Below are 57,184 nucleotides of genomic sequence, written 5' to 3'. Positions count from 1 at the left end.
TGGCAAAGGAGACCTGGCCCAGCAGGTCCTTGAGCACCTTCTGCGGCACGCTGAAGGCGGGGCCGAAGGCGGCCGATTCCTGCACCAGCGGGAAGTCTTCGGCGGGTAGGGTCTGCAGCGTGAAGCGGCTCTTGCCGCCTTTCAGAATCATCTTGGACTGCTGCGTCTCCAGGCTCACGGTCTGGTCGCCGGGCATGGTCTTCAGGATGTCGATCAGCTTGCGGGCACCGATGGTGGTGGTGAAGTCGCCAGCGTCGCCGCCCAGCTCGGCCGTGGTGCGGATCTGGATTTCCAGATCGCTGGTTGTCAGCTGCAGTGCATTGCCGGTCTTCTTGATCAGCACATTGGCCAGAATGGGCAGCGTGTGGCGGCGCTCGACAATGCCGGCCACCGATTGCAGGACCGCGAGAACTTTGTCTTGTGTGGCTTTCAGGACGATCATGTCAACCTCAGTGATTTAAGTGCGCATTTGTTTTGACGCGGCGGCATCCGCAGGGCAGGGCGGACGCTCCCTCATGCCGCGTGAATTCCCCATTTTGCCCTGTGTGAGTGACATTCATGGGGGAGTTTTCATCAACCCTTGAGCGTTTGTTCCAGCACATGCAGCTGCTGGTTCAACTCGGTGTTGGTCTGGCGCTCGCCCGCAATCTTGCGTACGGCGTGCAGCACCGTGGTGTGGTCCCGGCCGCCAAACAGCTCGCCGATCTCGGGCAGGCTTTTTTGCGTCAGCTCCTTGGCCAGGTACATGGCAATCTGGCGCGGCCGGGCAATGCTGGCCGGGCGCTTCTTGCTGTACATGTCGGCCACCTTGATCTTGTAGTAGTCAGCCACCGTCTTCTGGATGTTTTCCACAGAAATCTGGCGGTTCTGAATACTGAGCAGATCGCGCAGCGCCTCGCGGGCCAGCTGGATCGACACTTCCTTCTGGTTGAAGCGCGAATAGGCCAGGATCTTGCGCAGCGCGCCTTCGAGCTCACGCACGTTGGAGCGCACGTTCTTGGCCACGAAGAAGGCAACTTCCTCGGGCATGTCGGCGTTCTCGGCGCGGGCCTTGTTGATCAGAATCGCCACGCGCATTTCCAGCTCGGGCGGCTCGATGGCCACCGTCAGGCCGGAGTCGAAGCGCGAGACCAGGCGCTCGTGAATATTGGCCAGACCCTTGGGGTAGGTGTCGGACGTCATCACGATATGGCTCTTCTTGGCCAGCAGGGCCTCGAAGGCATTGAAGAACTCTTCCTGCGTACGGTCCTTGTTGGCGAAGAACTGCACATCGTCGATCAGCAGCAGGTCGAGCGAGTGGTAGCGTTCCTTGAACTCGTCGAAGGTGCGGCGCTGGTAGGCCTTGACCACATCCGAGACGAACTGCTCGGCGTGGATGTAGAGAATCTTGGCGTCGGGCTTGTCCTTAAGCAGCTGGTTACCCACAGCATGCACCAGGTGGGTCTTACCGAGACCGACACCGCCGTAGATGAACAGCGGGTTGTAGAGATGACCAGGCGAGCCTGCCACATGCATGGCGGCCGAGCGCGCCATGCGGTTGGCCGTACCTTCGACCAGCGTCTCGAAGGTGAGGGCCGGGTTCAATCGGGTGCGGAAAACCGGTGCGCTGGCCTCTTCGCTGGTGACGGTGGGCACAGCGACATTGTGCGTCTGAGGCGCAGCCTGCTGTGTCGACGACGGAGGGCGCACATAAGTACGGACAACGCTTTCCCGCTGAGCAAGTGCCAACTCAAGAGTGACGGGTTGGCCGTAGAGCGACTCCAGCATGGCCGAGATGCGGCCCGCATACTGGGCACGGATCCAGTCCAGCTTGAAGCGGTTGGCCACATAGACGGTGACCTTGGAAAAATCTTCTGCAACGAGTGCCGTCAGCGGCTTGATCCAGGTGTTGAATTGCTGCTCTGGCAGCTCCTGACCCAGTTGCTCAACGCAGACCTGCCACAGGGCCTGGCCTGCATCATTGGTTGGTTCCTCTGTCATTGTCAAAAGTCTAATTGTGGATAGGAGGAACAGTTGCGGGGTTGGTATTGTAGCTTTTGCGGAAGTTATCCACAAAATATCAGAAGGCTGTCCCCGACTCCGGTGCGTTATAGGCTGCACATCCTAATAGATTGGCCGCCTGCTGTTTGTAAAGAATCTCTGGGCTGCGCAGGTGCTTGACGGGATACCCCGTGAGTCCTTAGCAAATTCAAGGGTCATTGCATCAAAGGCGCAACGCTGTGATAATCCCCGGTTTCCCTGAATGTGTTCAGGGTGATATGAGCCGGGCGCCTTTTTTGTGCGCGCGCGCCCAGTTGCTTTAGCGCTGTGGCGGGTGCTTTGTTCCGTTTGTTGCCTTCTGGTCCGATGACATGCACGGCATGTGAAAAAATATCGGGTTTGGCGGTGACAGTGTGCGGCGCAAAACCGGAATGGTCGGGCGCAGACATGGCGCCTTGCCGACGCAAATACTGAACCTTCTCAAGGAACCAACATGAAACGTACTTACCAACCTTCCAAGATCCGCCGCGCCCGTACCCACGGTTTCCTGGTCCGCATGAAGACCAAGGGTGGCCGTGCCGTGATCAACGCACGTCGCGCCAAGGGCCGCAAGCGTCTGGCCGTCTAAGGCCGGCGTTGGCTAGCGGTCTGCTCATTCGCTGCGCTGAAGGCCTCTGAACGGAGGCTCTCCTATGCAAAGGCTGAAAACGCGTCCGCAATTCCAGGCCACCATGTCCGCGGGCACGATTGCCCGTACCCCGCACTTCGCCCTGCATCGCATGGAGCTGGTGGCCGAGGTTCCCGACATGGTTGCCAACCCCAGGACAGGGCCCGGATCGAACGATCCGCAGGCCCTGTTTGGCATTGGTGCCGTGCGCAAGCAGGCCTGGCTGGGTGCCATGGTGCCCAAGCGCTGGGCACGCCGCTCGGTCACGCGCCACACCATCAAGCGCCAGATCTACGCGGTGTCCTCGGATTACGAGGATGCCCTGCTGTGTGCTTCCTATGTGGTGCGCCTGCGCTCGGGGTTTGACCGTAAGCAATTCGTCAGTGCAACTTCGGATCAGCTCAAGGCCGCGGTCCGCAAGGAACTGCAACAGCTTTTTGCGACCGGGGCGCGCCGCCTGACGCAGGCCCGTCAGGCCGCCGAGGCGGAGGTGGATTTGAAGAAGAATTCACCTCAAGCCATTGATGGTAAAGCGCAAGAAGCTACTGATTTGATAGCGAATCAGCCGGAGAACCAGCCATGATGCAGCGACAGCTCATGGCTGTAGTGCGTGGCTACAGGCTGCTGCTCAGTCCCTGGCTGGGCTCGGCCTGTCGCTTCGAGCCGACCTGCTCGGCCTATTCCCTTCAAGCGCTGGAGCAACACGGCGCTGCGGTAGGCTCTTATCTGACGGTGCGCCGGCTGGCGCGTTGTCATCCGTGGTGTGACGGAGGGCATGATCCCGTGCCACAGCAAAAGCCCAGGCTGTTTTCCTTTCTGGACGATGCCTCGGACTCTTCCGCGACCACCCAACCTTCCTCACCTAAGAAGTCTTCATGAACGATATTCGCCGCACCATACTGTGGGTGATATTTGGCTTTTCCATGGTTTTGCTCTGGGACAAGTGGCAAATCCATAACGGCAAAAAGCCCACCTTCTTCCCATCGCCGCAGACGGTCAGTGCGCCTGCTGCGGCTGATGTCAAGCCTGCTGACGTCAGCGTGCCCCAGCCCGCAGCAGCAGCTTCTGCCGGCGATGTGCCCGGTGCCGCCAATGCCGCGGCTCAGCCCGCAGCAGCCGTGACGCCCCGTCAGGACGTGATCGTGGGCAGCGATGTGATGCGTCTGACCTTCGACAGCGAAGGCGGCACGCTGAAAGCTTCCGAGCTGCTCAAGTACTCCGACACCGTGGATGACAAGAAGCTCATGCAGGTGTTCGAGGAAAACGCCAAGCGTGTGTATCTGGGTCAGACCGGCCTGATCGGTGGCAACTTCCCCACGCACAAGACTCCCATGACCGTGATGCCCGGCGAGCGCGAGCTCAAGGACGGTCAGGACAGCGTGCAAGTGCGCTTCGAGTCGGCCGACCAGGGTGGCGTGAAGCTGGTCAAGACCTTCACGCTCAAGCGCGGCTCCTATGCCGTCGATGTGCAGCACGATGTGGTCAACACCGGCTCTGCCGCCGTGAACCCCCAGCTGTACATGCAGCTGGTGCGCGACGGCAACAAGCCCGAGCATGAGTCCACGTTCTACTCCACCTTCACCGGCCCGGCCGTCTATACCGAAGCCAAGAAGTACCACAAGGTCGAGTTCAAGGACATCGAGAACGGCAAGGCCGAAGTCGACAAGGCATCCTCCAATGGCTATGTGGCCATGGTGCAGCACTACTTCGCCAGCGCCTGGCTGCTGGCCGACGGCATCCAGCGTGACAACTTCGTGCGCAAGGTGGGTGACAACCTCTACGCCGTGGGCATGATCACGCCCGTGGGCACCGTGGAGCCCGGCCAGACCAAGACTGTGAGCTCGCGCCTGTTCTCCGGCCCTCAGGTCGAGCCCATGCTGGAAAAGCTCTCGCCCGGTCTGGAACTGGTCAAGGACTATGGCTGGTTGACGATTCTGGCCAAGCCGCTGTACTGGCTGCTGTCCGAGCTGCACAAGTTCATCGGCAACTGGGGCTGGTCCATCGTGGCCCTGGTGGTGCTGCTGAAGATTGCCTTCTACTGGCTCAACGCCAAGGCTTACTCCTCGATGGCCAAGATGAAGGCCATCAACCCCCGCATTCAGGAAATGCGCGAGCGTCTGAAGGACAAGCCCCAGCAGATGCAGCAGGAGATGATGCGCATCTACCGCGAGGAGAAGGTCAACCCCATGGGCGGCTGCCTGCCCATCGTCATTCAGATCCCTGTCTTCATGGCTCTGTACTGGGTGCTGCAATCCAGCGTGGAAATTCGCAACGCGCCCTGGATTGGCTGGATTCATGACCTTTCGGTGCCGGATCCCTTCTTCATCCTGCCGCTGCTGATGACTCTGTCCTCGCTGCTGCAGACCGCCCTGAATCCCGCTCCTCCTGACCCCATGCAGGCCAAGATGATGTGGATCATGCCGCTGATGTTCAGCGTGATGTTCTTCTTCTTCCCCTCGGGTCTGGTGCTGTACTGGCTGACGAACAACATTCTGTCGATCACTCAGCAGTGGATCATCAACAAGCGCATGGGCGTGCCGCCTCAGTTCAACCTGCCGAAGTTCGGCAAGGCTGCCGAAGGCAAGTAAGCACGGCGCCAGCGCCAACAAAAACGCCACCTGAAAAGGTGGCGTTTTTTTATGAGACGAATAAGGGCAGATTTCGTTGGTTGCCAACGATGTTGATGCGCCGTCTGATCAAAGATCTATGCAGGCCAATACAGTCGCTTTAGTGGAATGAGGCGCTTGGTCTCGGCATCGGTGGCATCGTAGTGCTCGATTAATGCACGGACTACATGCTCTAGTGTCCACATCGCCAATGGGATGGAGGCACGATCTGCTTCGTACAGTGCATCCTTGGTAAAGCCGCCTGTGCTTACATACAGACCCCGGTCATCCTTGTGTCGGCCACCGAGGAAGCTGCGGATATCCTGGCTACCCATCTGCTCCTTGCGGTGCTTGACCTCAACGACGATGCGAGGGTGTTCAAAGCCAAAACCATCGGGCGATGCAACAATGTCTTTGCCCCGGTCTGCTCCATCTGGCGACACCTGTGTCTTGTAGCCCATGGCTCGCAGGATGCCTGCGACGACCTCTTGCATCTCTTTCCAGCTCAGATTGACGATGAGGTCCTTGATCTGCTCTCGCGCACGTTCCTCAATGCCACTCAGTGGGTCAATTGTTTCTTCTTCTACTTCGTATGCCTGTATTGGGGCTGGCTTGCCCTTTAGTGCGGCTTGTATTTCGTTTGCTGCGCTGGACGGGACTTCAAACAGAGTCAGGGTTGAGCCCAGGCTGTTTTTTGTACTGGCGCTAAGACTGTCGCGTGCGAGTTCTTGCATTTGCCACTGAACCTTGCGCACCAAAGACAAGCCCTGCTCGGCCGATTCTGGGCGGTGCTCGGATGGCCCCATAACTTTGCCGATCGAGTAGAGGCGGTTGGCTGGTGAGTAAGTAATGATCCAGTCGCCGTCTTGGATTTCATTGACGAAACGCCAGACCTGCGAAGCGCCCGATATCACGCTGCCTTGCTTGGACTGCGGCTCCATGGATTGAAAGAGTGCAATTAACTGCTTTCGGTCAACTCCAGGCTTGGCATGTGGCGCCAACTGACTCCAGCCGACGGCGACCACGCCTTGCTCTCGGAAAGCATCGTACAGACTGCCGCCTTCGCCTCGTACCATCCACATCCGTGCCATAAAAGTCCTTTTTGAGTGGGTGTCGGTCCACTATTTCTGCTGACGGAACACCACAGTTATTTGCCAATGCAGAAGCTGGAGAAGATCACCCCCAGCAGGTCGTCGGAGCTGAATTCGCCGGTAATAGAGTTCAGCGACAGCTGGGCTAGGCGCAGCTCCTCGGCCAGCAGGTCCAGATGGGCGGATTGAGCGGCCAGCTGCTCGTCGGCCATCTCCAGATGGGCATCCACGGCCTGCAGGGCTTCCACATGGCGGGCGCGGGCCAGGTACAGGCCTTCGGGGGCGGATTGCCAGCCCGCCACTTCCAGCAGGCGCTTGCGCAGCGCATCCAGGCCATCGCCGGTACGGGCCGACAAGGCGATCTGCTCGGCATTGAGCTGGGCGGTGTGGCGGGACTGCACGTCGGCAGCCGCCATATCGGTCTTGTTCCAGACATGGATGACCGGTACCTGCGCGGGCAGCTTGTCCTGCAGGGTGTGGGCGATATCGGCATCGGCTGCCGCATAGTCGGCCTGTTCCACGCGGGTCAGGTCGTGCAGGAAGAGCACGGCATCGGCCGCTGCAATCTCGTCCCAGGCGCGTGCAATGCCGATGCGCTCCACCTCGTCATCGCTGTCACGCAGGCCTGCGGTGTCGATCACATGCAGGGGCACGCCCTCGATCTGAATCGTCTGCTGCACCTTGTCGCGCGTGGTTCCGGCAATCGGGGTGACGATGGCCAGCTCGGCCCCCGCCAGTGCGTTGAGCAGCGAGCTTTTGCCCGCATTGGGCTGGCCGGCAATCACCACCTTGATGCCTTCGCGCAGCAGCGCGCCCTGATGGGCGCGTGCCAGCACGGCAGTGACCTGGTGGCGCAGGCGCTCCAGCTGGCCAAAGGCATCGGCCTTCTGCAGAAAGTCGATTTCCTCCTCGGGGAAGTCCAGTGTGGCCTCCACCAGCATGCGCAGATGCACCAGGGCATCGCGCAGCACATGGATTTCCTGCGAGAAGGCACCCGACAGCGAACGGCTGGCACTGCGCGCGGCCGCTTCGGTGCTGGCATCGATGAGGTCGGCAATCGCCTCGGCCTGGGCCAGGTCGATCTTGTCGTTGAGAAAAGCACGCTCGGTGAACTCGCCGGGCTGGGCCAGGCGCAGCCCAGTCAACACCGGCTTGCCGTCTTCATTGGCGCTCTGTGCTGCTTCCAGACAGCGTGCCAGCAGCAGCTGCAGCACCACGGGGCCGCCATGGGCCTGCAGCTCCAGCACATCCTCGCCCGTGTAGCTGTGCGGGCCGGGAAAGTAGATGGCCAGGCCATGGTCTATGGGCGAGCCGCCCGCGTCCCTGAAAGGCAGATAAGTCGCTTCGCGCGGTTTCAGCTCCTTGCCGCAAAGCGTCCGTACCAGCGCAGCAATGCCTTTGCCGGAGACCCGAACAATGCCCACGGCACCACGCCCCGGAGCGGTGGCAATGGCGGCAATCGGGTCGTTGTGGCGGGGAAGCATGGGCGGACTTTCGGTCGAGAAGAGAAACCGCGAATCATAGCCCTGCGGGTCAAGTCCTAGGAAATCAGTGGTGAGCGCTGCTTGGGCGGCTATTTAACAAAAGAAGTATTTCATACAATCGTCACAAATCTGTCACGAAATATGAATATATCTTCCTTTGCAATGAGGCTGGGCTCTCTAATCGCCTGGATATTGCTTTTTTCACCTCCGTTTCTCATTCGCTCATATGGAAAAGAGGTGGGCTACACGCTGTTGGCCGCGCTGTTCTTCTATCCTTTGGCGCTGTCCCGAAAGTCTCTGGCGATCTGTATTCCACTGCTGATGTTTATCGGCGCTGCGAATATTTTTCATGCCCAGTTTTTGGGAAACATGATCGATGAGTTTTCCATTGCCACGCTGCTGCGCACCGAAGCTCATGAGGCTGCCGAGTTCCTGAGCTCTATCAATCGCCAGATGATTCTTGTCGTGCTGTGCTGGCTGGTGGCAAGTTTCGGATGTGGCTACTTTCTCTTTAAAAACTGCAAGGCTGGAGCAGCTCCATTTCAGAAATGGGAGAAAAGAATACTGCTGGGCATAGGATTGCTCTGGACCAGCTTTTTTGCCTTTGGCATGACTCAGCAGTTCACCGTCAATGACTATGTGCATAAACTGCGTCATATCTACCCCATGCATATGGCCAAGGCAGCAGTGCGTTATGGCGATCTGGAAAAAGAGGTTTTCTATCAGCCGACACTGCCAGCCAGGCCAAGTGCATCTCAGGCGAACACCTTGGTGGTGATTATTGGTGAGAGCGCCAGCAGCCATCGCTGGTCGCTATTGGGCTATCAGGAAGACGATACCAATCAGTCACTGAGACAGGTTTCCGGTTTGCGTACCTACAAGGTCATGGCTCATGGCTTCAATACCGCAAAGGCGCTGCCCTATATTTTGACGGGGCAGTCTGCTTTCGACAGCCAGAAAAATGCCTCGCCTTCGTTCCTGGATTTGGCTCGGCATGCTGGCTACAAGACCTTTGTCTTTTCGAACTCCAGATTCAATGACAAGAGCGAGGATATGTACTCGCAGATATTGCGTCGCTCTGCGGATGTCTATGCCAAGGTGGGCAATGGGGCACATGACGAAGTGATGACGACTTGGCTGGAGAAGTCGCTGGCGGATGACGCGTCACATAAGCTGGTGGTTCTTCATACCTACGGCAGTCATCCCGATATCTCCCAGCGCTACCCGCGTTCCCGCTATGAGGGCGCAGATGCATACGATAACTCGATTCGCTATACCTCGGACCTGCTGGCCGACTGGATTCGCATGGTGGATGAGGCGTCTGACGCGCCAAGCGCGCTGCTTTACGTGTCTGATCATGGCCTTGGAGTTCCTCCTTGTGTGGACAGCCCTCGCCAGAGCAATGATCAGTCAGTGCTGGAGGTGCCGCTGGCATATTGGGCGAATGAGGCAATGAGGGGTCTGCAAAGGAGTGAAGAGGTGGCGATCTCTGAAAGTCCTATGGCACACAGCACGACTCTGGCGCCCGAGATATTGATTGCAGCTCAGGGATACGAAGCCAGCACGGCGATGCCTCATTTGCAGGACAGCCGGAAGCTGCATTTCGATGGCGTGCCTTATGCCGAGCTCTATCGCGACGATGCCTGCACGCCCTGAGGTGCAAAATCTCCATGTGTTATGCATTGTTCGCATAATGTTATGATTTTGTTTGCATTGTTATTGAACAGTCATGGCTGTTTGACCTTAAACGCCGAGCTGCACCCCCTCTTTTTTTGATAGCACTCGGCCTACAATCCAAAATCCGATTTCATCGTCCGCAGGAGCGCAGGGGCCGGGCTGTGTGCCCATAGAGAGTCCTTACTGCGGATGACTTACTTTGCGAGCTGGAGACCGCTGATGTCCGACACCAAGCCCATTACCTCGATTGATAAACGTGCGTTGCTGCGTCAGGCGGCACTGGAGTATCACGAGTTCCCCAAGCCCGGCAAGGTGGCCATCACGGCAACCAAGCCCATGGCCAATCAGCATGATCTGGCCCTGGCCTACTCGCCCGGCGTGGCTGCGCCCTGCGAGGAAATCGTCAAGGACCCCGCTGCGGCTTTCAAATACACCAGCCGCGGCAATCTCGTGGGCGTGATCTCCAACGGCACGGCAGTGCTGGGCCTGGGCGACATCGGTGCGCTGGCCTCCAAGCCCGTGATGGAGGGCAAGGGCGTACTGTTCAAGAAGTTCGCCGGCGTCGATGTGTTCGATATCGAGATCGACGAGAAGGATCCGCAAAAGCTGGTCGACGTGATTGCTGCGCTGGAGCCCACCTTCGGCGCCATCAACCTCGAAGACATCAAGGCGCCCGAGTGCTTCTTCGTGGAGCGCGAGCTGCGCAAGCGCATGAACATTCCCGTCTTCCACGACGACCAGCACGGCACGGCCATCACCGTGGCAGCGGCCATGGTCAACGCGCTCAAGGTCGCGGGCAAGAAGATCGAAGAGGTCAAGCTGGTGGCTTCGGGCGCCGGCGCCGCGGCTCTGGCCTGCCTGAACCTGCTGCTGGAAGTGGGCCTGAAGCGTGAGAACGTGTTCGTGACCGACATCGCCGGCGTGGTCTACGAGGGCCGTACCGAGCTGATGGATCCGGACAAGGCGCTGTTTGCCCAGAAGACCGAGCTGCGCACGCTGGGTGAGGTGATTGAGGGCGCCGACGCCTTCCTGGGCCTGTCCGCCGGCAACGTGCTCAAGCAGGACATGGTCAAGAAGATGGCGGCCAGGCCCATCATCTTCGCGCTGGCCAACCCCAACCCGGAAATCATTCCTGAAGATGTGAAGGCGGTGCGCGACGACGCCATCATCGCCACGGGCCGCACGGACTACCCCAACCAGGTCAACAACGTCCTGTGCTTCCCCTACATCTTCCGTGGTGCGCTGGACTGCGGTGCGACCACCATCACCACCTCGATGGAGATCGCCTGCGTGCATGCGATTGCCGCGCTGGCCCAGGCCGAGCAGTCCGAAGAAGTGGCAGCGGCCTATGTGGGCGAGGTGCTGAGCTTCGGCCCCGAGTACCTGATTCCCAAGCCCTTCGATCCGCGCCTGATGCTGATCGTGGCGCCCGCCGTGGCCCAGGCTGCGGCCGAAGCCGGTGTGGCCAAGCGCCCCATCCAGGACATGGATGCCTATCGCGAGCACCTGAAGACCTTTGTCTACGCCTCCGGCACCATGATGAAGCCCATCGTGCATGCCGCCAAGAAGGCCACCAAGAAGCGCGTGGCCTATGCTGAGGGCGAGGAAGAGCGCATCCTGCGCGCGGCCCAGATCGTGGTGGACGAACGCATTGCCCGCCCGACACTGATCGGCCGTCCCGCCATCATTGCCCAGCGCATCGAGAAGTTCGGCCTGCGCATGAAGGAAGGCGCCGACTACGACGTGGTCAACGTCGAGCATGACGAGCGCTACCGCGACTTCTGGCAGAGCTATCACCGCATGACGGAGCGCAAGGGCATCACCGCGCCCATCGCCAAGATCGAAATGCGCCGCCGCCTGACGCTGATCGGCTCCATGCTGCTGCACAAGGGCGAGGTTGACGGCCTGATCTGCGGCACCTGGAACAACACCAATGTGCACCTGAACTATATCGATCAGGTCATCGGCAAGCGCAGCGGCGTGGCCACCTATGCCTGCATGAACGGCCTGCTGCTGCCCGAGCGCCAGGTGTTCCTGGTGGACACCCACGTCAACTACGACCCCACGGCCGAGCAACTGGCCGAGATCACCATCATGGCCGCCGAGGAAATGATGCGCTTCGGCATCAAGCCCAAGGCTGCGCTGCTGAGCCACTCCAACTTCGGCTCCAGCAACCAGCCCAGCGCCGTCAAGATGCGCCAGACCCTGGAGCTGCTGCGCGAGCAGGCGCCCTGGCTGGAAGTGGATGGCGAAATGCACGGCGATGTGGCCCTGGACGGCAAGGCCCGCGCCAAGCTCATGCCCAACAGCACGCTGCTGGGTGATGCCAACCTGCTGGTGTCGCCCAACATCGACGCCGCCAACATCAGCTACAACCTGCTCAAGCAGGCTGCCGGCGGCGGCATTGCGGTGGGCCCGGTGCTTCTGGGTGCGGCCAAGCCCGTGCATGTGCTGACGCCCAGCACCACGGTACGCCGTATCGTGAACATGACGGCGCTGACCGTGGCCGACGCCAACGTCAGCCGTTAATTACGCGGTAAAAACAAAAGCCCGCCGTGCATGGAGCACGGCGGGCTTTTCTGTGCCTGCGGCGGGGCTTACCAGGTGCGGCTGACGCCTGTGTCCACCGTGCCAAAGATTTCCACGCTGTTGGAGCCGCTGGAGCTGGAGGAGGCCGGCATGGTGCCGGAGCAGGCCGTCAGCGCCAGCGTGGCGGCTGCTGCGGCCAGGGTGAGCCATTTGCGCATCTGCATTTCCTTGTCCGCATCCACTGCGGCTTATGGCCCATGGTAGCGGGCCGAAGATACCCTGCCGTAACAGCTTGTTATGCCTGAAATTGGTATGAAACCAATTCAGGATAAGCATTGGCAGCTATCAAATTTGATCAGGTCTCCAGATACAGCTCGGCCAGCCGCTCGCGTGCAGCACCGTCTATACCCAGAACCAGGGTCAGATAGCGGTCCACGCTGCCATGCTGGGCGCGCACCACATCGACCGAGGCCATCAGGTAGGACGGCTGTACGCGCCACAGCGCATCCAGAGCCTCTTCGGACAGCTGGCCGTACATCTGGGCGGGGCGTCTGAAGTACTGATTGGTCAGCAGATAGTCTTCCATGATCTGCTCCTCGTCCACACCCAGCGCCGTCAGCAGCAGGGCAGCTGCCCAGCCAGTGCGGTCCTTGCCGGCCGTGCAGTGAAAGACCAGCGGCGCATCGCTGAGCTGCAGCAGCGCGAGGAACTGTGCAAAGCGATTGCCGTACACGTTCACAAAGCTGCGGTAGGTGTCATGCATCAGCTCCTCGGTATCGCGGCTGCTGAGGTTGCGGCCCTGCTCCATCATGGACTGGGCGCGCTGCACTACCGTGGGCTCGACGACCAGGGCATGGCGTTCGATCCTGGGCCAGTCATAGGAGAGATGCGCGCTTTCGCCTTCTCCGCGAAAGTCCGCGCTGCGGTGGATGCCCAGCTTTTGCAGCTGCTCCAGATCCTGCTGCGTCAGATGCGCCAGATGGGCGGAGCGGTACAGCTTGCCCCATTGCAGGCGGCGGCCGTCCAGGCCCCGATATCCGCCCAGATCACGGAAATTGGAGGCTCCCGAGAGGGAGACTTGGCGCGCTGGGCGCTCCGTCAGCAGGTCGTGGTTCAGTTGCATATCACTGCTTATAGCGGATTGCAAAGACCCGTCCATGTCATCCGTGTTACCCAGCTGCGGCGCATGCATCGTCGGCCCCGACGAAAAGCGCCGCCTGCCTCAGTGGCTGGTCGTGCTGCCGCGCAGCATGTGCTTGAGCAGCTTGCCGGTCGCGGTGCGTGGCAGCGCGTCACGGACTTCAAAGATGCGCGGAATCTTGTAGCGAGCCAGCCTGCTCTCCATGAACTGGCGCAGATCCTCATGGTCCGGCGTCTTGCCGGGCTTGAGGGTCAGCACTGCCACCACGGTCTCGCCCCATTCGGGATGAGGGCGGCCGATGACGGCCACGTCCTGCACATCGGGGTGGATCGAGAGCACGTCTTCCACTTCCTTGGAGTAGACGTTCTCACCGCCGGTGACGATCATGTCCTTGAGTCTGTCCACGATGTAGAGATAGCCGTCCTCGTCCACGCGCGCCAGGTCGCCGCTGCGATACCAGCCCTGGTCGTCCAGCACGGCGGCCGTTGCCTCGCGGTTGTCCAGATAGCCTTGCATCATGGCCGCAGAGCGCAGGCAGATCTCGCCCACTTCGCCGGGGCTGCACAGGCTGCCGTCCTGACGGCGGACTTCCAGTTCAACGCCGGGTATGGCGCAGCGACCTATGGAGCCTGCCTTGGCTACGGCTTCTTCGGGGTAGAGCACGGTGCCCAGAGGGCCCGATTCGGTCATGCCATAGACCTGCATGAAGCGGTCGCTGCGATAGAGCTGAGCCAGCTTGCGTGCCATGTCCGCGCCCAGAGGACCACCGCCGTAGGCCCACAATCGCATGGCGCTGAAGTCGTAGCTGGCCACATCGGGCACCACGGCCAGCGGAGCCAGAAAGGCAATCGGTGCGCCGAAGGTGAAGCTGATGCGTTCCTGCGCCAGCGTCTCCAGAAACTCCCTGGGCGCATATTCGCGCATCAGCACGGCGGTGCCGCCCATGAGCAAGGTGCCCAGGAACCAGTTGTTCAACGGCGACGAGTGCCAGATGGGCATGGCGATCAGCGTGCGCTCCGTGGGCGACAGCGAGGTGGCCGCCGCTGCACACAGGGCGGCATGGAAGACATTGGCATGGCTGTGCAGGCAGCCCTTGGGCTGGCCCGTGGTGCCGGAGGTGTAGAGAATCTCGGCCAGAGCGTGTGGCGCAGGTCGGCCATGCTCGTCGCCGCAGGGCGCAGCCTGCGCCAGCAGCTCATCGAAGAAGCCCACGCCTTCGGCGGCAGAAGCCGTGCTCAGCCAGCGCAGTTCTGCCTCCGGCTGCAGTTCGGCCTGTACCGTTGCGATCAGCGATGCGCGCGCTCCATCCACAATGCACAGCCGTGCGCCTGAGTGGCGCAGTATGTAGGCAACTTCCGGGGCCTGCAGCTTGTGGTTGATGGGCACGACGACCGCGCCCAGCCGCCAGGCGCCAAGCAGCGCAAACACAAAGCCCGGGGTGTTGAAGCACAGCAGACCTAGCTTGTCGCCCTGGCGCACGCCTTGCTCATAAAGCACGGTGGCGGCTCGGCGGCCGGCCTGCGCCAGCGCGGCATAGCTCCAGTCCTGACCGTCGGCGCGCAGCGCCAGTTTTTCGGGGCGCGTGCGTGCCTGCTGGTCGAGCAGGGAAATGAAATTCATCATTGCTGGCGTCCTCCTCAGCCAGTCCAGGCATTGCGCAGCAGGGCGGCCGGGTCGCTGCTGCCGCAGGCAACACCTGCCACCGGGCCCCAGTCCGGGTCGAAGCGGCTGCCGATGAAGGCCGAGGCACTGTCGCTGCCCGCATGCTGCAGCATCAGCGTGGCTTGCACCGTGGTGGCCAGGCGCTGGGTGAAGCGGCGAGCCTCGCGCTCCAGCTCCTGTGGGGGCAGGGTGACGGCCTCGCGCAGCTTGTCCACCTGCGCACGCAGCACGGCTTCCTCCGAACCGACTTCACGCAGATGGTCCAGCAGCAGATGGGCGTCGTCCGGGTTGCGGGCAATGGCGCGCAGCACATCCAGACACATGACGTTGCCCGACCCCTCCCAGATGGAGTTGACGGGTGCTTCGCGGAACAAGCGCCCCATGGGGCCGGTCTCCACATAGCCGTTGCCGCCGAAGACTTCCATGGCTTCGCCTGTGTAGCCCACGGCACGCTTGCAGTTCCAGAACTTGGCGGCAGGCGTGACGATGCGGCGCCAGGCCTGATCCAGGGCGTCTTCGGAGCCAAAGCGTGCTGCGAGATCCATGGCCAGCCAGGTGGCAGCTTCGGATTCCAATGCCATATCGGCCAGCAGGCCGGTCATCACCGGCTGCTCGGCCAGCGGCAGGCCGAAGGCATGGCGGTTGCGCGTGTAGTGCAGGGCCTGGACCAGGGCCTGGCGCATGAAGCCGGCACTGGACAGCGCACAGTCAAGGCGGGTGTAGGTGGCCATTTCGATGATGGTGGAAATGCCCCGGCCTTCCTGGCCTATGAGCACGCCCCAGGCGTTGTCGAACTCCACTTCGCTGCTGCTGTTGGAGCGGTTGCCCACCTTGTCCTTGAGGCGTTGGATGTGAATGGCGTTCTTGCTGCCGTCGGACCGCCAGCGTGGCACGAAAAAGCAGGTGGGGCCGCGCTCCTCGGTCTTGGCCAGCACCAGATGTCCGTCGCACATGGGGGCCGAGAAGAACCATTTGTGGCCGGTGATCAGGTATTCCTCGCCCCAGGGACCGCTGCTGCCCGATGGATTCAAGGCCACGGCACGCGTGGTGTTGCTGCGCACATCGCTGCCGCCCTGGCGCTCCGTCATGCCCATGCCCACGGTGATGGAACGCTTGCCCTCGGCGGGAATGTCGCGCGCGTCGTAATCGGTGGATTCCAGCAGCGGCCCCAGCACCGCATTGAGCTGCGGGTTGATGCGCACCAGCGGAATGCTGGCCTTGGTCATGGTCGTCGGGCAGGTCGAGCCGGATTCGATCTGGCTGTGCATGAACAGCGATGCGCCATAGGCGGCCCAGGCCGTTGGCCGCTGGTCGGTGAAGGGCAGGTTGGAGATGCCGTTGAGCCGTGCAATCGTCATCATCTGGTGCCATGCGGGGTGAAAGCGCACCTGGTCGATACGGTCGCCCGAGGGAGAATGCGTGTGCAACTCGGGCTCGAAGTGATTGGCTTCTTCTGCGGCGCGCAGCGTGGCTTCGGCGCCGTATTCTGCGCCCTGGCGTTGCAGCTCCGGGTCGCGCCACTGTGCGCCGCCGCGTGTCACGGCACGCTGCAGCACCGGGTCGCTGGTGTAGACGTTGTAGTCCTTGAGCTCCGGAGCCTGGTTATGGGGATGAATGCTGGTCATGATGTCTCCTTCTTGCTATGTGGCCCTGCCCGCAGCAGGGCGCAGGGCTTTGTGATTTCTATGTCATGCGCAACTGGCGGGCGGAGGCCGCGAGGGCAGGTTCAGGATGGCCGTTTCATCTTGCAACTGGTGTCCAGGCTGGCCGCCTGTGCGGAAACCGTGCTCACGGGCTTCCATCCCAGGCCCGTTCCTTCCTGGTCATGCACCACGGCCTTGCCGTCCACTTTTTCCCAGCTCAGCACATGGATGGGTTGCTGGGCCTGGTGGTCGCTCTTGCGCATTTCCACGGGGCCGTTGATACCCTCGAAGCGCATGCCCGACATCCTGGCCGCGACGGCGGCAGGTTCCACGGACTTGGCCTCGCGAATGGCCTGGGCCAGCATCAGCATGGCGTTGTGGCCCAGGCCGTTGATGAAGTCCTCGTTGAACTGGCGCTTGAAGCCCGACAGCAGCGGGTTGCTTGCCAGTGGCTCAGAGTTGGGGCTGAAGGCCGAGATCAGCTTGACCTTGCCTTGCCCTGCTGCCCCCATGGCGCTGGGCACGCCGAAGTTGTTGCCGTTGAGGGTATAGAAGTCCGTGCTCAAGCCAGCTTCGCGTGCGGCCCGCACGATCAGCGCCAGGTCTGCACCGAAGTCTGCGGTGATGACAGCATCGGCTCCGGATTGCTTGATCTTGGCGATATAGGGGGAGTAATCCTTGACCTGCCCGAGAGGGTGAAAGTCATCGCCCACGATCTTCAGGTCGGGGCGCTTGGCCGCCAGCATGCTGCGTGCGGCGCGCGAGACTTCCTGGCCGTAGGCATAGTTGGGGTTGAGCAGAAAGACCTGCTTCACCTGCTTTTGCCCGGCCAGATAGGAGGTCAGCGCGGCCACCTTCATGTCCGAATTCGCATCGGTGCGGAAGTGCCAGTAGCTGCACCTGGCATTGGTCATCTGCGGTGCCTGGGCCGCATAGTTCAGGTAGATGATTTCCTTGCCGGGGTTGCGGCTGTTGTGCTTTTCGATGGCTTCCTGCAGTGCCAGGCCCACGGCCGAGGAGCTGGCACCCTGCACCACATAACGGATGTTCTGTCCGATGATGGAGTTGAGCAGGCTCAGCGCCTCCTGTGCGGAGAGGCGGTTGTCGAAGGGCACGACCTCGAACTTCACGGCACCGGCCCAGCCTTGTTCGTTGGCAAGCTTGGCGCTGTACTGGAAGCTCTTGAGTATATTCAGGCCCAATCCCGCCATGGGGCCGCTCATGGTATCCAGCGAGGCAATCTTCACCACCGTGGCCGGCTGCGCATGAACGAGTGATGCGCAGGCCAGAGCCACTGCCGCCAGGGGAGTGGAAATACGAGGGTGCATGCTTGTCTCCGTCCTCTCATAAGAATTTTTTATTCACCAGGCCGCAATGCACAATGGCATCAAGGTACCTGTCAAAAATTCTAGGAAACCGTGCAAAAAAGGTGTTCGGATTTGGCCAGCATGAAACCACGCACTCCTTCGACCGCGACAGCAGGGCGTCGCCGCCCTTTGCAGTCCCGCGCGCGGCAGACGTTTCAGGCCCTTCAGGACGCCTTTGTTCGGCTTTTGCTTGAGCGCAGTTACGCGGAAATCACCGTGCGCGAGATCGTCCTGGTGGCGGGCACCGGGCTGGGCAGCTTCTACGAGTACTTCTCGGGCAAGGAAGATCTGGCCAAGGTCTGCCTGCATCTGCGCTCCAAGTCGCTGCTGCTGGGCATTCGCGGCGTGACCGGCAGTCATTCGGGCCAGCCGCTGATGCAGATTGCCGAGGCGGTGATCGAGTCACAGCTGCAGGCGCACCGCGAGCGGGCAGATGAATGGGGTGCCCACTATCTGCTGGAGCGCCACTACTCCACTTCCGAGGCCTACCGCAAGATGTTCGAACGCTGTGTGGATGCCTGGGCTGCAGCCATAGAGCAGGCCGTCGATCTGCCCCCGGACTACCCGGTGCGCGATGCTGCACGGGTGAGCCAGTGCATTCTGTACGGCCTGTTCAATCACAGCTATCTGGCCGCCGATGCACCGCCGGATCTGGACTTGCTGCGCCAGCGCGCCAACACGGCCATATCCGGTTATCTGAACGCCTTGCGCTGCGCTGCCTGAAATGAAAAAGACCGCCAGCGGCAAGCCGCGGCGGTCCTCGTTGGTCATTGCGGCAGGGCTGGCGATCAGCTCACATGCTTGCCCACAATGCCGGCCAGCTCGAACATGCTGATCTGCTCCTTGCCGAACACCGGCTTGAGCTTGGCGTCGGCGTTGATGGCACGCTTGTCCTTGGCGTCCTGCAGACCGTTGGCCTTGATGTAGTCCCAGAGCTTCTTGATCACGTCGGGGCGCGAGGTGGGTTCGCTGCCGATCACGGCGGCCAGGTCGGCGCTGGGCTTGAGCGTGGCGCTCACGGTGCGGGGCTTCTTCACCGCAGCGGTCTTGGTCGTCGCCTTGGTCACCGTCTTGGCGGCGGTCTTCTTGGCTGCCGTGCCTGTCTTCTTGGCGGCAGCTGTCGTGGTCTTGGCCGCCGCTGCGCCGGCAGTCTTGCGTGCCGGGTACTTGCCTTCGCGCTGCTCGAACTCGAAGTTCACCTTGCCCGCAGCACCATCCCAGACCAGGAAGGCCTTGAAGTTGCGGCGCGTGCGGTTGGAGACGAACTTCTCCAGCAGATCGGTCTTGCCGGTCTGCAGCAGCTTGCTCATCTGCTCGCGTTCGATGGGCTGCTGCAGGATGATCTGACCGCTCTTGAAGTCGCAGCTGGGCGTGGTCTGGGCCAGCGTGGGCACGGCCTTGGAGCAGACATAGTTGGCGCCATGCTCGAAGACGGGCGAGCCGCACTTGGGACAGGGGCCCAGGCTTTGCTGGTGGGCAAAGTCCACGATCTCGCCCGTGTCCTCGGAGTCCTTGTCGTCGCCGAAGTCGAATTCCAGCTTGAAGTTGCTGTTTTCCTCGTCACGCACGATGGCGACCTCGGCCACGAACGGCCAGCCGGCCTTGGAGCGGAAGCCTTCCAGCGGGCCGATGCGGCGTTCGCGCAGCAGCTGCTCGGCCTCGGCCGTCTCGAAGGTGCGGCCGGCTGGCGACTTGGTGAACGAGAAGCCGCAGCCTTCGCTGGCGCCATTGGCGCCCGTGCAGGCATAGCGGCGGTAGTTCTCCTTGACCACGCCGCCGCAGTTGGGGCAGGGCGTGGAGAGCGTCGCGTAGTCACCGGGAATGGTGTCGCGGTCGTATTCCTTGGCCTTCTTGACCAGCTTCTCGGTCATGGCCTGGATCTGCTGCATGAAGGCTTCGCGCGAGAGCTGGCCTTTTTCCATCTGCGACAGCTTGAATTCCCATTCGCCGGTCAGGTCGGCGCGGCACAGCTCCTCGACTTCCAGGCCGCGCAGCAGCGTCATCAGCTGGAAGGCCTTGGCCGTGGGGATCAGCTCGCGGCCTTCGCGCAGCATGTACTTTTCCGTCAGCAGGCCTTCGATGATGGCCGCGCGCGTGGCTGGCGTGCCCAGGCCTTTTTCCTGCATGGCTTCACGCAGCTCGTCGTCGTCGATCTGCTTGCCGGCGCTTTCCATGGCTCCCAGCAGCGTGGCTTCGGAGTAGCGTGCCGGCGGCTTGGTCTTGAGGCCCTTGACATCGGCGTGGTGGGTGCGCGGCTGCTCGCCGGGCTGCACGGCCACCAGGGGCTGGCCCTTGTCGCCTTCCTTGGCGTCCTCCACCTCGTTGGCGGCTTCCTTGCCGTAGATGGCCAGCCAGCCCGGCTTGACCAGCACCTTGCCCTCGGTCTTGAAGCTGTGCTGTTCCACCTTGCTGATGCGTGTGGTGACCTGGTATTCGGCGCTGGGGAAGAACACGGCCATGAAGCGGCGCACGACCAGGTCGTACAGCTTCTGTTCGGCTTCCGACAGGCCCGAAGGGGCCTGCGTGGTCGGGATGATGGCAAAGTGATCCGACACCTTGCTGTTGTCGAAGACGCGCTTGGTGGGGCGGATGTAGTTGTCGTTGATGGCCTGCTGGGCAAAGGGCGCCAGATGGCGCATGCCGCTGGTGGCCAGCATGTCGAAGGTCTGGCGTGCCACGGGCAGATAGTCCTCGGGCAGGGCGCGCGAGTCGGTACGTGGGTAGGTCAGGGCCTTGTGGCGTTCGTACAGGCTTTGCGCCAGCGCCAGCGTGGTCTTGGCCGAGAAGCCGAACTTGCCGTTGGCCTCGCGCTGCAGGCTGGTCAGGTCGAACAGCAGGGGCGAAGCCTGGGTGGTGGGCTTGCTTTCCTCGGTGACGGTGGCCGGCTTGCCCTGCACGGCGGCGGCAATCGCTTCGGCATCGGCCTTGTTCCACAGGCGGTCGGCCTTGGCCTCGGCATCGTCCGATTTCTTCCACTGCGGGTTGAACCACTTGCCCAGGTACTGGCCGGCCTGGGCGTCGAAAGTGCCGTGCACTTCCCAGTAGTCGCGGCTGACGAATTTGCGGATCTTTTCCTCGCGCTCCACCACCAGGGACAGGGTGGGCGTCTGCACGCGGCCCACGGTGGTCAGGAAGAAGCCGCCGTCGCGCGAGTTGAAGGCCGTCATGGCGCGCGTGCCGTTGATGCCCACCAGCCAGTCGGCTTCGGAGCGGCTGCGTGCGGCGCTGGCCAGACCCTGCATCTGGGCATCGCTGCGCAGATTGTTGAAGCCGTCGCGAATCGCCTGCGGCGTCATGGACTGCAGCCACAGGCGCTTGACGGGTTTGCCCAGGCCGCCCTTGGCGCCGCCCGCGTATTGCTCGATCAGGCGGAAGATCAGCTCACCCTCGCGGCCCGCGTCACAGGCGTTGATGAGTTCGGTCACATCCTTGCGCTTGGCCTGCTTGACCACGGCGTTCAGGCGGGTCTTGGTCTTGTCCACGGGCTTGAGGTCGAAGCGCGGGGGGATGACCGGCAGATTGGCAAAACTCCATTTGCCGCGCTTGACATCGAATTCTTCGGGCGCCTGAATCTCCACCAGGTGGCCGACCGCACTGGTCACCACATAGCTGTCGGATTCGAAGTAGTCATCGTGTTTTTCGAACTTGCCTGCCACCGGGGTCAGCGCACGGACGATGTCCTGTGCGACAGAAGGCTTCTCTGCAATCACCAGGGTTTTAGTCATTGTGTGTTCTCGTCGTCATTAACCACCTGAACCCGAATCGAAACTCAGGCTCATACAATTCGCTTCTCACGCGCGCGCATGCGCACATGTGTGCATATTCAAAGTATCAGAGAAAACATGCCCCGCACATCACTGGCCTCTTCAACGGGCCGACGCATCCAGACCCGGCGCTCCGGCGTTCATGGCAAAGGCGTTTTCGCCGCGCAGGATATTGCGGAAGGCGAAACCATTATTGAGTACGTGGGTGAAGTGATTGACTGGCAGGAAGCGCAGGACCGTCATCCGCATGACCCCAGCCAGCCCAATCACACTTTTTACTTTCAGGTCGACGATGAGCGGGTGATAGATGCCACGCACAAGGGCAATTCCTCGCGCTGGATCAACCACAGCTGCGCGCCCAACTGCTACACCGACGAGATCGACGGTCGCGTCTATATCGTGGCGCTGCGCAATATTGCAGCGGGCGAGGAACTGAACTACGACTATGGCCTGATGGTGGAGGAGCGCTATACGGCCAAGCTCAAGGCTGAATATGCCTGCTACTGCGGCGCTGCGAACTGCCGCGGCACCATGCTGGCGCCGAAAAGGGGCTGGAAACCGCCGATGCCTCACGGCACCCCCTGAGCGGCTTTGCCGCTTCCCCCTCTCTCGCGTTGCTTCGCAATGCGGGAGGGGGACGACGCCATCGCCGCGAGGCGGCTCTTGCTCGGCGTCTCTGAGTTGGAACATGCTTGTTCAAGGCGTGCTCGCTGCATAGAAATTTTGGATAAAGAAAATGACTCAGCCGATTCACTGGAATGCCGAAGCCTTGTGGGAAGCCATTGCACCGCAGTTGCCGGGCTTTACGGTCGAGGTGCTGCCGACCATCGACTCCTCAAATACCGAACTCATGCGCCGCGCGCGCGACGGGCTGACGGATCCGGTGCTGTTGATTGCCGAGCAGCAAACCCAGGGCCGAGGCCGCCTGGGCCGCAACTGGGTCAGCGGCGTCGGTGATTCGCTGATGTTCTCGCTGGGCCTGCCGCTGGCACCGCGCGACTGGTCGGGGCTGTCGCTGGCAGTGGGCGTGAGCGTGGCCGAGAGCCTGCAGCCCCAGCTTCCCGCAGCGGGGGCTGCGCCCAAGATCGGCATCAAATGGCCCAACGATCTGTGGCTGGAGGGCGACCGCAAGCTGGCCGGCATTCTGATCGAGACCGCCAGCTTTGTCGGCGGCCAGCAGCACGATATGACGGCACCGCGCTATGTGGTGATCGGTATCGGCATCAATGTGCGTCCCCGTCCCGGTGACGGCATGCGCACGGCCCCGGCCTGCCTGCAGGAGCTCGATGCCGCACTGGATGCGCCCACGGCCCTGGCCTGCATATTGCCCAATCTGGTGGCCGAGGTGCAGAGCTTTGCCCGGCATGGCTTTGCCCCGCTGATGCAGCGCTTTGCCCAGCGCGACCTGCTGGCCGGACGCGAGGTGAATCTGAGCGACGGCACTAGCGGCATGGCTCAGGGTGTGGCTGCCGATGGCGGCTTTCTGGTGCGTACAGCGACCGGCCTGCAAGCCGTGACCAGTTCTGAAATCAGCGTGCGTCCGGTTGGCAGCCCGCTGCAGGCTTGAAATGAAGCACCTCCTGAGGCGCTTTGCGCCTTCCTCCTCTCTCTACGCGCTGCGCGCTAGGGGAGAAGGACGCAGCCCTCGCTGCGGGGCGGCGGGGCCGCCCAGGCCCTTGCTCGGCTGCCCGCGAGCGGCTGCAGCCCATGGATAACTGATGTGAGAAACCTATGCTGAGAATCGTTTTCCTGCTCTTGCTGCTGGGCAACGCGGGTTACTACATGTGGAGCCACGGCTATCTGGCCGGCATGGGGCTGGCGCCGGAGTTGCAGTCCGAGCCGCAGCGCCTTCAGGAGCAGATCAGGCCGGATGCCCTGGTGCTGCAGCAGCCCGAAGCGGCGCAAGCTCCGGCTGTTGAACCGGCAAAGACTATGGAGCCCGAAGCGCCTGCGGTGGACGACAGCGCGCCGCCCGCAGCTCCCGAAAGCAAGTCGGATGGCAAGCCCGAAGCTGCAACCGTCGCGGCCAGGGAAACCAAGGACGCCAAGGACACAAAGGATGCCAAGACCGCCATTAAGGAGCCCGAGACCTGCTATCAGGCCAACGGCATCGAAGAGGCGCAGGCCGACAGCATCCGACGTGCGCTGGCGGGCAAGTCCAAGAGCGATTGGGAGCTGGTGGCCAGCCATCAGGGCGGGCGCTGGATGGTCTATATGGGCAAGTTCCCAGACGCCGAATTCATGGACCGCAAGCGCGGCGAGCTGCGTCTGATGAATATCGACTTCGACCGCGCCGGCGGCAGCTTCGAGCCCGGTCTGTCGCTGGGACGTTTTTCGACGGAAGAAGCCGCCCAGCGGCAACTGGCCACTTTCGCGCGCCAGGGCGTGCGCACCGCGCGCGTGGTGCAGGAGCGTCCCGATGTGACGACCTATGCGCTGCGTCTGCCCAAGGCCACGCCGACATTCCGCAACGAAGTGGCGGCGCTGGCTGGCAAGAATCTGGTGCCCAAGGCCTTGCAGGCCTGTGCCAAGTAATTTTCGTAGCTGCTATCGCAAGAAAGGCCTGCATTTGCAGGCCTTTTGTATTGGAAAACCAGTTGCGATAAGCGCAACCAGCTCCTGTTTTTAGTCCAAATGAATATTGGCGACGGCGGCCAGCTTCTTCATCTTGGCCACTTCGCTGGCGATCTGCTTGGTGAAGTCGGCGCTCGATGTGCCCGAGGGGTACAGGCCTTGAGCAGCCATGCGCTGCTTGACGGCGGGGTCCTTGAGTGCGGCAATGATGGCTTTTTGCACACGTTCCACTTGTGCGGCGGGCGTGTTCTTGGGGGCCACCAGGCCGAACCAGGAAGGCTCGTTCAGGTCGGGGTGACCGGCCTGCGCATAGGTCTGCACATCGGGCAGCACGTCCAGACGTTCATGCCAGGACACGGCCAGGGCGCGCACCTTGCCCGACTTGATGTGGGGCAGGGACGAGTTCACCTGATCGAAGTACACGGGAACCTGGTTGCCCAGCACGTCGTTGATGGCAGGAGCCGAGCCACGGTAGGGGATGTGGTGCATTTCGGTGCCCGTGCTCTTGAGGAACTGGGCGCCCCACATATGGCCGATGGTGCCGTTGCCGGGGGTGGCATAGGACACTTTGCCGGGGTTGGCCTTGAGGTAGGCCACAAACTCGGCAAAAGTCTTCACGGGAATCAGCTTGGGGTTGATCACCAGCACGCCGGGGGCCTTGACGATCTCGGTCACGCCCACGAAGTCGTTGATCGCGTCGTAAGGCAGCTTCTTGAACACGGCGGGGTTCACACCATGGGTGGACAGGGTGGCGATACCGAAGGTCACGCCATCGGTGGCGCGAGCCACTTCTGCCATGCCGATGGAGCCGCCGGCGCCGGCCTTGTTTTCAATCACCACGGCCTGGCCGCCCAGCAGCTTGATCAGCACGTCCTGCATATTGCGGGGCACCATGTCAGTGGGGCCGCCAGCGGGGAAGGGCACGACGATGCGCAGAGGACGCGATGTGTCCTGCGCCATGCTCATGCCGGAGAAAGAAGAAGCGGCTGCGGCAGCAGCGGCGGTGTAGATGAATTGACGTCGTTGCATCAAAAAGCTCCCAGGATCCAGTGATTCCAAATTGCTGTCTTGCAGAGCGCAAATAGCGACTCTTCAGACAACCCATGATCGAATTGATTCTAGGGTAAGCGAGAACTTGCCAAATACGCAGTTTCCGATATTCGCATCGGGGCAAACGGGCGCAAAGCCAAGCCTGGCGCGGCTTCTCAGTCTTGGGGGGCACCGAATTGGTGCATTTCTAGGTTGCGCTTCACTGCTGTCCGGGCATGGCCTTGAAGCGCACGGTAAACAGCGCCCCCGGCGGGGTATGACCGGGCCTGGCATCCTGCAGCAGCACTTGCGCGCCGTGCTGACGGGCGATTTCCATAACGATGGGCAGGCCCAGACCGGAGCCGTCGGCTTCGGAGCCCAGCGCCCGGTAAAAAGGCTGGAAGATCAGTTCGCGCTCGCCCAGCGGCACGCCGGGGCCTGAATCCTCGACCTGCAGCAGCAGAATCTGGCCGAAATGATCGGCCTGCACGCGCACCGTGACCACGCCTGGCTGTTCGCTGGTCGATGGCGTGTAGTTGATGGCGTTGTCCACCAGATTGCGCACCAGCTCGGCCAGCAGCGTGGCATTGCCGTTGAGCCAGACACCGGGCGTGCTGGCGCTGGCACCCTCGTAGCCCAGGTCTATGTGCTTGTCCATGGCGCGCGGCAGGCAGTCCTGCACCACGTCGGTGACGATGCGCACGAGGTTGCAGCCCTGCATGGCGGGCACGGCGCTCTCGGCCCGTGCCAGTGCCAGCAGCTGGTTGACAGTATGGGTGGCACGCATGCTTGAGCGGCCGATCTGCGCCAGCGAGCGCTTCAGGTCTTCGGTATTCGTGCCCTCGCGCTGGGCCAGGTCGGCCTGCATGCGCAGGCCCGCCAGCGGGGTCTTGAGCTGGTGGGCCGCGTCGGCCAGAAAACGTTTTTGCGTGGCGATGGAGTCATGCAGGCGCTGCAGCAGATCGTTGACCGAATCGACCAGCGGCACCACCTCCAGCGGCACATCCTTGTGATTGATGGGCGAGAGATCCTCGGGCTTGCGCGCGCGGATGCGCTCCTCCAGCCGGTGCAGCGGCTTGATGCCGCGTGCCAGTGCCAGCCAGACCAGCAGGGCGGCCAGCGGCAGGATGACGAACTGCGGCAGCATCACGCCCTTGATGATTTCCGTGGCCAGCACGCTGCGCTTTTCGCGTGTTTCCGCGACCTGCACCAGAGCGTTGGGCTCGCCGGGCAGCGGCATGCGCACCCAGATATAGGCCACGCGCAGGTCAATGCCCTTGTATTCCTCATCGCGCAGCAGCACCGAGCCGGTGGGCGTGTCCTCGTCGACGGAGGGCGGGCGCGGCAGGTCGCGCTCGCCGGCCAGATATTCGCCCCTGGTGCCGCTGACCTGGAAGAACACCGTGTCCGATTCATCGGCGCGCAGGATCTCGCTGGCCGACTGAGGCAGATTGAACTGCACCTTGCCGCGCTGCACGATGACCAGCTGAGCCAGGGCCTGGGCGTTGTACTCCAGCGCGCGATCGAAGGGCTTGTTGGCCAGGCCCTGGGCCACCAGCCAGGTCAGCGCCAGGCTCACGGGCCAGAGCAGCAGCAGCGGCGTGAGCATCCAGTCGAGGATCTCGCCGAAGAGGGATCGCTGCTCACGCTGAAAAATTTTCATGCTTGTAAAACTGGCGTATTCCAACTCAGGGATGACCAGCAAGGGCCGCCCCGCAGCAAAGGCCATCGTCCCCCTCGGGGGGAAGCGGCGGGGGCCGCTTAGGCAAAGCCGCTCAGGGGGGTGCTATCTTTTCCAGGCAGTAACCGAGGCCGCGCACGGTGGCGATGCGGATCGGGCCTTTCTCGATTTTCTTGCGCAGGCGGTGGATATAGACCTCGATGGCATTGTTGCTCACCTCCTCGCCCCATTCGCACAGGCGCTCCACCAACTGGTCCTTGCTGACCAGGCGGCCTGCGCGCTGCAGCAGCACCTCCAGCAGGCCCAGCTCGCGCGCCGACAGCTCCACCATCTTGCCGTCTATGGTAGCGACGCGGCCGGTCTGGTCATAGACCAGCGGGCCATGCTTGATGGTGGAACTGGCGCCGCCCATGCCGCGACGCGTGAGGGCGCGCACGCGCGCTTCCAGCTCGGACAGCGCAAACGGCTTGGCCATGTAGTCGTCGGCACCATAGTCCAGGCCCTGTACGCGCTCTTCGATCGAATCGGCGGCCGTGAGAATCAGCACCGGCAGCGCATCGCCACGCCCGCGCAGGCGCTTGAGCACTTCCAGGCCGTGCACCTTTGGCAGGCCCAGATCGAGAATCAGCAAATCGAATTCGCTGCTGGTCAGCAAGGCGGTATCGGCCTCGCTGCCATTGGCCACATGGCTGACGACGGCGCCCGAGCTGCGCAGCGTGCGCAGCAGGCCATCCGCCAGCACCTGGTCGTCTTCGGCAATCAGTATGCGCATGTGTGTCTCCTGCTTGTTATGTGTGCCTGTTTGCACTTTTGCTGCCATTGTAGGGATGGCTCATGGCCGTTCGGGGCAATTCTCGACAGCCGCTCATAGGCGTCAAGAAGGCGTCAATACAGAATCTCAGTAGCCTTCGGCATAGGCTTCCAGGCCCAGCGCGACCACGGTAGCCACATCCGCGCCCACGGCCTCGCGAAATTCGGCCTCGGCCTGGCTTACGGCGTCGTGAAAAGCCTGCAGCCAGGCCAGACCCGTATCGGTGAAGCGCACGCGCCTGGCGCGCGCATCATGCGGGTCGGCCTCGCGCGTGACCAGGCCCCAGGCTTCGCACTGCGCCACCAGATCGGCCATGGCCTGCTTGGTCATGCCGGCCTTGTCGGCCAGATCGGTGAGCCGGTCGCCAGCCAGCGACAGATGGCGCGTGATGTGGATATGGGCTGCCCCCACCTTGTCGCGCGCCGCCAGATTGGATAGCGTCAGCGGCACCTCCACTGCACGCGCCATGAGCTGCAGCACGCGCGCATCGAAGCGGCGCATGGCATGGCCCAGCAAACGACCCAGATGGGTCTGGCGCCAGGCATCGGCGGGCGGGGTGACGGGGGCGATTTCTGACATGGGTAAATAGTAAGGCAAACTGACTAAATATTTAAATAAATCTGCAGAATCAGCCTCTAAACTACTGTTCAAGCATCCAGCCTGAATGCAAAAACAGGACTGGCCACAGACAGTCATTCACCTACTTCGGAGCCTGATATGAACGCCATCGCCAAGACCAACGACGCCAACAGCGAAAAAGCCAAAGCCCTGGCTGCAGCCCTGGCCCAGATCGAAAAGCAGTTCGGCAAGGGCACCATCATGAAGCTCGGTGAAGGTGAGGCCATCGAAGACATTCAGGTCGTTTCCACCGGCTCCCTGGGTCTGGACATCGCGCTGGGCGTAGGTGGTCTGCCCCGTGGCCGCGTGATCGAAATCTACGGTCCCGAATCCTCGGGCAAGACCACGCTGACGCTGCAGGTCATTGCCGAGATGCAAAAGCAGGGCGGCACCTGCGCCTTTATCGACGCCGAACATGCGCTGGACACCAGCTATGCCCAGAAGCTGGGCGTGAACCTCAGCGACGTGCTGATCAGCCAGCCCGACACCGGTGAGCAGGCTCTGGAAATCTGCGACAGCCTGGTGCGCTCGGGTGCCGTGGACCTGATCGTCATCGACTCGGTGGCCGCATTGACGCCCAAGGCCGAAATCGAAGGCGAGATGGGCGACGCCCTGCCCGGCCTGCAGGCCCGTCTGATGAGCCAGGCCCTGCGCAAGCTGACGGCCACCATCAAGAAGACCAACTGCATGGTCATCTTCATCAACCAGATCCGCATGAAGATCGGCGTGATGTTCGGCTCGCCCGAGACCACCACCGGCGGCAATGCGCTGAAGTTCTATGCCTCCGTGCGTCTGGATATCCGCCGCACCGGCACCATCAAGAAGGGCGACGAGGCCATCGGCAACGAAACCAAGGTCAAGGTCGTGAAGAACAAGGTCTCGCCCCCCTTCAAGACGGCAGAGTTCGACATTCTGTTTGGCGAAGGCATCAGCCGCGAAGGCGAGATTCTGGACATGGGCGTGAACGCCAAGATTCTGGAAAAGAGCGGTGCCTGGTATGCCTACAACGGCGAAAAAATCGGCCAGGGCCGCGACAACTCGCGTGAATTCCTGCGCGAGAACCCCGCGCTGGCCATTGAGATCGAAAACAAGGTGCGCGAGAGCCTGGGCATCAAGCTGCTGCCCGTGGACGGTGCTGCGGCTGCCGAGGCCAAGCCTGCCAAGGGCGGCAAGGGCAAGGTGGACAAGGACGGCGTGATTGAAGGTTGATTCAGTCACCCTGAGGCGCGATGCGCCTTTCGCGAAAGGGGATGACATCCTCGCTGCGGGTGCGGCCCCTGCTTGATGTCCCTGGCTTGGTGAGCGCCAGTGTTTGAGTGCGGGCCTCATTGCTCAAAAGGTTTGCCATCTTTGCGCAGGTTCGTCCTGCGCCTTTTTGTTTCTGGAGATGCGTAGTGAGCTTTGCCAAACTTTCACTCAAGGGCCGCGCCCTCAAGCTGCTGGCGCAGCGCGAGCATTCGCGGCTGGAGCTGCAGCGCAAGCTGGCCGCCCATGTGGAGGAGGGCGACGATCTGAATGCCGTGCTCGACGAGCTGGAGCAGCGGGGCTTCATCAGCGTGGAGCGCGTGGTCGAGTCTGTCTTGCGCAGCAAGGCCGGCCGTTATGGCGCAGCGCGTCTGGTGCATGATCTGCGCAGCAAGGGGCTCGATGACGAGACCGTGCGCCAGGCGGGCGAGCAGCTGCGCGGCAGCGAGCTGCAGCGTGCGCGCGAGCTGTGGCGCAAGCGTTTTGGCAGCGTGCCCGTCGACCTCAAGGAAAAGGCCAGGCAGCTGCGCTTTCTGGCTTCGCGCGGCTTTTCGTCCAGCGTGGCTTCACGCGTGCTGCGCGATGCCCCATACTCCCCTGCACCCGACAGCGAGGACGAGGACTGAGGCGGCAGCCCGCTCCCTGCCCGCTTGCGGCGGCAACAGCTTCTCATATCGGAGGGACCCACGTGCTGACTGCTTCGCAACCCCCTGACGCCCCATCCGCCCTGCGCGTGGGCCTGAGTGCCGGAAAATCGCTGCTGGGCGGCCTGATGCTGGGTGCCTTGCTGGCCCTGGTGCTGGGCTGCGGCGCGGCCGTGTTCTATTTTTCCCGTCTGATGGCCGATCCCGGCCAGGGCATTCATGCCTCGGCCCATACCGGCATCTACGGCGCCGTGATCAGCCTGCTGATGTCGCCGCCGCTGCTGGTGGCCGTGGTGCTGATCTTCATCATTCCCGCCTACCTCATGGTCGGTCTGCAGCTGGGCCGCGCCCGGGCGGCAGGCAAGCTGGTGGCGCGCTACGGCCAGGGCCTGGCCGAGCGCCTGGCGGCCATGCTGGCACAGCGCATCGAGGCCCTGCCCAGCGCTCACCAGGCCATGCACAAGGCGGCCGACCTGCTCACCGTGGGCGCGGCGATGGAGCATCTGCAGCCCTGGGTGGGCAATGGGCGCGCTGTGCAGTTCGTGGTGCGCAGCGTGCTCAATCGCCTGCCGCTGTCCGATCTGCTCGAGGAATGGGGGCGCACGCGTGCCCAGTGGGGCAGCGAAGGCGGCAAGGACGACCCGGCACTGCGCGCCTTTCTGGGTGCTCGCATCGAGGAGATGCTGCAGGGCCTGACCGAGCCGCCCTGGACGCTGCTGTGGATCTTGCTTGCCGGACATGCCGCCGTGCTTGGCCTGGGCATCTGGCTGACCGCCTGAGCGCCCGGCCGACCTGGCGCCGGCTCAATGTCGGTGGCTGCGCGTAGCCCACCAGCAGACCAGCGAGCCCAGCGTGACCAGGGCCACGCCCTGCCAGAAACTCCAGCCCGGCAGCACCTGCAGCAGGGCGCTGGCCATCAGCGCCGAGAGCACGGGTGTGAAATAGGACGCCGCGGCCAGCAGGGCCAGCTTGCCATGCTGGATGCCGTGCTCCCAGCAGCTATAGCCCAGTGCCGTGAGCGCCCCGACCAGCAAGACCTGGCCGGCGGTGAGCCAGCTCCAGAGCATGGGCTGTGACTCGCCCAGCATCAACCACTTGAGCCACAGCGCGATGGCAGTCCAGGTCACGAACAGGCCTACGGCGTTGAAGCCGGCGCCATAGCGGCGCGCCAGCAGCGAGTAGGCCGGCCAGAGCAGAGCGGCCGCAAAACCCATGCCATAGGCCAGCGGGTTGCCCAGCACATGGCTCCACATGATCGGCAGGCTGAAGCTGTCGCCGCCCAGCACGCGCGCCAGACCCCACAGGCAGATCAGCACGCCTGGCCAAAGCCACCAGCGAGCCGCCTGCTGGCCGCAGAGCACGGCCAGCACGATGGTGAGGCTGGGCCAGAGATAGTTGATGAGCCCGATTTCCATGGCCTGGCTGCGGTCGTGGGCCAGGCCCACGGCCACGGACAGGCAGATTTCATAGACCACGAACAGCAGGCCGCAGCCCCAGAGATAGGCCGGGTGCATGCTGCGCCAGCGTGCCAGCTCGCGCCAGCCTTTGCGCCCGCGTGCTGCGGCAATGCAGATGGCGGCCATGGTGTAGAGGCAGGCCGCGCCGCCGACGGCGCCCAGCGGCTCGGCCACGGCGCGCATCAGACCCACGGTGCAGCTCCAGCAGAGCACGGCCAGCAGGCCGATGAGCGTGGCACGCCGGGCGGCGGCTTCAGTGGGGTTCATGGAGATGCGCTTTTAAAACAGGAGCTTTGTGCGCAATTCTGGCAATGATTCGATGCATTTTCTGTATTGAACTCCTTGACTGAAGAGCGCTGCAAGCTATTGATCTTATGGTTTGTCCGGAGCGGGGCCAAGTGTTGATCACCGTCGCGAAGTCAATAAAAAACGGCCCTTAGGGCCGTTTCAGCAGATGCTGGGCGTGCTCAGAGACCCAGCATGATCTGCAGGTTCTGCACGGCAGCGCCGCTGGCACCCTTGCCCAGATTGTCCAGGCGCGCGATCAGCACGGCCTGGCGGTATTGCTCGTTGGCAAACACGCGCAACTCCAGCTTGTTGGTATTGGCCAGGGTATCTGCGGCCAGCTTGTTGTCGTCCGTGGGCGGCAGCACGCTGACCCAGTTGGCGCTGGTGTTGGTCTGGGCGTAATGGCTGGCCAGGGCGTCGTGCAGGTCGGCGGCCTTGGGTGCGCCGGGCAGCAGATCCAGGTGCAGCGGCAACTGCACCAGCATGCCCTGGGCAAAGTTGCTCACGGCGGGGATGAACACGGGGCGGCGGGTCATGCCGGTGTAGTGCAGGATTTCGGGAATGTGCTTGTGCGACAGGCCCAGAGCGTAGGCTTCGTAAGGTGCAGCATCGCCGCCTTCATAGGCTTCGATCATGGTGCGGCCGCCGCCGGTGTAGCCGGACACGGAGGGCAGGCTCACAGGGTAGTCGGCGGGAATCAGGCCGGCAGCCACCAGCGGTGCCAGCAGGGCAATGGCGCCCGTGGCGTAGCAGCCGGGATTGGAGACTCGGGTGGCGCTCTTCACGGCGTCGAGCTGGCCGGCGCGCAGCTCGGGGAAGCCGTAGACCCAGCCTGCGGCCGTGCGGTGGGCGGTGGAGGCGTCGATGATCTTGATGGCGCGGCCTGTCTCTGCGGTGATGGAGTCCACCATGGCTGCGGTTTCACGGGCGGCATCGTCATGCAAGCAGAGGATGACCAGATCCACACCGGCAATCAGAGCGCGCTTGGCGGCCGGGTCCTTGCGCAGTGCGGGGTCGATGCTGACCAGTTCCACACCTGCAAAATCGACCAGACGATCACGGATCTGCAGCCCCGTGGTTCCTGCTTCTCCGTCAATAAAGACTTTTGCCATTGCATTTTCTCCTGCACCGGCGCGCGCATTTCTTGGTTTATATGCCGCTGCCTGCGGCACCATTGCCGCTTTCCGAACGGTGATTGTCCTTGAATCTCGTCAGGGATGTGCACTGCCTGTCTTTGAGAACGTGGTTGAGCTCTCCTCGCGCCGCGACAGAGGCTTTGCGGGATGGGATGCTAGGGGGCGGCCCCCCGCGCGCGATACCGCAGCAATAGCTGTGCTATTGCGAGGATTTGCGCGGCCGGCGAGGCAACGCCGCAGACTGCCCCTGACCGGGCGTCCGCAAAGCCCCTGTCCCGGAGGGTTGGAGCGAAATCGGGCGATTTCTGTGCGCTGTCACTTGCTTGCACCCCGGTGCAAGCGGCGAGCCATCGCTTCGAACTCATCCCGATTGCGCTCCAACGCGGCTGCGTAGAGATCGCAATCACGTTCTGAGCCAAGTCTCGCGCGAATGGCCCAGTAGACGCTGCAGCTATTCGCAGTTGTCAGCACATTGCCAGCCGCTGCCCCAATGTCCTTGACTCGTATATAAGACATAAGAAAGTTGCGGGAAGAAAAGATATCGTGTAGGAATAATTTCCCTAAAGAATTCAAGGCATTGCAGCTGTTTCCGGAACACGACAAAGTTGCGCGAAATTGTGGATTTTGCGCATGTTCAGGTGTCGTTTTGCGCGGTGCAGCATGGTACATTCCTGCTCGCCATGTCATATGAACCCGATGGCCAGGCTCCCCCGAGTCGGTGGCAAGCGGGTATTTCCCCTCAGTTCAGAGAGACAAAGTCATGAAGATTCATGAATACCAAGGCAAGGAAATCTTGCGCCAATTTGGTGTGCCCGTTCCCCGTGGCATTCCTGCGTTTACCGTGCAAGAGGCTGTTGAAGCAGCCCAGAAGCTGGGTGGACCCGTGTGGGTGGTGAAGGCCCAGATCCACGCTGGTGGCCGCGGCAAGGGCGGCGGCGTGAAGGTTGCCAAGTCCATCGAGGACGTGCAAAAGCTGTCCGAGCAGATCCTGGGCATGCAGCTGGTGACTCACCAGACCGGCCCCGAAGGTCAGAAGGTTCGCCGTCTGTACATCGAAGACGGCGCCGACATCAAGAACGAGCTGTATGTGTCGCTGGTGACCGACCGCGCCACACAGAAGGTTGCCCTGATCGCTTCCAGCGAAGGCGGTATGGACATCGAGGAAGTGGCTCACTCCACTCCCGAAAAGATCATCACCGAGATGATCGACCCCCTGACCGGCATCACCGAAGCGCAATCGCGCAAGGTGGCAGCTGCCATCGGTCTGGAAGGCAAGTCCGTGGATCAGGCCGTGGATCTGTTCGCCAAGATCTACAAGTGCTACATGGACACCGACGCGTCGCTGGTGGAAATCAACCCCCTGAACTGCGACTCCAAGGGCGACCTGATGGCCCTGGACGCCAAGTTCAACTTTGATCCCAACGCTCTGTTCCGTCACCCCGAAATCGTGGCTTTCCGCGATCTGGACGAAGAAGACGCTGCCGAAATCGAAGCCTCCAAGTTCGATCTGGCCTACATCTCCCTGGACGGCAACATCGGCTGCCTGGTGAACGGCGCCGGTCTGGCCATGGCCACCATGGACACCATCAAGCTGTTCGGCGGCGAACCAGCCAACTTCCTGGACGTGGGCGGCGGCGCTACGGCCGAGAAGGTGACCGAAGCCTTCAAGATCATGCTCAAGAACCCCGAAGTCAAGGGCATTCTGGTCAATATCTTCGGCGGCATCATGAAGTGCGACACCATCGCCACCGGCGTGGTCACTGCTTGCAAGGCCGTGAACCTGTCCGTGCCTCTGGTCGTGCGCATGAAGGGCACCAACGAAGAACTGGGCAAGCAAATCCTCAAGGATTCCGGCCTGCCCATCATCGCTGCCGACACCATGGCTGAAGCAGCGACCAAGATCGTTGCTGCCGTTAAGTAATACGCCCCGGAGATAGAAACATGTCGATCTTTATCAACAAAGACACCAAGGTCATCACCCAGGGCATTACTGGCAAGACCGGCCAGTTCCACACTGAAAAGTGCCAGGAATACGCGAACGGCAAGAACTGCTTCGTGGCAGGCGTGAACCCCAAGAAGGCTGGCGAAAAGATTTTCGACATCCCAATCTTTGGTTCCGTCAAGGACGCTGCCAAGGAAACCGGCGCTACCGTGTCCGTGATCTACGTACCTCCCGCAGGTGCTGCTGCTGCCATCTGGGAAGCTGTTGAAGCCGACCTGGACCTGGCCATCTGCATCACCGAAGGCATCCCCGTGCGCGACATGCTGGAAGTGCGCAACAAGATGAAGGCCAAGGAAGCGGCCGGCGGCAAGAAGACTCTGCTGCTGGGCCCCAACTGCCCCGGTCTGATCACGCCTGACGAAATCAAGATCGGCATCATGCCCGGTCACATCCACAAGAAGGGCCGCGTGGGCGTGGTGTCCCGCTCCGGCACGCTGACTTACGAAGCCGTGGCTCAGCTGACCGAACTGGGCATTGGCCAGTCCTCCGCCGTCGGTATCGGTGGCGACCCCATCAACGGTCTGAAGCACATCGACGTGATGCGCGCTTTCAACGACGATCCCGACACCGATGCCGTGATCATGATCGGTGAAATCGGCGGTCCCGACGAAGCCGAAGCTGCCCAGTGGTGCAAGGCCAACATGAAGAAGCCTATCGTGGGCTTCATCGCCGGCGTGACTGCGCCTCCCGGCAAGCGCATGGGCCACGCAGGTGCCCTGATCTCCGGCGGTGCCGACACGGCTGACGCCAAGCTGGCCATCATGGAAGAGTGCGGCTTCACCATCACCCGCAACCCTTCCGAAATGGGTCGCCTGCTGCAAGGCCTGCTGAAGAAGTAAGCCCGTGCAAAAGTTCGTGATACAGCGTTGAATTTACGCAGTATTACGAACTGGCAAGATGGGCTTAGCGCCCTACACTGCCTCCACTCTTAAAAGAAAGCGCCGCGCAATGCGGCGCTTTCATATTCAAAACAGTGGAGTCAACATGGAAATGCTCAATAGCGCCGATTTCTGGATCGGCCTGGTGAAGATCATCTGGATCAACATCATTCTCTCCGGCGACAACGCCGTGGTCATCGCACTGGCCGCGCGCTCTCTTCCCCCTGAACAGCAAAAGAAGGCCATCATGTTCGGCTCCGGCGCCGCCGTGGTGCTGCGTATCGTGCTGACCGTGGTGGCTGCCAAGCTGCTGGAACTCTCCTTCCTGCAGGTTGTGGGCGGTTGCCTGCTGCTGTGGATCGGCTATCAGCTGCTGACCGGCGACGAAGACGGCGAGGGCGAATCCAAGGGCCATGGCTCCATGATGACCGCCATCCGCACCATCCTGATTGCCGACCTGGTGATGAGCCTGGACAACGTGATTGCCGTGGCCGCGACCGCCCAGGGCAATATGGTGCTGCTGATCCTGGGCCTTGCCATTTCCATTCCCCTGGTGATTTTCGGCTCCACGCTGATGATCAAGCTCATGGAACGCTTCCCCGTCATCGTCACGCTGGGCGCGGCGCTGATCGGCTGGGTGGGCGGCGAGACCATTGTCAACGACAATCTGCTGCATGGCTACACCATGGCTCACCCCTGGCTGCACTATGTCGCTGCTGCAGCGGGTGCCGTGCTGGTGGTCGGACTGGGCAAGTTCATGCAGGCACGCTCTGCAAAGAAGGAAGTCGCTGTGGCCTGATCGCCCTGGAAGTCTTTCCCCAAAGAACGCACTGTGGATTCACAGTGCGTTTTTTTTATGGCCGCAGTGCGGATGACAAACTGTGTGAACATCTGGTGGACACCAACCTTCGTGTAACCCCAGGCTTGTTAGCCTTGTTGTCATGCAGATATCGGAACTTGCCAGCCTGTCGGGTGTGTCCGTACACGCCATTCGCCACTATGAGAGTCTGGGCCTGATTGCCGCCAGTCGGCGTCCTTCCGGCTACCGCGAGTTCGATGACAGCGTGATCCGCGAGCTGCGATTCATCGCCATGTCGCGGCAATGTGGCTTCTCTCTTGCGCAGATTGCCGAGGTATTGCCGGCCTACCGCTGCAAGTCCCTGACGGCCAGCCAGATCGTCTGCAGGCTTGAGGAGCGCATTGCCGAGATCGATGCCGAAATCGCCAAGCGCAGCGCTCTGCGTCAGCACCTGGTTTCCCATGTGGAATGGTTTCGTCTGCGCGAGCAGCGGCCAGCCTCGAAACCGGGATTTCCTCGCGTCTTTGCGCGGGGCGGCAATGATGCCGGTCCATCCGGCAGGAGGGGGAGCAAGTCATGACACCGCAGAACGAACACTGTGCCCGAGACATCAGGGCGCTGGTGCTGTCCATGCCAGTGGCGCAGATGCTGCAACTGCGCTTTGAGCGCATAGAGCCCGGCGAGGTCGATCTCTGCCTGCCCTATCAGGACAGTCTGAGTTTCAGGCCCGGCCAGTTGCAGGCAACATCGGTCTTTGCCATCGCAGACTTTGCCGCCGTATCGGCGGCAGGGACGCTGCTGCCGCCGGGCTGGCTCAATGCCACGATCGACTGCAGCATCAAATACCTGGCTCCTGCCGATGGCGAGACATTGCTGGCACGTGGCCGCGTCATCCAGGCCAGCAAGCTGCTGACGGTGGCCCGGGCGGATGTGTTTTCCTGCCGCGAAGGCCAGGAGCTGCTGTGCGCCGCCATGCTTGCCACGGCGCGGAATCTGGCGCCTGCACAGTAGAGGGCCTTTTGGGGTGCTGTAGCGCCTGAACGCTGGATGCTATCGAGATTGATTTTTCTCGATAGCGGGCCTGTAACCGGCCGAGTCAGCGCCTTCAAGGCAAACTACAGCCCATCATGAAGACCCAGTACTACACTGCTTCCAGCCTGGACGGCTTTCTTGCCACCGAAGACGACTCTCTGGACTGGCTGTTTCCGTTGGGCAGCCTGACGCAGTCCAGCTATCCGGGCTTTATTGCCCAGGTCGGTGCGCTGGCCATGGGCTCGTCCACCTATGAGTGGATGGTCCGCAACGCCGATGCGGTGAAGAAGGAGAGCGGCGCGGCCTGGCCTTATGCACAGCCTGCCTGGGTTTTCTCCAGCCGTCAGCTGCCGTTGATAGAGGGAGCCGATGTACGCTTTGTCAGCGGCGATGTGCGGCCCGTGCTGGCAAACATGAGGGCTGCAGCCGGCGACAAGAACATCTGGATCGTGGGTGGCGGAGATCTGGCGGGACAGTTCCATGACGCGGGCCTGCTCGATGAAGTCATCGTGCAGATTGGCTCGGCCACTCTGGGCCGTGGCAAGCCTTTGTTGCCGCGCCGCTTGCTGAGTCCCGTGCTGCAGCTGCAGTCCGTGCAGCAGATGGGCCCGGGAATGGCCGAGCTGCGCTACACCGTGTGCAAGACGCAGCCGCCCGCGAATTAACGGCTGCTTCTGGCAGGCCAGAGCACCGAAGCAATCGCCACCACCATCAGGCAGACAGCAGTCCAGTCCTGCCAGTGCAAGACCTCGCCCAGCCACCAGGCGCCCACGAACACGCCCAGCACCGGAATCATCATCACGCTCAGCGTGGAGGCCACGGGCGGCAGGCTGCGGGCCAGATAGAACCACACGGCCTGGGCGAAGCCCAGCACCAGCACACCATTGAAAGCGATGGCAGCCAGAGCGCTCTGGTCGGGCATATGCCATTGCTGGCGCTCGAAAACAAAGGCCAGCACGGTCAGCACCACGGTGGTGATGGCCACCATCCACAGCGACAGCGTCATCAGCGGCACCGGCGCCTCGGTGCGGCGCAGCAGCTGCGTGCCCCAGGCCCAGCCGGCGGCGGCGATCAGCATCAGCATCACGCCCAGGGGCTTGCTACCCAGAGCGCCAACCTCATGCCACAGCAGCAGCAGCACGCCGGCAAAGGCCGCTCCCACGCCGGCCCAGGCGCGGGCGCCCAGCCGGTCCTTGAAGAACAGGCTGCCGAACACGGCCGAGAAGATGGGCATGGTGTAACCCAGAATCGCCGCGCGCCCGCTGGACAGCGTGGGGATGGCAATGATGATCAGGCAGTGCCAGAGCACCATATTGAACAGCGTGAGCTTGGCCAGCTGGCCCCAGTAGCTGCGCGGTATGGTCAGCGGCAAGCGCTGGCTGGTCACAAACAGGGCCAGAATCGGCAGGCCTATCCACATGCTGACCATGCGAAAACTCAGAGGCGGGAAATGCTGTACGCCGAGCTTCATTACCGGCCAGTTCAGGCCCCAGACGATGGTGAGCAGGACGAGAAGAATGAGCTGTTTGGGCGTGAACGAAGGCATGGGTGTGGATTATCTCCCCCCGGGATGACTTTCTCCCCCTGTGGCGCTTCGCGCCTTCCCCCTCTCTCTACGCGCTGCGCGCTATGGGAGGGGGACGACAGCCTCGCTGCGGGGCGGCCCTTGCTCGCTGTCTCTCCACTGGTGTGTGCCAAGTTTGACGTCTTGCTGCAAAACCTGTGGCAAGGCTTGGAAGGGGTGAACAATTAAAATCCCCCTTTATGACTTTTATCGACATGCTGCGCGACGCGTCCACGCGCAATGACTCCATGCTGTGCGTGGGTCTGGACCCCGAACCCAGCCGCTTTCCCGGTGCCATGAAGGGCGATGCGTCCAAGATCTACGACTTCTGTGCAGCCATCGTCGATGCCACCCATGATCTGGTCAACAGCTTCAAGCCCCAGATCGCCTACTTTGCCGCCCACCGTGCCGAAGACCAGCTCGAAAAGCTGATGGAGCACATGCGCCGAGTGGCACCCCATGTGCCCGTGATTCTGGATGCCAAGCGCGGCGATATCGGCTCCACCGCCGAGCAATACGCCAAGGAAGCCTTCGAGCGCTATGGTGCCGATGCCGTGACGCTCTCTCCCTTCATGGGTTTCGACTCCATCACGCCCTATCTCAAGTACGAGGGCAAGGGGGCATTTTTGCTGTGCCGCACCTCCAACCCCGGCGGTGACGATCTGCAGGCTCAGGTCCTGGCCGATGTGCCCGGCAACCCCCATATGTTCGAGCATGTGGCCAAGCTGGCCCAAGGCCCCTGGAACACCAACGGCCAGCTGGGCCTGGTGGTGGGTGCAACCCGTCCCAACGAGATCGAGCGCGTGCGTGCCGTGGCTCCCACCTTGCCGCTGCTGATTCCCGGCGTGGGCGCACAGGGTGGCGATGCCGTTGCAACCGTCAAGGCGGCTCGCATCGGCGGCGGACCCATCATCATCAACTCCTCGCGCGCCATTCTGTACGCAGGGCAGGGCGATGACTTTGCCAAGGCCGCACGCGAAGCCGCCATCGCCACGCGCGCCACGCTGCAGGCTGCAGCCCAGAGCTGAGCCAGGGTAGGCTCTGGCCATGCAAAGCAAATGGCTGGAAGACTTTCTGCTTCTGGCTCAGGAGCGCAGCTTCACCCGTGCGGCAGAGCTGCGCCATGTCACCCATCCTGCGTTTGGCCGGCGCATTCGTGCGCTGGAGGCATGGGCTGGAACGCCGCTGATCGAAGCGGGCGGCGGGCCGGTTCGCCTCACCCCTGCCGGTGAAGCCTTTCGCGACACCGCCGAGCAGATGGTGCGCACCCTGGCCCAGTCGCATGACGAGCTGCAGGCCGTGGCCGGTCGGCAGGCCCATGTGATCACGCTGGCCACGGGGCGTACCCTGGCGCGCACCATCGTGGCTGACTGGCTGGCGCGCTACGGCAGCGTGCTGCAGACGGCGGAGATGCGCATCGTTACTCGCACACTCGACGAAACCGTGCACATGCTGCAGCGCGGCGAGGTCAGCTTTGCCCTGCTCTATCACCATGCGGCCATTGCCGTGCGGCTGGATGGCCGTCAGTTCAGCTATCTGACGGTGATGAGCGACAAGCTGGTGCCCGTGGCGCGGGCCGATGCCGAAGGCAAGCCCTTGTTTGCACTGGCGCAGGCCCTGCTGCCCGGTGCCAGCCCCGTGCCCTATCTGGCTTTCTCGCACAGCATGGCGCTGGGGCGGCTGGCCGAAGATCATCTGGCCAGCCATCCGCTATGGCCGCGTCTGCGCCGCTGCATCGAATGCGATTCGGCGGATGCCAATTACGAGTACGTGCTCAAGGGTCTGGGCGTGGCCTGGATGCCCTGGTCCATGGTGCAGCGCGACTGCCAGGACGGCCGTCTGGCGCTGGCCGGGGACGGCAGCCTGGACGTGCATTTCGATGTGCGGCTTTATCGGCCCAAACGCCGCTTGAGCACCGCTGCGGAGCAGTTCTGGACCGATATCACTGGCCAGTAAATAAGCAGTCACTCCTTTTTTGCCTGCGGCCAGACCTGAAGCTGGAAAAACAACAGCGGGTATCGGGCTCCTTGCAGCATTGCTCCCTCTCTATTTGCTCAAAAACGCGTTGATGTGCTGAAATGGCACGGAAATGTGCCAGATCGGCACTAAAAGGTTTTCTCCGTATTCGGACAATTGCCTCATACAGATTCGGAATAGTTTCATGCAGAACACAAACATCCTCCGCCGTACCGCCATCGCTGCGGGCCTGCTGCTGGGCGCTGCCGTGGCAGTCCCTGCCATCGCCGCCGACAACTATCCCAGCAAGGCCATCACCATGGTCGTGGGCTATCCGGCCGGTGGCAGCACCGACCTGGTCGGTCGTCTGGTGGCCGACGGCCTGGCCAAGCAACTGGGCCAGCCCGTGGTGGTGGAAAACCTGGGCGGTGCCGGTGGCGCCATCGGTGCGCAGAAGGTGGCCAAGGCCCCAGCCGACGGTTACACCATCATGGTGGGCGCCAACAATGAGCTGGCCATTGCCAGGCTCATCAACAAGGCCGTGAAGTACAACATTGGCGACTTCACTCCCATCGGTCTGGTGGGTTCCCAGCCCATGGTGCTGGTCGCATCGCACAAGGCCGGCGTGAAGAACGCGGCCGAGTTCGTGAGCCTGGTGTCCAAGAACCCCGACAAGTTCAGCTACGGCAGCTCCGGCGTGGGCACGGCGCTGCACCTGGCCGGCGAGCTGGTCAAGGAGCAGGGCAAGCTGCAGATGACCCATGTGCCCTACAAGGGCGTGGCGCCTCTGACCACCGACCTGGTGGGCAACAACATCGAGTTCGGCGTGTTCGTGCTGTCCTCGGGCCTGCCCCATATCAAGGCCGGCAAGGTCGTGGCCCTGGGCACGACCGAAGCCAAGCGCTCGGCCATCACCCCCGATATTCCTGCCCTGTCCGAGCTGCCCCAGTTCAAGAACGTGGACATCAACAGCTGGTTTGCGCTGATGGCCCCCAAGGGCCTGCCCGCTCCCATCGCCGCCAAGCTGAAGAAGGCGCTGGAAGAAACCATGGCTTCGCCCGAGTTCCGCAAGAAGATGGAGGAGACCGGCAACGTGGTGGCCGATCCCAAGGTGGATGCCGGCAAGTACATCAACACCGAGATTGCCAAGTACTCGAAGATTGTTCAGTTCGCCAAGATTGAGAACTGATAGTGGCACCGCCTGGGTGGTCTGAGACTGCCTGAGGTTCTGAACGGCTTGTGTCTTTTGGGGCGCAAGCCGTTTTTGTTTCTTGGCTGATTTGAGGGCAGAGGGCGGGCCGAGCCCCGCCCTCTGAGTGCCAATCAAGCAAGCCGTAATAATCGAATCAAATCGGCATCAAGCGCAGACCCACAAAGCGCAACCAGCTCTCAATTCTGAGTCGCCAGCTGACAACGCGCAGGCGACACTGCCCCCACATTCACCTTCTGCGCGGCCAGCGCCGCATCCAGCGTCTCCCCGAGCAGCAGATTGCGCGCCAGCAGGCTGTAGCCGGCGGCGCTTTGGATGCCATAGCCACCCTGGGCGGCAACCCAGAAAAAGCCCGGCACGGGCGTGGGCGAGGCATCCCAGCCTATCACCAGCTCGCCATCGGCGACAAAGCTGCGCAGGCCGGCCCAGGTATGCGAGGGGCGGCGGATTTGCAGCGTGGTGGCCTCCTCTATGTGATAGATGCCGGTCGCAATGTCCAGCTCTTCGGGCACCACATCGTGCGGAGCCACGGGGTCTGCATTGGCGGGCGAGCCCAGCAGTTGGCCGGCGTCGGGCTTGATGTACCAGTTTTCATCGGCGCTGATGATGGCGGGCCAGTGCGTGGCATCCATGCCTTCGGGGGCCGGGAAGGTGAAGGCGCTGCGGCGCTTGGGCGTGATGCCGATGGGAGCCGCGCCCGCCATGGCGGCCACGACATCCACCCAGGCCCCGGCGGCGTTGATGATGACCTTGGCACGAAGGCTCAAGCCCTGGGGCAGGGCGATATGCCAGCAGTCGTTGACCCGGGTGATGGCCTGGACCTCGGCGTTGCACCACAAGTCGCCGCCGCGCTGGCGCAGGCCGCGGATATAGCCCTGGTGCAGGCCGTGCACGTCGATGTCGCGTGCGCCGGTGTCCAGAAAGCCGTCCACCAGCACCTCGGTGTCGAGCACGGGAACCAGGGCCTTGAGCTGTGCGGCGCTCAGGCGCTGGGCATCGGGGGAGTGAACCTGGGCCTCGGTGTAGGCAGCATCCACCAGATCCCGCTGATCGGCCGTGCCCACATAGAGCACGCCGCGCGGCGTGAGGATGGGGGCTTCGGCAAAACCGGCCGGCGGCGCATCGTAGAAGGCGCGGCTGGCGCGGGTCAAGGCCTGCACCTGGGCAGGACCGTAATGCTCTTCAAACAGTGCGGCCGAGCGGCCGGTGGTGTGATAGCCGGGCTGGGATTCGCGCTCCAGCACCAGCACGGAAGGCGGAGTATCGCCGCCCGACTGCGCCAATTGCCAAGCGGCGGAGGCTCCGGCCATGCCCGCGCCCACGATGACGAAATCCCAGACATCTTTCTGCATTGCTTCTCTCCTCTGTGTCGCCGGTCATGGCCCTGCATGGCTGGCTGTGTTTGGTCAGTCCTGGCTTGTGGTCGATCTGGCTCTGGATTTGGCGGGAGCCTTGTCCAGATAGGGCTTGAGGTAGCGGCCCGTCACGCTGGCCGGGTTGGCCGCGACTTCCTCTGGCGTGCCCTGAGCCACGACCTGGCCGCCGCCCGAGCCACCCTCGGGGCCCATGTCGATCAGCCAGTCTGCGGTCTTGATGACGTCGAGGTTGTGCTCGATCACGACGATGGTGTTGCCCGCATCGCGCAGCTGGTGCAGCACCTTCAGAAGCAGGGCGATGTCGGCAAAGTGCAGGCCCGTGGTGGGCTCGTCGAGGATGTAGAGCGTGCGGCCGGTGTCGCGCTTGGACAGCTCTTGTGCGAGCTTGACGCGCTGGGCCTCGCCACCCGACAGCGTGGTCGCGCTCTGGCCCAGGCGGATATAGGACAGACCCACGTCCAGCAGGGTCTGCAGCTTGCGCGCAATGCTGGGCATGTCCTTGAAGAAGGCATGAGCGTCTTCGACCGTCATCTCCAGAATCTGCGAGATGTTCCGGCCCTTCCACTGCACTTCCAGTGTTTCGCGGTTGTAGCGCTGGCCGTGGCAGAGGTCGCAGGGCACGTAGACATCGGGCAGAAAATGCATCTCCACCTTGACCACGCCGTCGCCCTGGCAGGCTTCGCAGCGCCCGCCCGAGACATTGAACGAGAAACGCCCGGGGCCGTAGCCGCGTTCCTTGGCGGTATTGGTTTCGGCCATCAGCTCGCGGATAGGCGTGAACAGGCCGGTATAGGTGGCCGGGTTGCTGCGCGGCGTGCGGCCTATGGGTGACTGGTCGACGTTGATGACCTTGTCGAAATAGTCGATGCCCGCGATATCGTCATGCGCAGCCGGCTCGGTGCCTGCACGGTGTACCTGGCGTGCCACTTCGGCATACAGCGTGTCGTTGACCAGGGTGGATTTGCCCGAGCCCGAGACACCGGTCACGCAGGTGAACAATCCGACGGGGAAGTCCACCGTCACATTCCTGAGGTTGTTGCCGCGCGCACCTTCCACGGTCAGCGCCTGAAGGTCGGTGCGCGCCTTGCTCGCAGATTCCCGCTTTTTGGCGGCCGTGACCGGAAAGCGCGATGTGCTTTGGCTGGTTTCGGCTTCACTGTCCTTGCGCAGCACGGGCAGCCAGGCGGTGCGCTGCCTGGGCACGGGAATGCTTTGTACGCCGCTCAGATAGCGGCCCGTGGGCGAATCGGGGCTGGCCTTGATGTCTTCGTAGCTGCCCTGGGCCATGATGCGGCCGCCATGCACGCCGGCGCCCGGACCCATGTCGATGATCTGGTCGGCTGCGCGCATCATGTCTTCGTCATGCTCGACCACGATCACGCTGTTGCCGATATCGCGCAGGTGCTCGAGTGTCGCAATCAGCTTGTCGTTGTCGCGCTGGTGCAGGCCGATGGAGGGCTCGTCCAGCACATACATGACGCCCGTCAGGCCCGAGCCGATCTGGGACGCCAGGCGAATGCGCTGGGCCTCGCCGCCCGAGAGCGTGTCGGCGCTGCGGTCCAGGCTCAGGTACGAGAGGCCCACATCGTTGAGGAAGAGCAGGCGCGAGGCGATCTCACGCACGATCTTGTCCGCAATCTCGGCCTTGGCCCCGGCCATGCTCAGTTGCTTGAACCAGCCCAGCGCATCGGCCAGCGTGGCATGGCTGACCTCATAGATGGAGCGGGCCTGCTCGCCATCGCCCACGCGCACAAAGCGCGCTTCGCGGCGCAGGCGCGTGCCTTCGCATTCAGGGCATTTGCGAACGCTGCGCAGCTTGGCCAGGTCGTCGCGCACGACCTGGGATTCGGTCTCGCGAAAGCGGCGCTGAATATTGGGGATGATGCCTTCGAACGGGTGCGACTTGATAAAGGCTTCGCCCTTGCGTTCGCCGCTCTCGAAAACATAGTTGAACTCCATGGACTCGTCGCCCGAGCCAAAGAGAATCACGTCGCGCACCTTCTCGGGCAGCTCCTCGAACGCCGTCTCGGTGCTCACGCCATAGTGCTTGGCCACGCTCTCCAGCATGGAGAAGTAGTAATTGTTGCGCTTGTCCCAGCCCTTGATGGCGCCGCTGGCCAGACTCAGCGACGGGAAGGGCACGACGCGGTCGGGGTCGAAGGCTTCGCTGTTGCCCAGGCCGTCGCATGCCTGGCAGGCTCCCATGGGGGAGTTGAAGGAAAACAGGCGCGGCTCCAGCTCGGGCAGGGAGTAGTCGCAGAGCGGGCAGGCGAACTTGGCGCTGAACAGATGCTCCTTGCCGCCGTCCATCTCCAGCGCGATGACGCGGCCGCCGGCATCGGCACCGCCGGCGCGCAAGGCCGCCTCAAAGCTCTCGGCCAGGCGCTGCTTGATGTCTTCGCGCACCTTGACGCGGTCTATCACCACATCGATGTTGTGGCGCTCGTTCTTCTCCAGCTTGGGCAGGGACTGTGCATCGTAGATCTGCCCGTCGACGCGAAAGCGCACATAGCCCTGGGCCTGCAGCTGCACGAAAAGCTCGGCGAACTCGCCCTTTTTCTCGCGCGCCAGGGGGCCGAGGATCATCAGCTTGGTGTCTTCGGGCAGCTGCAGCACGCTGTCCACCATCTGGCTGATGGTCTGGGCCTGCAGCGGCAGATTGTGGCCGGGGCAGAACGGCGTGCCGGCACGCGCGTAGAGCAGGCGCAGATAGTCGTTGATCTCGGTCACCGTGCCCACGGTGGAGCGCGGGTTGTGGCTGGTGGCCTTCTGCTCGATGGAAATGGCGGGCGACAGGCCCTCGATCAGATCGACATCGGGTTTGTCCAGGCGGCCCAGAAACTGGCGTGCATAGGCCGAGAGACTCTCCACATAACGGCGCTGGCCTTCGGCGTACAAGGTATCGAAGGCCAGGCTGGACTTGCCCGAGCCCGACAGGCCGGTGATCACCACCAGCTGGTTGCGAGGGATGTCCAGGTCGATGTTCTTGAGGTTGTGCGTGCGTGCGCCGCGAATGGCGATACGTGTCTGCGCCAGAGAACGGCCCAGATAGAGGCTGTCATCATGGACTTCAGAGGGCGAATCAGGCTTCAGGGACACGGGCGCTCCAGACGGGGAAAACTCTCCATGATAGTCAGACGGGCTTGCGCGTGACTAGATGATTCAGGTTCACGGACAATCTACGGTTTTATTTCCTCTCTTTTGCCCGGCAGTGGTTTAGTTAACCTGGGCATAAGACTTTGACTCTTGGCAAAATCTGAGCGTGAAAAAAATCAATACCTCCCCCAGCGCGGGCACGCAGGGCACGGACAAATCCTCTTCCACCATGACCTCCCAGGAACGCCGCTCCAGCGGCGCCCTGGCGCTGATCTTTGCGCTGCGCATGCTGGGCCTGTTCCTGGTGCTGCCCGTCTTCATGCTGGAGGCACGCAAATACCCTGGCGGTGACGACCCTGCCATGATCGGCCTGGCCATGGGCCTGTATGGCCTGACCCAGGCCCTGTTCCAGTTGCCCATCGGCCTGGCCTCCGACCGTATCGGCCGCAAGCCGGTCATCGTCGCCGGCCTGCTGGTGTTTGCGGCGGGCAGCCTGATTGCGGCCATGGCCGACTCGCTGACCGGCCTGATGGCGGGGCGTGCCATTCAGGGCGCAGGCGCCGTGTCTGCCGCCGTCACGGCCCTGCTGGCCGATCTGACGCGCGATGGCGTGCGTACCAAGGCCATGGCCATGGTCGGCGGCAGCATCGGCCTGATGTTTGCACTGGCGCTGGTACTGGCGCCGCTGCTCAATGCCTGGATAGGCCTGTCCGGCATCTTCGGCCTGACCTGCGCGCTGGCGTTGGCCGGTATTGCCGTGGTGCTGTGGGTGGTACCGCCCGAGCCCAGGCAGCATGCCGATGCGCCCAAGGGCCGGTTCAGCGAGCTGCTGGGCCAGTCCGATCTGCTGCGCCTGAATTTTGGCGTCTTCATTCTGCATACCGTGCAGATGTCCATGTGGGTGGCCGTGCCGGCCATGCTGGTGCAGGCCGGTCTGGCCAAGGAGCAGCACTGGCATATCTATCTGCCGGCCGTGCTGCTGTCCTTTGTGGCCATGGGCCTGCTGTTTTCCATGGAGCGCAAGGGCAAGTTGCGCAAGGCCTTGCTGGGAGCCATTGGCCTGGTACTGGTCGTGCAGATCGGTCTGGGCATGCTGGCCGCCAGCGGCACCATTCCGACGGTCTGGTGCATGGCGCTGCTGATGTTTCTGTTTTTCTGCGGCTTCAATGCTCTTGAAGCCACCCAGCCAAGTCTGGTCTCGCGCATGGCTCCGGCGCCGCTGCGTGGTGCGGCATTGGGTGCCTACAACACGCTGCAGTCGCTGGGCCTGTTTGCCGGTGGTGCTGTCGGTGGTGCAGTCGCCAAATTTGCGGGCGTGCCGGGCTTGTTCATCATGACGGCTGTGCTCGTTGCCCTGTGGCTGCTCGTGACCTGGCCGCTGCGCCCGGTGGGACGTCACTGACTTACAGCAACACCGCCTGAGGCGCTGTGCGCCTAGGCGGCCCCGCCTTCCCCCTCTCTGCTACGCGGAGGGGACGCAGCCCTCGCAGCGGGGCTGCCCTTGCTTGGCTGCTCGCGCGCAGTGGCCCCGGCACCATGTATCGCCGTGATGGGATATAGGGCAATCCCGTGCTCGTCATGGCTGGCTTGGGGCAGAATACGAGGCTCATTGGTTCGGGACCTTTCCCAATAGCCCGGACCACTTTTTGAAAAGGTATCTCTATGGCATCCGTCAACAAAGTCATCATCGTCGGCAATCTGGGTCGTGACCCCGAAATGCGCACCTTCCCCAGCGGCGATCAGGTGGCCAATGTGACCATCGCCACCACAGACCGCTGGCGCGACAAGAACACCGGCGAAAACCGCGAAGCCACCGAATGGCACCGTGTGGTCTTCAACGGCAAACTGGCTGAGATCGTGGGCCAGTACCTGCGCAAAGGCAGCCAGGTCTATGTGGAAGGCAGCCTGCGCACCCGCAAGTGGACCGACCAGGCCTCCGGCCAGGAACGCTACGCCACCGAAATCCGTGCCGACGCCATGCAGATGCTGGGCAGCCGCCAGGGTGGTGGTCAGCAGCAAGGCGGCTACGGCAGCGATGATGGCTATGGCGAAAGCAGCTACGAAGCACCCCGCCGTCAGGCTCCCGCTCCCATGCAGCAGCGCCCCGCACCGGCACCCATGCAGCAGCGTCCTGCTCCTGCACCCATGGCTCCTCCTCCCCAGCGCGCAGCTTCGGGGTTTGACGACATGGATGACGACATCCCGTTCTAGACTTTACCTTTTCTGATTTGTAAACAAAGGGCCCGAGATGACGAATCTACGGGCCTTTTTTTCTTTGTTAACATTTTTCTCGAAGGCCGATTGTGTGTATTTATCGACTACCTTTGGGGAAATGTAAACATGTCAGTAGGCTATCAAGTCAAAACGATACGTTTGGAGTCCGGTGAGCGGCTTCCGCTGCTGCTAAGCCAAGAAACTGGAGTGCCAGTCTGGGATGTGACACTGTTCATCCTGACGGCGCTGCGCTCTACCAGTTTGGCGACCAACACGATTGCGCATGCGGCCAGAGCGGTGATGGTCGGTCTGCAGATTTTTCGTTACTTGGGCATCGACCTCAATCAGCGCCTAGAGCAAGGAAAGCTTCTCTCGTTGAGTGAAGTAGATGAGCTTGTGAAGTTGGCAGGGCTGAAGCAAGAAGAGCTTGACGAACTCCTGGGGAATAGAAAGAAGTTGCAGGCAGCGTCTCGTGTGGTTTCGCTTGAAAGAGCGCGTATGCGCACCCCAAGCAAAGCACTGAAGCATGTCGAGTCCGAAACCAAGGCTGCTCGACTCATATATATCCGCAAGTACATTGAATGGCTAAGCGCAGGCAGACGCTTGAAGCTTGATGTTGGTCACGAGCACTTCCGTGCTTTGAATGTAGCGACAGAGGCTGTGGTGGGCCAATTGAATGCACGCATGCCCAGTCACGACCATGACGCTGGTGGGCGCCAAGGTGTCGGTGGTGAGGTGCGCGCCCGAATACTAGAAGTCATACACCCTGACAGCCCAGAAAACCCCTGGAAGGGCAAGCATGTTCGCCTTAGGAATCAGCTCATTTTCATGTGGCTGCTTCTGCTTGGTGTTCGGAATGGTGAGCTTCTGGGGGTCTATGTCAGTGATGTCAATCTCCGCACAGGAGAAGTTGTCATCACCCGCCGACCAGATAACCCGGAGGACGAGCGCGGGAACGCTCCACTGGTTAAGACAAGAGGCAGGCTCTTAGCCCTTAGTCCTGGGTTGATGGACCTTACGCGTGATTACATCATTGGAAAGAGCAAGGAAAAAAGGGGCTCGCGTTCGAGCATCAAAGGCGCGCGACGGCATCCTTACCTTTTTGTGGCCAACGGTACAGGCGCAGCACTGTCAAAGCCGGCCCTCAACAAGCTTTTCAGAGAGCTGCGGACGAAGGTTCCTGGACTACCCGAAGACCTTTCACCTCATGTGCTGCGTCACACCTGGAACGACGATTTCTCAGAGCTAATGGACACAAAGGGTGTGTCATCAGAGGATGAGGAAAGGATGCGGCGCCAGGCGATGGGCTGGTCCCCTCAATCGAAGATGGCCGCTCACTATACGAAGAGGCATATCCAACGAAAGAGCAACGAAGCCTCACTAGCGCTTCAAGCCAAATCGTTCAAGCCCACAGATAAGAAAAACTGATGAACAAAGACTTGTTTACCACTGAGCATCTCCCCGCTCGTCCTTTGAGTACGCCAAGACTGGTGCGTACCAAGTCTGGTATTGAGTTTGACGCCAGTGCTGATATCTGGGCATTTCGTGATGACATGGCAGACGTGAGTCTGAACTTCCGTCAGCTGACGAACATTTCAGATGAGTTACGTGAGAGCGCGAAAAGCGTGCTGTCTTGGTACGCCGAGAATCGGTCATCCAGTCACATGATGAACTTGTTTCAGCGGTTCCAGCACTTCATTCGTGTGACGCAGAGTCAGCTCTCAAGTATCAGTGATGTGAGCCTACTCAATTACCGTGCGGGCCTTGACGAGTCGACAGGTTGGTATCTTGGAACTCTCGCCGGATTTCTGAGGAAATGGATTCAGCTGGGTTATCCCGGTGTTGATGAGGGCGTGGATTTACTGCTGAAGCAGCTGCGACTTAAGGGAAACCGAAAAGGTATGGCGGTGCTGACTTGGGACCCCATAGATGGCCCATTCACAACCAACGAGATGGAAGCCCTTCACGCCGCACTTAACCAAGCCTACGCTTGCGGGTCAGTGTCTGAAGAAGAATACGTCTTGGCTTGGTTGTACATTTTGCTTGGTCAGCGAAATCAGCAATTCGCAGCCCTAAAGGTTTGTGATGTACGGGTTAAGAGAAATGCTGAGGGGGCACTTACGTACTCGATACTCATGCCTCGTGCCAAGCAACGCACTAAGAACCCCCGTGCAGAACTGAAAGAGCGCTCTCTCCTTGAGCAGTTCGGCGAAATTCTTGTTGCCTATGCTGAAGGTGTATGTAAGCAATTTGAGTCCTATTTGGTGGACCCAATGCAGGCTCCTTTGTTTCCGGAAAGGCGGGCTCCTTTGTTGCTGTCAATGCGCTTGACGTGTGGTACTGAAGGATTTGAATTTCACCAGACAGCCAAGTCTATTGGCGCGACACTCACCGAAATTTTGGAAAGTTTGTCAGTCGTCTCAGAGCGTACGGGAAGCTTGATGAACATTACTCCGACACGCCTCCGAAGAACTACAGGGACGCGGGCGGCAGAGGAAGGCTACAGCGAGCTCGAAATCGCAGCCCTCCTTGACCACAGTGATACCCAGAATGTTCAGGTGTATACGGCCAGCTCTCCAGCAATCATCGACCGAATCGACCGAGTAATCGCAATGGGAATTGCGCCTTTGGCCCAGGCGTTTGCCGGGAAATTGGTGGATGGGTTGAGCGTTGACACCTCGAATCGCATTATCGACTTGCGTGTCGACCGCGGCGGTGCACCTATGGGGGACTGTGGGAAACACGGTTTCTGTGGTTTCAATGCTCCCATTGCTTGCTACACCTGCTCAAGCTTCGAAGCATGGGTTGATGGGCCACACGAAGGCGTCTTGGCACACCTTCTTGAAAACCGTGACAGGCAGCTTCAAACCACCGACAAGCGAATTGCGTCTATCAATGACCGGACTATCTTTGCCGTTGCCGCAGTGATTCGGCTTTGCGAGGAGAAAAAAAAATCCCGCTGTTAAGGCAAGTGAGGAGACAAAGCTGCTCCCTGTAGAAGCCAGCGAGGAGACCAAGGATGTCTAACTTGGTTCTATTCAAGCCACGTCGCGAACTCAGTGCTGAGAAAAATCTGGCGGCGTTCGTTGCCATGTGTCGTGACGAATTGACAGCTTTAGGGGCTGACCTCCCGTTCGACGAAATGAAGTGGGATGTGACGAACCACATAAAGCTCAAAGGCAAAAATGGGGCGCTGCGTGCAGTCTTCAGCACGTGGGAGTCTGCCGATGACAGCGAGCCGACACCCATGGCTGAGCCCTATGCCGCTTTCGCAAAGTCCTACTTCCGCTATCAACATGCCTTTTGTCCAACAAAATCCATAGGTTCTAGGCTTGCTGCAACCCGGGCTTTAGGTGCTGCATTGGCTGAACATGGTTCGCATGACGTCACTCTCGTTCATGGCCAGGTGCTCAATCGCGCAGCTCAGCTCATAGCTGTTCATTACGGTAAGGACACTGCTTATCGGACTGGGCAGCAGCTAGAAATGTTGGCGTCATTCATAGACGACAACCGGTTGGCCTCTGTCCCATTGCGTTGGGTGAACCCGATTGAGCGCCCAGTGCAGACGGCTGGGCGAGTTGGTGAAGAGTTTGAAGCTCGCCGGCAGGAAATGCTCCCTTCCCCCTTCGCTCTTGACGCGCTGGCTCGAGCATTCCGTGCTGCATCTGAAACTCCGGACGTTGTTGTGACATCTGTGGCCGCAATCATGTGCTCGGCCCCGGACCGCGTGAATGAAGTGCTGAGGCTCCAGACAGGATGCGAGGTGCATAGCTCCCGGCAGGAAGCGCCTGAAGCGTATGGGCTACGTTTCTGGCCATCGAAAGGTGCAGACCCGATGGTCAAATGGGTTGTGCCATCAATGAGTTCAGTGGTTCAGGAGGCGATTAGAAGGTTGCAGGGCACTTCCTCCGAAGCCCGGCAGGTGGCTCGTTGGTACGAGGACAATCCGAGCGTGATGTACCTGCCTTCGCATCTAGAGCACCTGCGAGGGAAAGACCTGTTCATGGATGAACTAGGAGAAGTCCTTTTCGCCGAGCCTGTTAGTCGGACGTCACCAGGGCAGTGGTGCACCGGGAACAAAGTTCCGACCTTCTCTGTCGGAAAGAAGAAAGCCGTCAAGTTCTCTGATGTTGAAGCGGCCATCCTTGGGGAATTACCTCGTGGGTTTCCTTGGCTTGATGCTGATATCGGCCTGCGTTACAGCGAGGCGCTATGCCTCGTTCGGCGCAATGAGTTGCACAAAAGCAGAACGACGTTTCGAGGCATCGTCGAGGCTGTCGACCAGAATTTCATCGCCACTGGTCTGGGCAATCGCTCTGAGCACGGTTTCAAATCTGTTTTCGAAAACTTGGGGCTGTTCGAAGCCGATGGTTCACCTATTGCTATTCGAACGCACCAGTTCCGGCACTACTTGAACACACTCGCTCAAGCTGGGGGCTTGAGTGAGTTGGACATTGCGAAATGGTCTGGTCGTAAAGACATTCGCCAGAATGAGGCATACAACCATGTCTCCGACCGTGACGTCCAGGCCCGTATTGTTGAGCTTAAGAGAGAAGTTGAAGAGAGCTCATCGACCGATTTGGTCCCTCAGGTTCGCATCAGCCTCCTGCCGAGGTCAGAGTTCAAGAAGCTAGGAATTAAGGCGGCTCACACAACGGATTTCGGTATGTGTGTCCACGACTTCGTCATGTCCCCGTGTCCAATCCATCAGGATTGCAACAACTGCAACGAACAGGTGTGTATTAAGGGGGACAAGGTCGGCGAAGCTAACGCAAGGGCGGCGCATGAGGAGACCGCGAGTCTGCTGGAAGCTGCTAAAGAAGCTGATGCCGACGGGGAATATGGTGCGTCGCGCTGGGTTCAGCACCAGACGTTGACCCACTCTCGCCTGTCAGAGCTTATCGCCATCTTGGACAACCCGCGGGTTCCGGAGGGTGCCCTTATTCGCCTCACGCACGTTGAGCAAGCATCTCGACTGCAGCATGCAGTGAAAGCCCGCGCAGCCCTTGAAAATAAGTCCGATGAGCCGCGCTTGCTGAAATGGATTGTTGTTGAGGAAGGAGCTACTGAATGAGCCGAGCAAAGAATCTTGATGATGAGGACATCGCAAGGATTGTCGGCATATTGGACGGTTGGACAGGCAGCTTGACATGGGATGCCCTCATCGACTCGATTGAGAAGCATCTCTTCGTGCGCTACACGCGCCAGGCGTTGCACAAACACGTTCGTATTCGGGATGCCTTCACTCTGCGTAAAAAGACACTCTCATCAGAGAAGCCTCGCAGTCCAAAGGTGGCCTCCAGCCCGGAGTTGGAGCTCGCATGGCAGAGAATTGACAGACTAGAGGCTGAAAATAAGCGGCTTGAGCTTGAGAACACGAGGCTGCTTGAACAGTTCGTCCGGTGGGCATACAACGCGAATACGCGTGGGTTGGATGCTCACTTCCTCAATCAGCCATTGCCTCCAATTAGCAGGAAGTAGCTCTTAGAGGCAGCAGTGACTTGGTAAGAAGTGGGCAACCTGGGACGGTGCCTCACTTCTTAATTTTCAAGCATGTGCCACACACGGAAGTAATCAGCACCGGCGTCCCCCATCGCCTTCTTCCAAACAGCCTCGCCTTTTTCCTTCAGAGCCTTCCGAGTAGCGTAAGGCGTTGCTGGTGCACCCAGATGTGGGGCCAGTGCGATTGCAGCGTTGCGTGGAACGCCTGCTGACCTCAGCGCGATTTGTTCAGTGGTCCTGACTCCGTAGAGCACCATCGATGGAATGTTGGTGACCTCTGTCTGCTGGCTGAGCGGTAAATCCTCGATGGTTTTCCCAAGCTTCATCGCAAGTACAGAAGACAGGCCCCAGGAGGCTGTCATTGCGAGACGCTTAAAGCCTCTGACGCAATTAGCCAGAGCATCTTCTTCGTTTGCTGCGTCGGAGAAGTAGGTCGTGGCCAGGGTGTCAAAAGGTGCACCGTTCACCCAATCTGCGAGCATATCCGCAAGCTTTCGGCCATCTCCGCGGCCCGCCTCCGTTAGCTCATCTCTGATTTCGGGAATGGTGAGCAAGACACCCATCACATCGCGAAGTGTTCCGCTTTTTCCTGAAAATAACTCGCTAGGACTTTCTAAGTCAGACAAGTCTTCCACAGCACTCAAGCGACCAAGTGCACCCTTCACACTTTCGAAGCTGAAGCCAGTTGAGTCCACTAGCGTTACTGCTCCCATGTCCTGGGCAATTCGAGCTGCATATTGACGTGAAGCGCGCAGCAGCTTGCTTGCAAGCAGAGGCTTTTCTTCTCGCAGCACTTGATAGCCGAAGGTGCCACGTAGAACCAGCTCAATTTGGTCAGCGAATTTTGCCTGACCGACCTGTCTCAGGGTGTGAGCGATGAACTGGCTGAAGTTGGACCATTCCTTCTTGTAGACCAATTGCGAAAGTTCATGTTCACCTGCCAACAGGTCAAGGTCATTAACCATTGCGATTAGGCGTGAGGCGAGGTCAACCATCGACCTTTGAACAAAAACTCTACATTCGCTTTTCTTCTCCTCACTCGTCGCCGCAAGCGCAACAACGCCAATTGCATCTTGGTCCACTCGACCCACTCGCCCGGCGATGTTCCAAAACTCGGCGTAGCCCATCTTCTCCCCATAACCCATTGGCTTCTGTAGAGAGGAAATGACAAGATTGGAAATTGGAAAGTTGACACCCTGCGCCAAAGTGGTCGTGGCACACAGAGCACGTAAGCGCTTGTTCTCGAATAGCCACTCCATCGCCTGAGCTAATTCCTCAGGAAGGCCTGCGTTGTGAACGCCGACCCCTTGCTTAAGCAGCTTGGCAAGACTACATGCAGGCCCCAGCTCGTGGCTTGCAAAACGACCAACAGCAGCCCGGTCTTCAGCACCCTCCAACTCAGCCTCTGGAACCTTTGCTAGATATTCTGCAGACCTCCAGGTAGCTGCAACGGTCTGGCAAAGGATGACGGTAGGCCCACGTGATGAAAGTAGCTGTGCTGTCGCTGCAGACAACTTACTTGCATTCTGGTGAAGCACTGCTGGAGTGAAGCCCAATTCAGGAGCAACGCCATCAAGCTTCAACTGTTCATCCAGATGAAGTGTGTTCTTGCGCGTCGCTATTGGTTCAAACAGGATATGGTCTGCCTTCGCACCCTTTTTTCCTTTGGGTGGAGGGCATACGACTCCAACGATGCGGTCATTGGGAACCCATTGAGCTTCGACTGAATAGTCTTTATAGCTCTCCCGGTCGAGCCATTGAGCTACGCGTTTTGCATTGCTGATGAATGGCGTTAAGAGTAAGAAACGCGCATTGATATGCTCTCGATTCACAATCGAGAGCAAAAGCTCCAACTTAACTGCTCTGTCATCGCCGGCACCGATGCCGTGAGCCTCATCTACAACCACCATGGACAGGCGGCCTAGTTTTGAGCACAGCTCTTCCCGCCTAATGAGCAAGTCGAGTTTTTCAGGTGTGCACACCAGAACATCAACCCTTGGCCCATCGACTTCAGGGTTTTTGGCCGTTAGCGCACTAACTTCTAAAGTGTCGAATTCGAGCGCTGGAGAGAGCTTTTCCACTCGTTTATTAAGCGGGGAAAACTCTCGCCGAAGGCGATTTGTTACTTGATTTACGAGAGCTCTCGTGGGTGCCACATAGGCAACCCAGCCTGGTTCAGTACCCAGGTCATTGAGACTCTGCAAAATACCAAATTGCGCTAGTAAGGTCTTGCCGCTGGACGTCGGAAAATTGACAACCACGGACCGGTGCACATTGGTGGCGAGCCCTTGGTGACGTAACGCTTCACGCTGTGGCGGAAGCAGCTGCAAAATAGGACGTGATGCGCGGTTCGTCAGGCTCTCTGTTAATTTCCACGCAAAACTGACCCGCCATTTCCATCTCAAACTGACCCACTCCTTGACTTGAGCCGTAAGGCTCAAGATGTGGATTAGGTTTTGTT

The 57,184-nt window shown here is 61.2% G+C and carries 49 protein-coding genes (1 of these 49 cut by a window edge); 28 read left to right on the top strand and 21 right to left on the bottom strand.

Translation table 11 applies throughout. The features are described from left to right. The 3 genes from dnaN to V8Z78_RS23890 all read right to left on the bottom strand — a co-directional run. On the bottom strand, positions 1-442 hold the beginning of the coding sequence (gene dnaN, locus V8Z78_RS23900; RefSeq protein ID WP_003064798.1) for a DNA polymerase III subunit beta. Its footprint begins 680 nt before the window's first position; 442 of the gene's 1,122 nt are visible here — the first part of the coding sequence; its start codon is at positions 440-442; its stop codon lies off the left edge, out of view. Between the two features lie 131 nt (positions 443-573). Next, entirely contained in the window at positions 574-1,980 is a 1,407-nt protein-coding gene (gene dnaA / locus V8Z78_RS23895) for a chromosomal replication initiator protein DnaA (RefSeq protein WP_003064795.1), read from the bottom strand. Positions 1,981-2,195: 215 nt separating this feature from the next. Beyond that, entirely contained in the window at positions 2,196-2,429 is a 234-nt protein-coding gene (locus V8Z78_RS23890; RefSeq protein ID WP_034382419.1) for a hypothetical protein, read from the bottom strand. A gap of 44 nt (positions 2,430-2,473) precedes the next feature. On the opposite strand from V8Z78_RS23890, the gene rpmH reads away from it, so the two are divergent. From rpmH to yidC, 4 genes are all read left to right on the top strand, one after another. Then, a complete protein-coding gene (gene rpmH, locus V8Z78_RS23885) occupies positions 2,474-2,608 on the top strand; it encodes a 50S ribosomal protein L34 (protein ID WP_003060014.1) in 135 nt (44 codons plus the stop codon). Positions 2,609-2,672: 64 nt separating this feature from the next. Next, on the top strand, positions 2,673-3,230 hold the full coding sequence (locus V8Z78_RS23880; RefSeq protein WP_179627326.1) for a ribonuclease P protein component: 558 nt from the start codon (positions 2,673-2,675) through the stop codon (positions 3,228-3,230). Continuing rightward, positions 3,227-3,526, top strand: coding sequence for a membrane protein insertion efficiency factor YidD (gene yidD, locus V8Z78_RS23875; RefSeq protein ID WP_349732276.1), 300 nt, complete (start codon positions 3,227-3,229; stop codon positions 3,524-3,526). The genes V8Z78_RS23880 and yidD overlap by 4 nt, the downstream gene beginning before the upstream one ends. Beyond that, on the top strand, positions 3,523-5,235 hold the full coding sequence (yidC, locus tag V8Z78_RS23870; RefSeq protein ID WP_349732275.1) for a membrane protein insertase YidC: 1,713 nt from the start codon (positions 3,523-3,525) through the stop codon (positions 5,233-5,235). The genes yidD and yidC overlap by 4 nt, the downstream gene beginning before the upstream one ends. Positions 5,236-5,351: 116 nt before the next feature. Here yidC and V8Z78_RS23865 read toward each other — a convergent pair whose 3' ends face one another. Further along, complete coding sequence (locus V8Z78_RS23865) at positions 5,352-6,344, bottom strand: restriction endonuclease (protein ID WP_034351101.1); 993 nt, start codon at positions 6,342-6,344, stop codon at positions 5,352-5,354. Between the two features lie 56 nt (positions 6,345-6,400). Next, entirely contained in the window at positions 6,401-7,828 is a 1,428-nt protein-coding gene (gene mnmE, locus V8Z78_RS23860; protein WP_054073442.1) for a tRNA uridine-5-carboxymethylaminomethyl(34) synthesis GTPase MnmE, read from the bottom strand. Positions 7,829-7,969: 141 nt separating this feature from the next. Between mnmE and V8Z78_RS23855 the strand changes: the two genes are divergently transcribed. Then, positions 7,970-9,484: a sulfatase-like hydrolase/transferase gene (locus V8Z78_RS23855; RefSeq protein WP_314353322.1), complete on the top strand. Its 1,515-nt coding sequence runs from the start codon at positions 7,970-7,972 to the stop codon at positions 9,482-9,484. Positions 9,485-9,724: 240 nt separating this feature from the next. Then, positions 9,725-12,034, top strand: a complete 2,310-nt coding sequence (locus tag V8Z78_RS23850) for an NADP-dependent malic enzyme (protein ID WP_012840379.1) — start codon at positions 9,725-9,727, stop codon at positions 12,032-12,034. A 68-nt stretch (positions 12,035-12,102) separates the two neighbouring features. Here V8Z78_RS23850 and V8Z78_RS23845 read toward each other — a convergent pair whose 3' ends face one another. The 5 genes from V8Z78_RS23845 to V8Z78_RS23825 form a co-directional block, all read right to left on the bottom strand. Continuing rightward, positions 12,103-12,252: a hypothetical protein gene (locus tag V8Z78_RS23845; protein ID WP_003064780.1), complete on the bottom strand. Its 150-nt coding sequence runs from the start codon at positions 12,250-12,252 to the stop codon at positions 12,103-12,105. A 137-nt stretch (positions 12,253-12,389) separates the two neighbouring features. After that, the gene (locus V8Z78_RS23840) at positions 12,390-13,157 is read right to left on the bottom strand and encodes a tyrosine-protein phosphatase (RefSeq protein ID WP_003064777.1); all 768 of its coding nucleotides are present in this window, start codon (positions 13,155-13,157) and stop codon (positions 12,390-12,392) included. 99 nt (positions 13,158-13,256) lie between these two features. Next, positions 13,257-14,798 carry a class I adenylate-forming enzyme family protein gene (locus tag V8Z78_RS23835; RefSeq protein ID WP_003064776.1) on the bottom strand — a complete coding sequence of 514 codons (1,542 nt, stop codon included), beginning with the start codon at positions 14,796-14,798 and terminating at the stop codon, positions 13,257-13,259. Between the two features lie 14 nt (positions 14,799-14,812). Then, the gene (locus tag V8Z78_RS23830) at positions 14,813-16,462 is read right to left on the bottom strand and encodes an acyl-CoA dehydrogenase family protein (RefSeq protein WP_349732274.1); all 1,650 of its coding nucleotides are present in this window, start codon (positions 16,460-16,462) and stop codon (positions 14,813-14,815) included. A gap of 101 nt (positions 16,463-16,563) precedes the next feature. Then, positions 16,564-17,808 carry a branched-chain amino acid ABC transporter substrate-binding protein gene (locus V8Z78_RS23825; RefSeq protein ID WP_349732273.1) on the bottom strand — a complete coding sequence of 415 codons (1,245 nt, stop codon included), beginning with the start codon at positions 17,806-17,808 and terminating at the stop codon, positions 16,564-16,566. A gap of 168 nt (positions 17,809-17,976) precedes the next feature. Here V8Z78_RS23825 and V8Z78_RS23820 point away from each other — a divergent pair, with 168 nt between their 5' ends. Beyond that, complete coding sequence (locus V8Z78_RS23820; protein ID WP_003064770.1) at positions 17,977-18,570, top strand: TetR/AcrR family transcriptional regulator; 594 nt, start codon at positions 17,977-17,979, stop codon at positions 18,568-18,570. 65 nt (positions 18,571-18,635) lie between these two features. On the opposite strand, the gene V8Z78_RS23815 is transcribed toward V8Z78_RS23820, so the two are convergent. Next, positions 18,636-21,572, bottom strand: coding sequence for a DNA topoisomerase III (locus tag V8Z78_RS23815; protein WP_349732272.1), 2,937 nt, complete (start codon positions 21,570-21,572; stop codon positions 18,636-18,638). A gap of 117 nt (positions 21,573-21,689) precedes the next feature. Here V8Z78_RS23815 and V8Z78_RS23810 point away from each other — a divergent pair, with 117 nt between their 5' ends. The 3 genes from V8Z78_RS23810 (at position 21,690) to V8Z78_RS23800 (ending at position 24,146) form a co-directional block, all read left to right on the top strand. Then, the gene (locus tag V8Z78_RS23810; protein WP_034351085.1) at positions 21,690-22,196 is read left to right on the top strand and encodes an SET domain-containing protein; all 507 of its coding nucleotides are present in this window, start codon (positions 21,690-21,692) and stop codon (positions 22,194-22,196) included. Between the two features lie 151 nt (positions 22,197-22,347). Continuing rightward, positions 22,348-23,178, top strand: a complete 831-nt coding sequence (locus V8Z78_RS23805; protein ID WP_057094145.1) for a biotin--[acetyl-CoA-carboxylase] ligase — start codon at positions 22,348-22,350, stop codon at positions 23,176-23,178. Between the two features lie 164 nt (positions 23,179-23,342). Beyond that, positions 23,343-24,146: a hypothetical protein gene (locus tag V8Z78_RS23800; protein WP_057094143.1), complete on the top strand. Its 804-nt coding sequence runs from the start codon at positions 23,343-23,345 to the stop codon at positions 24,144-24,146. A gap of 90 nt (positions 24,147-24,236) precedes the next feature. Here the strand turns inward: V8Z78_RS23800 and V8Z78_RS23795 are convergent, their stop codons facing one another. From V8Z78_RS23795 to V8Z78_RS23780, 4 genes are all read right to left on the bottom strand, one after another. Then, entirely contained in the window at positions 24,237-25,214 is a 978-nt protein-coding gene (locus V8Z78_RS23795; RefSeq protein ID WP_003064761.1) for a Bug family tripartite tricarboxylate transporter substrate binding protein, read from the bottom strand. Between the two features lie 220 nt (positions 25,215-25,434). After that, positions 25,435-26,877, bottom strand: coding sequence for a sensor histidine kinase (locus V8Z78_RS23790; RefSeq protein ID WP_003064759.1), 1,443 nt, complete (start codon positions 26,875-26,877; stop codon positions 25,435-25,437). Between the two features lie 112 nt (positions 26,878-26,989). Continuing rightward, entirely contained in the window at positions 26,990-27,667 is a 678-nt protein-coding gene (locus V8Z78_RS23785; protein WP_003064757.1) for a response regulator, read from the bottom strand. Between the two features lie 126 nt (positions 27,668-27,793). Beyond that, a complete protein-coding gene (locus V8Z78_RS23780; RefSeq protein ID WP_046460390.1) occupies positions 27,794-28,285 on the bottom strand; it encodes a MarR family winged helix-turn-helix transcriptional regulator in 492 nt (163 codons plus the stop codon). A 138-nt stretch (positions 28,286-28,423) separates the two neighbouring features. Between V8Z78_RS23780 and recA the strand changes: the two genes are divergently transcribed. The 3 genes from recA (at position 28,424) to V8Z78_RS23765 (ending at position 30,992) form a co-directional block, all read left to right on the top strand. Further along, positions 28,424-29,533, top strand: coding sequence for a recombinase RecA (recA, locus tag V8Z78_RS23775; protein WP_003072158.1), 1,110 nt, complete (start codon positions 28,424-28,426; stop codon positions 29,531-29,533). A gap of 185 nt (positions 29,534-29,718) precedes the next feature. Then, a complete protein-coding gene (recX, locus tag V8Z78_RS23770) occupies positions 29,719-30,195 on the top strand; it encodes a recombination regulator RecX (protein WP_003064751.1) in 477 nt (158 codons plus the stop codon). 62 nt (positions 30,196-30,257) lie between these two features. Continuing rightward, positions 30,258-30,992, top strand: a complete 735-nt coding sequence (locus V8Z78_RS23765; RefSeq protein ID WP_057094135.1) for a hypothetical protein — start codon at positions 30,258-30,260, stop codon at positions 30,990-30,992. Positions 30,993-31,016: 24 nt separating this feature from the next. On the opposite strand, the gene yddG is transcribed toward V8Z78_RS23765, so the two are convergent. Together yddG and argC are read right to left on the bottom strand one after the other, a co-directional pair. Continuing rightward, complete coding sequence (gene yddG / locus V8Z78_RS23760) at positions 31,017-31,937, bottom strand: aromatic amino acid DMT transporter YddG (RefSeq protein WP_349732271.1); 921 nt, start codon at positions 31,935-31,937, stop codon at positions 31,017-31,019. A gap of 200 nt (positions 31,938-32,137) precedes the next feature. Further along, a complete protein-coding gene (gene argC / locus V8Z78_RS23755) occupies positions 32,138-33,070 on the bottom strand; it encodes an N-acetyl-gamma-glutamyl-phosphate reductase (protein WP_054074263.1) in 933 nt (310 codons plus the stop codon). A 784-nt stretch (positions 33,071-33,854) separates the two neighbouring features. Between argC and sucC the strand changes: the two genes are divergently transcribed. From sucC to V8Z78_RS23725, 6 genes are all read left to right on the top strand, one after another. After that, entirely contained in the window at positions 33,855-35,015 is a 1,161-nt protein-coding gene (sucC, locus tag V8Z78_RS23750) for an ADP-forming succinate--CoA ligase subunit beta (RefSeq protein WP_003064741.1), read from the top strand. A gap of 20 nt (positions 35,016-35,035) precedes the next feature. After that, a complete protein-coding gene (sucD, locus tag V8Z78_RS23745; RefSeq protein ID WP_003064739.1) occupies positions 35,036-35,935 on the top strand; it encodes a succinate--CoA ligase subunit alpha in 900 nt (299 codons plus the stop codon). Positions 35,936-36,080: 145 nt separating this feature from the next. Then, a complete protein-coding gene (locus V8Z78_RS23740; RefSeq protein ID WP_003064737.1) occupies positions 36,081-36,773 on the top strand; it encodes a TerC family protein in 693 nt (230 codons plus the stop codon). 142 nt (positions 36,774-36,915) lie between these two features. Beyond that, positions 36,916-37,353 (top strand): MerR family transcriptional regulator, encoded by a 438-nt coding sequence (locus tag V8Z78_RS23735; RefSeq protein ID WP_057094129.1) that lies wholly within the window; start codon positions 36,916-36,918, stop codon positions 37,351-37,353. Then, on the top strand, positions 37,350-37,784 hold the full coding sequence (locus tag V8Z78_RS23730) for a PaaI family thioesterase (protein ID WP_349732270.1): 435 nt from the start codon (positions 37,350-37,352) through the stop codon (positions 37,782-37,784). The genes V8Z78_RS23735 and V8Z78_RS23730 overlap by 4 nt, the downstream gene beginning before the upstream one ends. A gap of 116 nt (positions 37,785-37,900) precedes the next feature. Further along, positions 37,901-38,470: a dihydrofolate reductase family protein gene (locus V8Z78_RS23725; RefSeq protein WP_349732269.1), complete on the top strand. Its 570-nt coding sequence runs from the start codon at positions 37,901-37,903 to the stop codon at positions 38,468-38,470. Here V8Z78_RS23725 and V8Z78_RS23720 read toward each other — a convergent pair. Beyond that, positions 38,467-39,351, bottom strand: coding sequence for a DMT family transporter (locus V8Z78_RS23720; RefSeq protein ID WP_003064721.1), 885 nt, complete (start codon positions 39,349-39,351; stop codon positions 38,467-38,469). The genes V8Z78_RS23725 and V8Z78_RS23720 overlap by 4 nt on opposite strands. A 218-nt stretch (positions 39,352-39,569) precedes the next feature. Between V8Z78_RS23720 and pyrF the strand changes: the two genes are divergently transcribed. From pyrF to V8Z78_RS23705, 3 genes are all read left to right on the top strand, one after another. Beyond that, positions 39,570-40,397 carry an orotidine-5'-phosphate decarboxylase gene (pyrF, locus tag V8Z78_RS23715; RefSeq protein ID WP_003064718.1) on the top strand — a complete coding sequence of 276 codons (828 nt, stop codon included), beginning with the start codon at positions 39,570-39,572 and terminating at the stop codon, positions 40,395-40,397. Positions 40,398-40,416: 19 nt separating this feature from the next. Next, on the top strand, positions 40,417-41,325 hold the full coding sequence (locus V8Z78_RS23710; protein WP_012840359.1) for a LysR family transcriptional regulator: 909 nt from the start codon (positions 40,417-40,419) through the stop codon (positions 41,323-41,325). A gap of 205 nt (positions 41,326-41,530) precedes the next feature. Further along, positions 41,531-42,514, top strand: a complete 984-nt coding sequence (locus V8Z78_RS23705) for a Bug family tripartite tricarboxylate transporter substrate binding protein (RefSeq protein ID WP_003064714.1) — start codon at positions 41,531-41,533, stop codon at positions 42,512-42,514. 200 nt (positions 42,515-42,714) lie between these two features. Here the strand turns inward: V8Z78_RS23705 and V8Z78_RS23700 are convergent, their stop codons facing one another. Together V8Z78_RS23700 and uvrA are read right to left on the bottom strand one after the other, a co-directional pair. Next, positions 42,715-43,887, bottom strand: a complete 1,173-nt coding sequence (locus tag V8Z78_RS23700; protein ID WP_280006546.1) for an NAD(P)/FAD-dependent oxidoreductase — start codon at positions 43,885-43,887, stop codon at positions 42,715-42,717. Between the two features lie 54 nt (positions 43,888-43,941). Then, on the bottom strand, positions 43,942-47,010 hold the full coding sequence (uvrA, locus tag V8Z78_RS23695) for an excinuclease ABC subunit UvrA (RefSeq protein ID WP_349732268.1): 3,069 nt from the start codon (positions 47,008-47,010) through the stop codon (positions 43,942-43,944). Positions 47,011-47,236: 226 nt separating this feature from the next. Between uvrA and V8Z78_RS23690 the strand changes: the two genes are divergently transcribed. The 6 genes from V8Z78_RS23690 (at position 47,237) to V8Z78_RS23665 (ending at position 54,702) form a co-directional block, all read left to right on the top strand. Then, entirely contained in the window at positions 47,237-48,409 is a 1,173-nt protein-coding gene (locus V8Z78_RS23690) for an MFS transporter (protein ID WP_349732277.1), read from the top strand. Between the two features lie 260 nt (positions 48,410-48,669). Then, positions 48,670-49,218, top strand: a complete 549-nt coding sequence (gene ssb / locus V8Z78_RS23685) for a single-stranded DNA-binding protein (protein WP_003064700.1) — start codon at positions 48,670-48,672, stop codon at positions 49,216-49,218. Positions 49,219-49,347: 129 nt separating this feature from the next. Further along, the gene (locus V8Z78_RS23680; RefSeq protein WP_349732267.1) at positions 49,348-50,649 is read left to right on the top strand and encodes a tyrosine-type recombinase/integrase; all 1,302 of its coding nucleotides are present in this window, start codon (positions 49,348-49,350) and stop codon (positions 50,647-50,649) included. Next, positions 50,649-52,187 (top strand): site-specific integrase, encoded by a 1,539-nt coding sequence (locus V8Z78_RS23675; RefSeq protein ID WP_349732266.1) that lies wholly within the window; start codon positions 50,649-50,651, stop codon positions 52,185-52,187. Before V8Z78_RS23680 ends, V8Z78_RS23675 begins: the two co-directional genes overlap by 1 nt. Positions 52,188-52,240: 53 nt before the next feature. Beyond that, entirely contained in the window at positions 52,241-54,295 is a 2,055-nt protein-coding gene (locus V8Z78_RS23670; protein WP_349732265.1) for an integrase, read from the top strand. Then, on the top strand, positions 54,292-54,702 hold the full coding sequence (locus V8Z78_RS23665; protein WP_349732264.1) for a hypothetical protein: 411 nt from the start codon (positions 54,292-54,294) through the stop codon (positions 54,700-54,702). Before V8Z78_RS23670 ends, V8Z78_RS23665 begins: the two co-directional genes overlap by 4 nt. 59 nt (positions 54,703-54,761) lie before the next feature. On the opposite strand, the gene V8Z78_RS23660 is transcribed toward V8Z78_RS23665, so the two are convergent. Further along, on the bottom strand, positions 54,762-57,184 hold a 2,423-nt coding region (locus tag V8Z78_RS23660; RefSeq protein ID WP_349732263.1), incomplete at its 5' end, for a DEAD/DEAH box helicase.

It is taken from the genome of Comamonas sp. wu1-DMT (assembly GCF_040187805.1).
In the GTDB taxonomy this organism is placed as follows: Bacteria; Pseudomonadota; Gammaproteobacteria; order Burkholderiales; family Burkholderiaceae_C; genus Comamonas; species Comamonas thiooxydans.
The sequence above is the reverse complement of the archived record's forward strand: the minus strand, read 5'-3'. Positions and strand labels throughout refer to the sequence as shown.

Excerpts from the sequence above, each read along its gene's own strand:
- dnaA (WP_003064795.1), bottom strand. The coding sequence starts at position 1,980 with ATGACAGAGGAACCAACCAATGATGCAGGCCAGGCCCTGTGGCAGGTC.
- V8Z78_RS23890 (WP_034382419.1), bottom strand. The coding sequence starts at position 2,429 with ATGTCTGCGCCCGACCATTCCGGTTTTGCGCCGCACACTGTCACCGCC.
- rpmH (WP_003060014.1), top strand. The coding sequence starts at position 2,474 with ATGAAACGTACTTACCAACCTTCCAAGATCCGCCGCGCCCGTACCCAC.
- V8Z78_RS23880 (WP_179627326.1), top strand. The coding sequence starts at position 2,673 with ATGCAAAGGCTGAAAACGCGTCCGCAATTCCAGGCCACCATGTCCGCG.
- yidD (WP_349732276.1), top strand. The coding sequence starts at position 3,227 with ATGATGCAGCGACAGCTCATGGCTGTAGTGCGTGGCTACAGGCTGCTG.
- yidC (WP_349732275.1), top strand. The coding sequence starts at position 3,523 with ATGAACGATATTCGCCGCACCATACTGTGGGTGATATTTGGCTTTTCC.
- V8Z78_RS23865 (WP_034351101.1), bottom strand. The coding sequence starts at position 6,344 with ATGGCACGGATGTGGATGGTACGAGGCGAAGGCGGCAGTCTGTACGAT.
- mnmE (WP_054073442.1), bottom strand. The coding sequence starts at position 7,828 with ATGCTTCCCCGCCACAACGACCCGATTGCCGCCATTGCCACCGCTCCG.
- V8Z78_RS23855 (WP_314353322.1), top strand. The coding sequence starts at position 7,970 with ATGAATATATCTTCCTTTGCAATGAGGCTGGGCTCTCTAATCGCCTGG.
- V8Z78_RS23850 (WP_012840379.1), top strand. The coding sequence starts at position 9,725 with ATGTCCGACACCAAGCCCATTACCTCGATTGATAAACGTGCGTTGCTG.
- V8Z78_RS23845 (WP_003064780.1), bottom strand. The coding sequence starts at position 12,252 with ATGCGCAAATGGCTCACCCTGGCCGCAGCAGCCGCCACGCTGGCGCTG.
- V8Z78_RS23840 (WP_003064777.1), bottom strand. The coding sequence starts at position 13,157 with ATGCAACTGAACCACGACCTGCTGACGGAGCGCCCAGCGCGCCAAGTC.
- V8Z78_RS23835 (WP_003064776.1), bottom strand. The coding sequence starts at position 14,798 with ATGATGAATTTCATTTCCCTGCTCGACCAGCAGGCACGCACGCGCCCC.
- V8Z78_RS23830 (WP_349732274.1), bottom strand. The coding sequence starts at position 16,462 with ATGACCAGCATTCATCCCCATAACCAGGCTCCGGAGCTCAAGGACTAC.
- V8Z78_RS23825 (WP_349732273.1), bottom strand. The coding sequence starts at position 17,808 with ATGCACCCTCGTATTTCCACTCCCCTGGCGGCAGTGGCTCTGGCCTGC.
- V8Z78_RS23815 (WP_349732272.1), bottom strand. The coding sequence starts at position 21,572 with ATGACTAAAACCCTGGTGATTGCAGAGAAGCCTTCTGTCGCACAGGAC.
- V8Z78_RS23810 (WP_034351085.1), top strand. The coding sequence starts at position 21,690 with ATGCCCCGCACATCACTGGCCTCTTCAACGGGCCGACGCATCCAGACC.
- V8Z78_RS23805 (WP_057094145.1), top strand. The coding sequence starts at position 22,348 with ATGACTCAGCCGATTCACTGGAATGCCGAAGCCTTGTGGGAAGCCATT.
- V8Z78_RS23800 (WP_057094143.1), top strand. The coding sequence starts at position 23,343 with ATGCTGAGAATCGTTTTCCTGCTCTTGCTGCTGGGCAACGCGGGTTAC.
- V8Z78_RS23795 (WP_003064761.1), bottom strand. The coding sequence starts at position 25,214 with ATGCAACGACGTCAATTCATCTACACCGCCGCTGCTGCCGCAGCCGCT.
- V8Z78_RS23790 (WP_003064759.1), bottom strand. The coding sequence starts at position 26,877 with ATGAAAATTTTTCAGCGTGAGCAGCGATCCCTCTTCGGCGAGATCCTC.
- V8Z78_RS23785 (WP_003064757.1), bottom strand. The coding sequence starts at position 27,667 with ATGCGCATACTGATTGCCGAAGACGACCAGGTGCTGGCGGATGGCCTG.
- V8Z78_RS23780 (WP_046460390.1), bottom strand. The coding sequence starts at position 28,285 with ATGTCAGAAATCGCCCCCGTCACCCCGCCCGCCGATGCCTGGCGCCAG.
- recA (WP_003072158.1), top strand. The coding sequence starts at position 28,424 with ATGAACGCCATCGCCAAGACCAACGACGCCAACAGCGAAAAAGCCAAA.
- yddG (WP_349732271.1), bottom strand. The coding sequence starts at position 31,937 with ATGAACCCCACTGAAGCCGCCGCCCGGCGTGCCACGCTCATCGGCCTG.
- argC (WP_054074263.1), bottom strand. The coding sequence starts at position 33,070 with ATGGCAAAAGTCTTTATTGACGGAGAAGCAGGAACCACGGGGCTGCAG.
- sucC (WP_003064741.1), top strand. The coding sequence starts at position 33,855 with ATGAAGATTCATGAATACCAAGGCAAGGAAATCTTGCGCCAATTTGGT.
- sucD (WP_003064739.1), top strand. The coding sequence starts at position 35,036 with ATGTCGATCTTTATCAACAAAGACACCAAGGTCATCACCCAGGGCATT.
- V8Z78_RS23740 (WP_003064737.1), top strand. The coding sequence starts at position 36,081 with ATGGAAATGCTCAATAGCGCCGATTTCTGGATCGGCCTGGTGAAGATC.
- V8Z78_RS23735 (WP_057094129.1), top strand. The coding sequence starts at position 36,916 with ATGCAGATATCGGAACTTGCCAGCCTGTCGGGTGTGTCCGTACACGCC.
- V8Z78_RS23730 (WP_349732270.1), top strand. The coding sequence starts at position 37,350 with ATGACACCGCAGAACGAACACTGTGCCCGAGACATCAGGGCGCTGGTG.
- V8Z78_RS23725 (WP_349732269.1), top strand. The coding sequence starts at position 37,901 with ATGAAGACCCAGTACTACACTGCTTCCAGCCTGGACGGCTTTCTTGCC.
- V8Z78_RS23720 (WP_003064721.1), bottom strand. The coding sequence starts at position 39,351 with ATGCCTTCGTTCACGCCCAAACAGCTCATTCTTCTCGTCCTGCTCACC.
- pyrF (WP_003064718.1), top strand. The coding sequence starts at position 39,570 with ATGACTTTTATCGACATGCTGCGCGACGCGTCCACGCGCAATGACTCC.
- V8Z78_RS23710 (WP_012840359.1), top strand. The coding sequence starts at position 40,417 with ATGCAAAGCAAATGGCTGGAAGACTTTCTGCTTCTGGCTCAGGAGCGC.
- V8Z78_RS23705 (WP_003064714.1), top strand. The coding sequence starts at position 41,531 with ATGCAGAACACAAACATCCTCCGCCGTACCGCCATCGCTGCGGGCCTG.
- V8Z78_RS23700 (WP_280006546.1), bottom strand. The coding sequence starts at position 43,887 with ATGCAGAAAGATGTCTGGGATTTCGTCATCGTGGGCGCGGGCATGGCC.
- V8Z78_RS23690 (WP_349732277.1), top strand. The coding sequence starts at position 47,237 with ATGACCTCCCAGGAACGCCGCTCCAGCGGCGCCCTGGCGCTGATCTTT.
- ssb (WP_003064700.1), top strand. The coding sequence starts at position 48,670 with ATGGCATCCGTCAACAAAGTCATCATCGTCGGCAATCTGGGTCGTGAC.
- V8Z78_RS23680 (WP_349732267.1), top strand. The coding sequence starts at position 49,348 with ATGTCAGTAGGCTATCAAGTCAAAACGATACGTTTGGAGTCCGGTGAG.
- V8Z78_RS23675 (WP_349732266.1), top strand. The coding sequence starts at position 50,649 with ATGAACAAAGACTTGTTTACCACTGAGCATCTCCCCGCTCGTCCTTTG.
- V8Z78_RS23670 (WP_349732265.1), top strand. The coding sequence starts at position 52,241 with ATGTCTAACTTGGTTCTATTCAAGCCACGTCGCGAACTCAGTGCTGAG.
- V8Z78_RS23665 (WP_349732264.1), top strand. The coding sequence starts at position 54,292 with ATGAGCCGAGCAAAGAATCTTGATGATGAGGACATCGCAAGGATTGTC.